The organism is Bacillus sp. 37MA, from assembly GCF_000372765.1.
Classification (GTDB): domain Bacteria; phylum Bacillota; class Bacilli; order Bacillales; family Domibacillaceae; genus Domibacillus; species Domibacillus aminovorans.
In genome coordinates this window covers 3597096-3654766 of the sequence record NZ_KB889752.1, presented here as the reverse complement: position 1 = coordinate 3654766, position 57671 = coordinate 3597096, and the positions used below count along the sequence as shown (strand labels likewise).

Below are 57671 nucleotides of genomic sequence, written 5' to 3'. Positions count from 1 at the left end.
GACCAGCTCGAAACAGACAAAGAAAGCATATATGATAAGTTTAAAGAAGAACAAACCGTAGATTCCATTCCGCTTGAAGATTTGAAATTCCAGCAGTTCGATGAAAAAAATAAACACCATACGAAAGATTCATCGTCGAGTGAAAAGAAATTTCCAGGATAAAGGCAGCCTTGTGCTGCCTTTGCTGCTTTGTTACATTCAACGCGATACGTACGCATTTCCCGTCACCCAGAAGCGCCACGGGTAGTCTTTCGCTTCCTCGCTATTCGGAATGCCGATGCGTGGACCTATCGAAATATCATTCGGCGTAAATCCCGATGCAATGTAAATCGGCGGTTCATCAAAGCGTCTACCGTAATCGGTCATGTTAATACCAAGTGCTTTCGTCAACTTCCCTGGCCCGCTCGTCAAATTTTTCATCGTCGTGTCGCCTCTCCGTTCAAACATAAGATCAATGCCCTCATATGGTTCCACCGCGCGAATGAGCACAGCTTCTGGCGTATCGACTGCCCCACTTACAACATTCACTAAGCAATGCGTATGCATCAAATACGTATATACGTTCCCGGCTTCTGCAAACATCACTTCCGTCCGCTTCGTCCGTCGATTATTAAAACTATGTGCTGCCTTGTCAAGCGGCCCACAGTACGCTTCTGTTTCAACAATAAAACCGGATGCGATCCCCTCGTCCATTTCTTTCACGAGCAGACAGCCGAGTAAGTTTCGTGCCAATGTAAGCGTTGGCTGTTCAAAAAAACCATTACCTATCGGCTTATAATTGTTCATTTCACTCGGTAATTCTTCATTCACCTGTCTCATTCAACGTCACCTCTCTCTTTCATTTTACCTTTTTCACACTCGATTAATCCGCTCCCAGTGTTTTTTCAACATTTTACTGTTACAATTGCCCCGATTTAGGGTAAAGTAGTAAAAAGCACAGATTTCAATGGAGGTTTTTGGTATGGAATGGATCGGCTGGATCAGTCTTGCAATTATGGTAGGGGCACTTATTTATTTCGGTATTTCGGCCCTTGGCACATTCAAATCAATGAAGCCGAAAATCGATCAGTTAAAAGCGGTACAAACACGCATTCAAACTGAAGCAGATAAAATTAAGTCTGAAACAGATGAATTGAAAGTTCATCAAGAGCAGCTTATAGCCGATGTAGATTATGCAAAGCAGGCGGTTACATTGACCATAAATGAAACGAAGCAAATTCCTGAAAATGCGAAGTTTTTCGCAAAGACAGCTGTTGATTCAACAAAAAGTAAAAAAACGGCGAACACTTGATATAATGGGAGCGATGGAGCATCTGACACTGATCAGATGCTCCTGTTTTTTTACAAAGAAATTATTTTCGTTATAATGGATACCGTTACGCTTTAAAAACGAAAGGATGTCTTGATGGATTATTTACTGATTGTTTCAATTGTCATTTACATGGCAGTCATGTTGCTCATTGGATGGTTAGCGTATAAGAAAACGTCCAATTTAACAGATTACATGCTTGGGGGACGCGGGCTCGGTCCAGCAGTAACGGCACTGTCTGCCGGCGCATCTGATATGAGCAGCTGGTTATTAATGGGACTGCCTGGCGCAATGTTTTTAACAGGGATTAGCTCATCCTGGATTGTATTCGGCTTAACCCTTGGTGCGTGGGCAAACTGGCTATTCGTTGCCCCACGACTGCGCACATATACCGAAATTGCGAATGATTCGATTACCATTCCCGGCTTTTTAGAAAACCGGTTTGATGATAGCTCTAAAATGCTCCGCCTTATTTCTGGGCTCGTTATTTTGATTTTCTTCACGTTTTACGTGTCATCCGGTATGGTGTCCGGTGGGGTATTATTTAATACAACGTTCGACATGGATTATCGCATTGGTTTATTTGTCGTCACAGGCATAGTCGTGGCGTATACATTATTTGGCGGCTTTTTAGCAGTCAGCTGGACGGATTTTGTTCAGGGAATCATTATGGTAACAGCATTAGTTCTTGTGCCGATTGTCGCATTGATTGAAATTGGCGGTCTTGGAACAGCTGTATCAGAAGTACGATCCATTGATCCCAAATTACTCGACATTTTTCAAGGTCAAAGTATTCTTGGTATTGTTTCCCTATTCGCATGGGGACTTGGCTACTTCGGCCAGCCGCACATTATCGTCCGGTTTATGGCGATCACGTCTCGAAAAGATATAAAAACAGCTCGCCGGATTGGCATGGGCTGGATGATTTTCTCTACGTTGGGTGCATTGTTTACTGGATTTCTCGGTATTGCCTATTACTCGATGAATGGATTAGTGCTTGAAAACAGCGAAACCATTTTTATCGCATTAGGTGAAATTTTGTTCCATCCGATCATTACAGGCTTTGTATTATCGGCGATTTTAGCAGCCGTCATGAGTACGATTTCATCACAACTTCTTGTTACGTCTAGTTCACTGACAGAAGACTTGTATAAAACGTTTTTCCGCCGTGATGCTTCTGATAAAGAGCTCGTCTTTTTAGGCCGTCTCTCTGTGTTGATCATTTCTATCATTGGACTTGCACTTGCCTGGGAACAAAATGATACGATTTTAAAACTAGTCAGTTATGCATGGGCAGGCTTCGGTGCCGCATTTGGTCCGGTCATTTTACTGAGCTTGTACTGGAAACGCATGACAAAATGGGGGGCGCTTGCCGGTATGGTGACTGGTGCTGCAACGATTATTATTTGGTCGAATGTGCTCCATTTATCTGACACGTTGTATGAAATTATTCCCGGTTTTGCTGTGTCACTTCTAGCCATTGTCATTGTCAGTCTAATGACAAAACCAGCGAAAGAAACGACAGAACGATTTGACAAACTTACTGCACAAATGAAAGATTAATGTCGAAGCCTTTCTTTCGCGCTGTCAGTGAAATATAATAAACATACATGACTTTAACAAAGAAAGGCTGGTCTCAATTTGGAACAATCATCCAACTTTATCAGAACGATTATTAAACAAGATATGGAATCAGGACGGCACGATAACGTAATTACTCGCTTTCCACCCGAACCAAACGGTTACCTTCATATCGGGCACGCAAAATCAATCGTTATTAACTTTGGTCTTGCCGACGATTTTAACGGAAAAACAAATTTACGGTTTGATGATACAAACCCGCTGAAAGAAGACCAAGAGTACGTTGATTCAATTAAAGAAGATGTATCGTGGCTTGGCTATGAGTGGGACGAACTCCGCTTTGCATCAAATTATTTCGGTGAAATGTATAAACGTGCTGTCTTACTTGTTCAAAAGGGACTTGCGTATGTCGACGATTTAACAGCGGACGAAATTCGCGAATACCGTGGCACATTGACAGAGCCAGGCAAAGAAAGCCCGCACCGCAGCCGCACAAAAGAAGAAAACCTTGATTTATTTGACCGGATGAAGAATGGTGAATTTGAGGACGGCAGCAAAGTGCTCCGTGCGAAAATCGATATGACGTCGCCAAATTTAAATTTGCGTGACCCAGTCCTATACCGCGTTTCTCATACGTCTCATCATAATACGGGAGATGCGTGGTGTATTTATCCGATGTACGATTTCGCTCATCCGCTCGAAGATGCCATTGAAAGTGTGACACATTCTCTTTGTACGACTGAATTTGAAGACCACCGTCCTCTTTATGAGTGGGTTGTGCGTGAATGCGAAATGGACACCCAGCCGCAACAAATTGAGTTTGGCCGTTTAAATATTACGAATACGGTTATGAGTAAGAGAAAGCTGAAGCAGCTTGTCGATGGTGAGTTTGTGGACGGCTGGGATGATCCGCGCTTACCAACAATTTCTGGCATGCGCCGCCGTGGTTTTACAGCAGAGGCAATCCGTGACTTTGTGAAAGAAACAGGAGTCTCAAAAGGGTCCGGTACGGTTGATTCAGCAATGCTTGATCATTTCGTTCGGGAAGATTTAAAGCTGAAAGCACCACGCACGATGGGCGTGCTTCGTCCATTGAAGCTTGTCATTACGAACTATCCGGAAGGACAAGTCGAATGGCTTGATGCAGAAGTGAATCCTGAAAATCCCGAGATGGGTACACGAAAGATTCCTTTTTCTCGTGAAATTTATATTGAGCAGGAAGACTTTATGGAAGAGCCACCGAAAAAATATTTCCGTCTCTTCCCTGGCAATGAAGTTCGCTTAAAGCATGCTTATTTTGTTAAATGTGAAGACGTCATTAAAGATGCAGATGGCCATGTAACAGAAATTCACTGCACATACGATCCGGATACGAAAAGCGGATCTGGCTTCACAGGCCGTAAAGTGAAAGGCACGATTCATTGGGTAGATGCCTCGCATGCACTGCCAGCTGAATTCCGTTTATACGAACCACTCATTCTCGATGAAGAAATGGCTGAATCAGAAGACAAAACGTTTTTGGATTATGTTAATGCAAATTCGCTTGAAGTGATCAACGGCTTTATTGAGCCGAATCTAGAAAACATTGAAGCGCAGGAAAAGCTGCAATTTTTCCGTCACGGCTACTTTAATGTAGACCCGAAACATTCGGAGCCGAGTAAACCAGTCTTTAACCGCATCGTTTCATTGAAAAGTTCATTTAAATTATAAGAAAAAGGTTCCTGCCGACGCAGGAACCTTTTTTCATTAAACGATGGCAGTTAATTGTTGACGCACTTCTTTTGCCGCTTCGACCATCACCTTTAAGGCAGCGATTGTTTCTTCTTCTTTACGTGTCTTCAGTCCACAATCCGGATTGACCTAAAATTGCTTCGGATCAAGTACGCGTAATGCACGACTGATGTTTTGAATTATTTCTTCTTTCATCGGCACCCGCGGGCTGTGAATATCATAGACACCAAGCCCGATTTCTTTATCATAATGGTAGCTTTCAAATGCGCTGATCAACTCGCCATGGCTTCTTGACGTTTCAATTGAAATAACATCAGTGTCTATATGATAATGTTTAATGTTTTCCCTAATCTTTTAATTTCAGAGTTGACATATGATTTGCTGTATTCATATCCGATTAGGGCAATGACGTTTCCAGTTTGATCAAATATAGGAGCGAAACTAGTTTTCCATTCTCCGTAAATGTCTTGATACAATGGTGTTACTCCCACTTTTCCCTTCATCGCTGCACACGCGACATCCATCATCTCAGGCGGTCCTTTATAGAGTTCTCCAGGTTTTATTACAAAATCCTCGTCGGCTACAAGATGGAGCATACTTTTACTGTCTATAAATTTAAAGATGTACATCCACTCTATGCTTCCCTCTTGTTCTCGGATCATTGTGAATTTTTTTTGTAATTTCTGATAGGCAGGATTTGAAGGAGAAATATTTTTTTCCAATTGGATAACTTCTTCAGGATGAATAATGGCGGCAGTAACAATTGCTATGGAACGTAATTGTTTATCCAATTGTTCTTCGAGAATTCTCCTCTTATTAGATGGTGAAAGATTTGCCTGCTGTATTTTTTCACGGATTTTTTTATATTTTCTACTCATTGTTGGCTGACTTACCTCGAGCACTTTAGCAGCAAGTTTGACTGATTTATATTGCTCCATCGCCATATTGATTAATTGCTCTTCAACAAGATCAATCGCCTCTTGTAAGGGCATAATGTGCTTGAATACGGGTGGCTCTTTTATCGTTTCTGTCTTCCTTGGTAAACTCTTTTGAACAGCAATGGCGTCTACTGCGGGATGTCTGCTAGTAACAACAATACGCTCAATAACATTCTCCAAATGCCTAACATTTCCGGTCCAATTATAAATAGAAAGGATTTCAATGGCATCAGGCAAGATTTGAACGTTTCTGTTATATAATTGATTATATTTTTGAACGAAATGATAAATTAAATAAGGGATATCCTCCACTCTCTCTCTTAATGGAGGAATTTCTATAGGAACCACATTTAAACGATAATAAAGATCCTCTCTAAATTCTCCGCTTTCGACCATTTTTTCAAGTGATTTATTAGTAGCAGCAATCACTTGAATGTTCAGTTTTATTGGCTTGGAGCCTCCTAACGGTGTGATTTCTCTTTCCTGGAGAGCCCGCAGTAACTTCACTTGTAGGTTGAGAGGCAGTTCGGCAACTTCATCTAGAAAGAGGATCCCGTGATTAGCGAGTTCAAACTTGCCGGAAGCTCCGGTCTTTCTTGCCCCACTAAATGCCCCTCCCTCATATCCGAACAATTCACTTTCTAATAAATTTTCAGGAATAGCCCCACAGTTAATCGCTATAAATGGCTGTGCTCTTCTATGCCCCATCTCATGAATGGCTTTGGCAATCATTTCTTTTCCTACTCCCGATTCTCCCAGTAAAAGGACGGTTGATGGAACATCGGAAACCATTTCAGCCATGTGGAGTACATCTAACATTTTTTGACTGTGAACGACAAGAGGGGTTGAGAGATTTTTTGATTTAATAGGACCAGTGTCTTTCCCTTCTGAATCTTCCATATCAAGGGAATTGTTTTCTGTAATGTTTTTGATTCCCCACATTATTAAATTCCCAGTATTACTAGAATTCAGTTGGTAACTTGTCACCAGTATTTTTTTTCCATGCCAGGAAGTTTGAATAATGGACGTCTTATGTTGATTCAATAAGGTTTGTATCGAAGGTTCACCGAAAAACGTGGTTGTTTCAAGTTCAAACAGATTTTTGCCGATGATCTTATCTTGATAAGCTTCCCATAACCCCTTAACTTCTCCCGCCCTTTCTATAATAATTCCGTTAGGGTCGGTAATCATAACTTCATCGTAAATGGACAGTAGCATTGATTTAAAAGCTTGAGCTTTCTGTTTAGCTAATATTAATGAGGAGAATGATCTAGAGTAATTTTTCTTCATTTTCTGCATCTCCTTATTTATAAATACGATTAAGGCTAGTATAGCGATTTTACTATTGAATTAAAATTACAAAAATGAATTTTTGTAATTAATCTAGCACTGTTTTATAGGGGGAGGTTTTGGCACAAAACTTGCATTATATATAAAGTAATAGTTTTATAAGGGGGAATATTCTGAATAGGGAAAGCCTTATTTAAGAAAACATGAATTCAATTTAATTAAAAGAAAGGGGAAATAAGATGAACCGAAATTGGCTATTTGTCTTTTTAGGAGGAGCGTTAGAGATTTTGTGGGTCTCTGGTTTAAAGCATTCGAGTAACGCTTTCGAATTGTTGATGACAGTTATTACTATCACTGTTAGTTTCTTTTTGCTAACGATTGCTTCAAGAAGTTTACCAGTAGGGACACTGTATGCAGTTTTTGCTGGAATAGGAACAGCTGGTACCGTTTTAGTTGAAATGGTCGTGTTTGGAGAACCTTTTAGTCCGGTTAAAATTTTGCTTATTGCTACGCTGCTAGGTGGCGTTGTCGGATTGAAAGTGTTAAGCAGTAGGGAAGACTCATCAGAATTTAAAAAACAGGAGGAGGTTGCCTAGTGTCTTGGTTAGCATTAGTAGCAGCAGGATGTTTTGAAGTAATAGGAGTATTAAATGTTAAAAAGTTAGGCGAAAAACAAAAGTATGCTCTTTATTACATGATTCTTTCCTTTGGGTTGAGCTTTCTGATGTTATCTTATGCAATGAAAGAAATCCCGATGGGAATGGCTTATGCGATTTGGACAGGTATTGGCACCGTTGGTTCTGCCGTACTAGGAATGTGTTTATTTGGTGAATCAAGAGATTGGACAAGAATACTATGCATTGCCGTTATTTTAATCTCTGCCGTTGGCTTAAAATTAACCGCTTAAAAGGAAACTACAGACAATCGCTTTCAAAATGAAGCTTTTGTCTGCAGGCTAAAAGGTTCCTGCGAATGCAGGAACCTTTTTCATTAAACGCTGGCTTTTATTTGTTCACGCACTTCTTTTGCCGCTTCGACCATCACCTTTAAGGCAGCGATTGTTTCTTCTTCTTTACGTGTCTTCAGTCCACAATCCGGATTGACCCAAAATTGCTTCGGATCAAGTACGCGTAACGCACGACTGATGTTTTGAATTATTTCTTCTTTCATCGGCACCCGCGGACTGTGAATGTCATAGACACCAAGCCCGATTTCTTTATCATAATGGTAGCTTTCAAATGCGCTGATCAACTCGCCATGGCTTCTTGACGTTTCAATTGAAATAACGTCCGCATCCATCGCAGAAATGCTGTCAATGATCTTTTCAAAATCAGAATAGCACATATGCGTGTGAATTTGCGTGTCTGGCTCCACCGTTGAGACAGATAACTTAAATGCCTTGACCGCGTAATTAAGATACTCTTGCTCATTTCGTTTTTTCAACGGAAGCCCTTCTCGGATCGCCGGTTCATCCACTTGAATCATATGGATGCCCTGTGTTTCAAGTGCTTTTACTTCTTTCCGAAGAGCAAGCGCAATTTGATTCATCACGGTCGCCTTTGGCACATCTTCACGAACGAATGACCAGTTAAAAATCGTCACCGGCCCTGTCAGCATTCCTTTTACAGGACGGCTTGTCAAAGACTGTGCATATACGGTTTCTTTTACTGTCAGCTCATTAATAAAATCAACATCCCCGTAAATAACCGGCGGCTTTACACAACGCGAGCCGTACGACTGCACCCAGGCAAACTGTGTAAAATAAAAACCTTTCAGCTTTTCACCAAAAAATTCAACCATGTCCGTCCGTTCAAATTCACCGTGAACGAGAACATCGAGATCCAGCTTTTCTTGAATGTCAATCCACTTTTTCATTTCCTGTTTGATAAACGACGCATAATCAGCTGCTGATAGTTCATTTTTACGCCATTGCTGACGTTTTTTCCTTACTTCTGTTGTTTGTGGGAAACTTCCAATCGTCGTTGTCGGTAATAAAGGCAGCTGGAACTTTTCACGCTGTAATACTTGTCGTTCAGCAAATGGACGTGACCTGTCTCCTGTATCAAGTTCCGCTTGCTTCACTTCTTTTTGAACGTGAACACTATCTCTTCCTGGAATAACAGGTGCTACATAATTCAGCAATTCTTTTTCACGAAGCGCTGATTGCAATAATTGAAGTTCATCCAGCTTTTCGTTCGCAAACGCGAGTCCCTCTTTTAGAAATTCAGGCATTTTCGCTTCCGATTCTGTCGTAACCGGCACGTGCAAAAGGCTGCATGATGGCTGTATGATTAGACGTTCTTCACTCGTATGGGCTGTAAGTGATTTTAGCAGCTCCCACTGTTCACGCACATCCGCTCTCCAAATATTTCGTCCGTTAATCACACCGGCAAAAAGAACTTTTTCTTCCGGAAACCCCTTTTCTTCAATGCTTGATGCATTTTCTCCCCGATCATGAACAAAATCAAGCCCGAACCCGTCAACTGGAAGTGACGTGACAAACGTGTAGTCATCGATTGAATCAAAATACGTCTGAATAAGAAGGCGACTCGTTCCTTTCGCTTTTGAAAGAGCATCGTATACATTTGTAACAATTTCTTTTTCTTCTTCTGTCAGCGTGAATTGTAGCGATGGATCGTCAATTTGAATCCAATCAGCACCTGCTTCACTTAACTCACGAATGACCGTTTCATAATGCGGCAGCAGCGCATAAACAGTGGATCCAAATTCTTCTGGCGTATAGCCCTTTCCTAGCTTCACAAATGTGAACGGGCTAATGACCACAGGCTTCCCTGTAATACCCGCTTCATTTTTTGCTTCTAAAAACAGGTCAAGCGGACGATTATGCACAAGCAATGGCGTGCATTTGTTTAATTCCGGAACGATATAGTGATAGTTTGTATTAAACCATTTGGTCATTTCCATAGCTACAGCTTGTTTTGACCCGCGTGCCATTTGAAAATATAGATCAAGCGATACACTGCCTCCATCGTATTCAAAACGTTCCGGTACAAGGCCAAACATCGAAGCCGTATCAAGGACATGATCATAAAAACTAAAGTCTCCGACCGGAATCATGTCGATTCCTTTTTCTTTCTGGATGCGTAAATAGCCAAGGCGAAGTTCTTTCATTTCCTGCAAAAAATCCGTTTGTTTCGTTTCACCGGACCAGTATTTTTCAATAGACCGTTTCCATTCTCTTTTTTCTCCAATGCGCGGGTATCCCGATACTGACGTTAAATAACTGTTCATTTTCTTCACTCCTGTAAGATGATTTCCCTCAAATTATGGTGATTTCCATAAAAAAGCTCTCTTTCTGTAACAGAAAGAGAGCAGAATATAAATCAACCGGGATTGAGATCATCATACATCGCGGCATTCATCATTTTCGACCACTCCTCTCTATAACGCGTAGAGCATAAAAAGTGCGTACATATGGCAGGTCTCCTGACTCTGGTTCAGCGTTTTTCATTCCTTCCCATTTCAAATGAAACAGTGGTTTTATGAAAAACTCCCCATTACAGTGGCGCGACCGTACCGGACTTTCACCGGACTTCCCTTTTAAGAAATGCTGAACTGCTGCATTTCACCATATGCTTGTATTAAATTAAAAAACTTCCTACTCGAAAACAGGAAGTTTATTTCATCATAAACCTCTCATTTCCCAAAGCGATCATGCTTTGCTGGAATTAGCACCTTTCATTTCTGATGGTTGCCGGGCTTCATAGGGCCAGTCCCTCCGCCGCTCTTTATAAGAGTATATATTCTTTTTAATGATTACGAAGATTCTATCATGCACTTTTTTTTGTGTCAACTTTATTCGACATCTTTCTCTGGTAGTCCCCAGACAGAAACGCCGCCTGCATTAACCGGGAATGTTGCCCAGCCACCTTCATCAATTTCAATAATGTCTTCACGCGTTTTCACGAAATCAACCCATTTTTCTCCGGCACGTTCTTCACCGACAAACATTCTTTTTTGACCGCCTTCCTCGCTGTTATTAATGACAACAGCGCAGCCTGAACGTTCGATTTCTTCAACGCCGCGCCGCACCCAGCCGATTGTATTTGGATGGTCAAAATAGTCTTCTTGATCCCCATATGCTTTATGTAATCGACTATATAATAATGGATCGATCGCTTCTTTTTTACCTTTGATCGGTTTCTCGCCGCCAATACCATAGTAATCCCCATAAAATACACATGGGTAGCCATCTTTACGAAGCAGTGTCAGTGCATAAGCGCTTTGTTTAAACCAGTCGGCTAAAAAGGATTCCAACGATTCATTCGGCTGCGTATCATGGTTATCAACGAATGTGACCGCGTTTTGAGGATAGGTTTCAACGATCGTTCCCTTGAATATTTCCCGCAAATCATACTTAGCACCTTGCTGTGAGGCACCGTATAGATTATATTTAAGCGGTACGTCAAACAAATGAATACGGCCGTCTGCTTCTTTAATCATATGTTCACAATCATCCAGTTCTGGTACCCAAAACTCGCCGACGAAAAAGAAATCCTTGCCTCGCTCATCCTGTACTTCTTTCGTAAATTGATCAATAAATTCATAATCAATATGTTTAATGGCATCCAAGCGGTAGCCGTCACAATTAAGCGTTTTAGCCATCCACTTACCCCATCGGATCATTTCTTCACGCACTTTCGGGTGGTTATAATCAATGTTCGCAAACATTAAGTAGTCATAATTGCCAAATTCATCATCGACATTTTCATTCCACTTTTTATGCTCGCCTTCAATGCGAAAAATACCGGTCCGGTCTTCTTTTGCATTATAATCCGTGCCGTTAAAATGTTCAAAAGTCCATTCAAAATCAGAATATTTGCCTTTTCGTCCGGGAAACGTAAATTTCGTCCAGCCTTCAATATCAAATGGCTTTTCTGAAATAATTTTTTTCCGGTCTTTCTGATCCACTTCAATGACTTTGAATGTTTCTTTGTCATCCGCACCTGCTTTATGGTTCATGACAACGTCGATGTACACAAGTATACCTTCATCGTGACATGCTTTAATTGCCTGTTCAAGCTCTTCTTTCCTTCCGTATTTCGTTGCAATTGTTCCTTTTTGATCAAATTCACCGAGATCATAAAAATCGTACACACCGTATCCGGTATCTTTGTCAGACTGCCCTTTTGTTACAGGCGGCACCCATACAGCACCAATGCCTGCTTCTTTTAATTCCTTTGCTCGTTCCTTAAGGCGCCTCCAATGCTTTTGATCCGCTGGCAGCTGCCATTCAAAAAACTGCATCATTGTACGATTACGTTCCATTTTCTTCTCTCCTGTCATCTGCATATGAAAACTGTCTAACTTTACTTATACCCGATTTTCAAAAAAAAACGACCGGCCTACAAAAAAAAATAGGCTGTCTCAAATGTGAGACAACCGTTCTTAGTTACTATGCTGTTTTAATTGCCATCGCAATTTCATCACAGCTTGGAAACTTCGGACAATGAATGCAATCCGTCCATACTTTTTGCGGCATTTCTGTTTTTTGAATGATTTCAAAACCGCATTTTTCAAAAAAGACAACTTGATACGTAAGCGAAATAAGTTTTGGTATACCGATTTTTTTCGTTTCTTCGACAACTCGTTTGACGAGCATTTTTCCAATGCCGCGTCCTTTTGCTTTTTCCGTTACACCGAGCGAACGAATTTCGGCGAGATCATGGCCAAGTATCGCAAGGCTAGCGATTCCGAGGATCTCACCCTCCTCTTCCGCGACAAATATCGCCTGTAAATTCAACACGAGCGACTCATACGTTCGTGGCAGCATCAGCCCTTCATTTGCATATTGATTCACGAGTTCAAATACTTGCTCCACGTCAGCCAGCACCGCTTTGCGTACTTCGATCATGATTTCTCACCCTTTCTTTCCTTATGTTATCTTTATATTTTACTCACTTTCTCACATATGTCAAGACTGTTATTCATTTTATTTGAATAAATATTCAAATACTCTTCCCGTATATCAATGTTACGTTGTATAATAAAACCACTATATTGTTACTAGGAGGATTTTATTTGAATACCTTTCCAAAAGGCTTTAAATCGTGCTCGGTCAATGCGGGCATTAAAGATAATACACTTGATTTTACAATTTTATTTTCAGATGTTCGGGCTTCAGCAGCTGCTATGTTCACAAAAAATCAGTTTTGCGGGGCACCGATTGTAATCGGCAAAGAAAGTGTCGCGGATGGATATTTGCAGGCGATTGCTGTCAACAGCAAAAATGCCAACGTGGCAACGGGTAAAAAAGGGCTTGAAGATGCGCGAAAAGTAACGGCAGCTGTTGCACAAGAACTGGCCATTCATTCAAATGACGTCCTCCCTTCTTCAACAGGGATCATCGGTGTACCGCTCCCGGTTGAGAAAATATTGACAGCCATTCCTGGGCTGAAAAATCAGTTGACTGAAGATGGGCTTGAACAGTCAGCTAAAGCGATTATGACGACGGATACATATCCGAAATTTCGCACGAGACAAGTTGGCGGTATAACCATTTCCGCGATGGCAAAAGGATCTGGCATGATTGAACCGAATATGGCGACGATGCTCAGCTATATTTTGACCGATGCCGCAATTGAACCCACTCATTTGCAAAAAATGCTGAAGCGTGCAGTCGATGTTTCGTTTAATAGCGTATCAGTCGATGGCGATACGAGCACGAGTGATACCGTTGTAATCATGGCGAATGGACTCGCTGGAGACGTAGACCTCGTGGAATTTGAGTCTGTTTTAACAGATCTATGCATCGATCTTGCGAAAGAAATTGCACGCGATGGTGAAGGCGCAACGAAATTAGTTGAAGTGCAAGTGACTGGGGCCGATGATGACGTTATAGCGAAAAAAATTGGCAAATCAATTATTAATTCACCGCTTGTGAAAACAGCGATTTTCGGTGAAGATCCGAACTGGGGCCGCATTATGTCGACGATCGGCAACTCGACAGACAAAGTGAATACAGAAGCTGTGTCTGTTTCATTTGCGGATGTTTACGTGTTTAAAGACGGAGCACCTACGGAAGATAAACGTGCTGAATTGGAAGAGTATTTAAAAAACAATGAAGTGTTAATCCGAATTTCACTCGGCGACGGCCCAGGAACTTCGACCGTATGGGGCTGTGATTTGTCGTATGATTATGTGAAAATTAATGGTGAATATACTACTTAAAAAAAACCGCATTATGCGGTTTTTTATTTGCTTTTTTTAACAAATGGTGCTATGTTAAAACTAACGAACGGTAGGAAGGTGTTTTTTTGAGTGCTGATAAGATTAAAATAGAAGCGGCAGCTCTATTTGCGGAACATGGATATGCGGGAACATCACTTGCACAAATCAGTGAACAAGTTGGAATTAAAAAACCGTCTATTTATGCTCATTTTAAGAGCAAAGAACATTTGTTTTCAACACTTATTGACGATGCTTTTGCAGCTGAATGGCGTATTTTACATGAATACTCTTCGCTTTTTGAATTTCTCAACAATTATGTAAAACGGTACGCTAATGATGCTTTATTTCGCTTTTTAATTACGAGTTCTTTTTTCCCGCCAGATCATTTAAAAGAGGATATTTTAAAACGGTTTTATGATTATTTAGATGCATTGGAAGAAAAATCAAGAGGAATTTTGCAAGAAGGAATCAAAACGGGCACCATTCGAAAGATTGACATTGCCGACACAGCAGCGATGTATACGATTATTCTTGATAGTATTTTAGTTGAACTCTGTTATGGAAGCCGTGAACGCACAGAAAAACGCCTTGACGTATCGTGGCGCTTTTTTTGGAACAGTATTAAGAAAGGATAAAATGAATATGACTAATAAATGGTTTCTTGTCTTACTTGCGGGCTTTACCGAAGTTGGCTGGGTTGCCGGACTGAAGTATGCTGATAGTTTTATTGAATGGGTATTGACAATCATCGCGTTAACGGCCAGTTTTTGGCTGCTCATTTATTGCTCAAAACAACTGCCTACAACGACCGTATACGCCGTATTTGTCGGGATTGGCAGTGCCGGCGCGGTCATTTTTGAAATGACGATGTTTGGTGAACCAGTCAGCTGGATCAAAATTGCATTAATTACTGTACTCGTCCTCGGCATTATCGGATTAAAAGTCGTGACGGCTGAAAACGATGAAAAGGCAGAAAAGGATGTGTCTGTCTCATGATGTGGTCTCTATTAATTCTTGCTGGGCTGTTTGAAGTAGCCGGTGTAACCGGCATGTCAATGATAAACGTACGAAAAAGTGTGTTGTCATGGGTCGTTCTTATCGGCGGTTTCAGTTTAAGCCTTCTTTTTTTATCGATTGCGATGACCGCGATTCCAATGGGGACAGCTTATGCAGTATGGACCGGAATTGGGACAGTTGGCAGTACAATGATCGGCATGCTTATTTACAACGAACCTCGTGATGCAAAACGTTTAGCTTTTATTACAATAATCATTATGTCTGTCGTTGGATTAAAAGTTTTCGCCTAAATAAATGTATGTATTTTGTTTACGCTAAAAAAGAATTTCCTACGAAAAAACTGTCTGTAAGCGGACAGTTTTTTCTTAATTAAGTAAACTTATAATTAAGCCAGCCACAGAACAATACATAATCCTGTTTGACTTGTTCTTTGTAGGCTTTTGATAAAAAGACGAGTTGTGCGGCAAATGCATCGTAATCGTCTCCAATCGCGTTTAAAATTTCTTCTTCACTATGATAAGAAAGCAGCGCATCTTCAACATCGGCATCTGCGCGCGCATGTATTTTGGCCGCAATGCCGCCGTACACATCAAGTACTTGATCAAATTCCTTCTCGTTTTCAATATCTTCCGACTTCACCCGTTTTTTATACGGCGACCGTTCACGCACATAAAAATGCCGGTTATCAATCGTCACATATCCTAGCAGCGGATCATCATGATGATGCATCGCTTTTTGTGTCGTCACAACACGTTCTCCTTGGTGGCTGTATTTCGCCCAGAATTCTTCATTATATGGCACAAAATAAGCCGGGACAGGCGCGCGCACTTCTTTCATTTCCAAAATAATATCATCCATTTGCTGATCACAGTCCTGTTTCCCTTCTATTAAAATATAATAGCGGTCAAGTCCAATCGAGGCGGTACCAGAACCATGTTTGCGGACAATATGCTTGATTGCATAAAATGCGCTTTTTTTTCGGTCTTCCGCGTCTAGGCTATCAATATACTCCGGCCAGACAGCTTCGATTTTTTCTCGTTCTTTCTGTGTCACCTGTACAAATTCTGAAGACAATTCAAACACACGTGTAGCGTCTTCCGGTACAGTCCATCGCTTCAGAAGACGTGCTGAATCACGCTTCTCCAACTTTTTTAATACTTTGCGGATCGGTCCTTTTGTATTCTTCGTTGTGTAAAAAAAGGTGACAGGGTCTTCTTTTCCTTTTACAAACATGTTCAACTGTTTGTAATACGATTCGAGAAACACATGCATTCTTTCTTCCGCATTGTCAAAACCATACTGCTCGCAGTACAAGGCAATACTCACAGTCATGCGCAGCAAATCGTATACATATGAGCCCAAATAGCCTTCGTCAAAGTCGTTCGCATCATATACAAGATCGCCTTCGCTATTTTGAAACGCACCGAAATTTTCAACGTGCATATCTCCTTGAATCCAGGTCGGTTTATCATCTGGTGTATGAAAAGAAAATGGGATTTTCGTCACATCATAATAAAATAAGTATGCACTTCCCCGGAAAAAACGAAATGGATTTTCCGTCATCTGTCTATATTTATGCTTTCGTTTTTCATGATTTAATCCGATAATACGCGCGTCAAATTCATTGAGTACCGTTTCGAGTAAATTTGACCGGAGCGCTCGCCGCGTTTTCTGTACATCGTCCATCCAGTTTCCAATCATCGGAAATCCCCCTTCCATATCTCATCCATTCCATTCTACCATAACCCAAAAAACGCGGCTTAAAAAACTGCGCTTACGAAAATGACTAGATCGGAAACTGAATTTTAAATAGATGAATGACAATTACAATAGTCATACCGATCGAAAATCCCGCCCTTAAAGGCAGGATCATCATACATTGTTATTTTTGCTGACGCTGGAATCGTTCTTTCACACGTTTCATCCGTGCATGATATTTCAAAATATCGAGACGTTCTTTTTCCGCTTCCGGTGCAATCGGGCGTAAGTTTTCAATGTCCCAATAATCAATGATGACATCCAGTACTTGGTCAAAATATTCGAGCGGTCCATAGTTCGCTTCTTTTGCAATAATCGCCATCCGGTCTTCAAAGTCCGGCATGACGGCCCCAGGCATCTGAAAGTTTTTAATAACATGTCCGAGATGGTAACAGTAGTTCGGTTCAAGCTGCAAATGGAACTTGATAACGTCACGGTAAAACGCATAATGCAGTGTTTCATCTTTTGCTAGACGACGTAAAAGACGGCCTAGATCCAGATCATGTTTGTTTGCTTCTTTCGAGACATTGTTGTAAAACACCATCGTCGCAAGTTCCTGCATAGATGTATACACCATCGTTTCAAACGGCGTATGGAAATCCGGGCTCCAGCCATTTTCCACGGTCATCTTATGAAGCTCATGCAAACGGCTCGGATCTACGCTGCGTGTAATGAGCAAATACGTTTCGAGTAAATTAGAATGCTGATCTTCTTCTGCTGTCCACGTATGAACAAAATCTTTTATAATTGACAGCGATCCCCTAAATGTTTGCGCCAAATGCGATGTAAACCACGGTAAGTTTACTTCTGTCAGAAGGGCGGTTTCAATGGCTGTAACGATGCTTGGCGGCAATGTGACTTGGCTTGCATCCCAAGGCACACGGCGAAAATCCTGTGCCTTATCCCAAGGTAAAAATTCATGGTAACCCCAATCGATTTTTGCCGAACGCTTTTTATGTTCCTCATACAGTTCAATCAGCCTCGGTTCAAGACGAAAATCGAGATCATTTGTTAACATACATCTCCCCCCTTTACAATCGTTCTTAATTGTCTATTGTACCCAAAAAAATAAACAAACTACCTGAAAAGTCGTTTTTTCAGGTAGTTTGTTTTTTATTTGCCAGCAAGCATTAATTGCTCAAGTTTGAGTGGCTCAATATATTCTCCAGCTTTGTATGCACGCATGTTTCCACCGGAAATTTCATCGATTAAAAGGATAGTGCCTGTTCCTTGCTCACGGCCAAATTCGAATTTAATATCATACAAATCAAGCCCTTTTTTCGCCATTTCCTCTTTCACAACGGCGCCAATTTTTTGTGTCTGCTCTTTTAACACAGCATATTCTTCTTTCGTCAAAATACCGAGCATATCAAGTGCATCGCTTGTAATCGGCGGATCTTCACGCTCGTCATCTTTAATCGTTACTTCTACGAACGCATCCAGTTCCTGTCCATCTGTTGCGTATGCACCGTAGCGGCGGAGAAAGCTGCCCACTGCACGGTAGCGGCAAATGACTTCAAGTCCCTTGCCAAACACGTTCGCCGGCTTGACTGTCATCGTCGCTTCTTCAATGTTCGCATCGATATAATGTGTAGGAATGCCCTTTTCTTGTAACTTTTCAAAAAAGAATTTTGTCAAACGAAGACCTGCTTGTCCGGCACCTTCAATTGTCAAACCAACCGTATTCGCACCTGGGTCAAAGACACCATTTTCGCCTGTCACATCATCTTTAAATTTTAATAAAAAATTGCCATCTTCCAATTTAAATACATCTTTCGTTTTACCTGTATAAATGCGTTCCATTTTGCCATCCCTCTCATCGAAAAAATTTCGAACAATTTTCATTATACAAGAGAAATCTTTCGGAAAAAAGACTTTATTCTGGCATGTTGACGAATAGTTCTTCTACATTTGGATCTTTTTTAATCAATCCACTTTCTTTCATCCAGTTCGCTGTATCGACCCACGGCTTTTCTTCCTGATAACCGAATCCTTTATCTGATGTCATCATCGGCAACAATATCTTCATACTTTCCCGTTCAACTTTTTCTTCCAGCGGGAAATTCTCTTTTTCCTGATTGTCCATTAAAATTTTCAATGCTTCGTCGGGATTTGCTTTCATGTCATCAAATCCTTTTTCGGCTGCACGCCAGAATGCTTCAATTAACTCAGGTTCTTCTTCCCACGTTTTATCACTTGTCACGGCAATTAATTCATAAAATGACGGCACACCGTATTCTGTTAAATCAAAGTTCGCTGTCGGATACCCTTCAAATTCAAGCAGCGGCACTTCATGGTTAATGTACGCACCGACAACGGCGTCCGCTTTTTTGCTGATAAGTGTTGAGTTGAGTTCAAAACCGATGTCAATCAATTCCACTTTCGACGGATCGCCGCCGTCTTCTTTCACCATCGTCTGCACGATTGACTCATTCAGCGGAATGCCAGTATAGCCAACTGTTTTTCCTTCCAAATCTTTTGGTGATTTGATATTGCTTTCCTCAAGCGACACAACACGATTGAGCGGCTCGCGTACAATGGCACCAACTGACTTCACACCGACTCCTTGTTCTGTCCGTGCCACAATCACATCCGGCTGATATGTAATGCCGAGCGTCACTTGTCCAGATGCCGCTAAATTAATTGGATCAGTCGGGTTGGCTGGAAATTGAATATCTAGATCAATGCCTTCTTCTTTAAAATACCCTTTTTCATCGGCGACGTACAAAAAGCTGTGCACCGCATTCGGATACCAGTCAAGCATAATGCTGACATCTTTCAGCTTTTCCTCACCTCCGCCTGATGTTTTTGTTTCTTCCTCTGTGTTACCGCCACAGGCTGTAAGCATCATCGCTGCCATCATCACGGCTGCTGGTTTCATCCACTTTTTCATTCTGTTTTCCTCCATTTTAACGATTTATGTTCAAGTACTTTCACAATGACAAACAGCACAATGCCGACAGCTGATAATAAGACAATCGGCGCAAATACGGCTGCTCCGTCAAACTGCGTCATCATTCTTCGGCTGAAATAGCCTAACCCTGCTTGTGCGCCAAGCCATTCACCGATTGCTGCCCCGATCACACTAAGCGTGACGGCCACTTTTAATCCCGAATAAAAATACGGTTTTGCGGATGGAACTTGCAGTTTAAAGAATATCTCTTTTTTCCCCGCACCCATCGCCAAAAGCAATTCTCTTAACTCTTTACTGCTCGATTTCAACCCGTCAAACGTGCTGACGGTAATCGGAAAAAATGTAATTAGAACGGTGACGACAACTTTGCTCCAGATTGAATAGCCAAACCACATAATAAAAATGGGCGCGATTGCAATCGTCGGTATCATTTGCGACGAAATAATAATCGGGTAAAATGCGCGTTCCGCGATTTTACTCATATTCATCCAGACGGCGAGCCCTACGCCAAGCACAATCGAAATCGCAAGACCGATTAAAATGATTGCAAGTGTCGACGGCAAATGGTCAAATAACAACACTTCTTTCAGTTCCCATAGCTTCAAGGCGACCCCTGATGGCGACGGCAAAATGAACAGTAAATTAATTGAACGAGCGACCGCTTCCCAAATGAGTAATAGGAAGACGATAAGACCAGCTGCCGGGAGATATTGTTTCATAGGGTCACTCCTCCTCGCAGCTGTTCAATTAATTCATCTTTCCATTTCAAAACAGCCGGATCATTTAAATCCCGTAGTGACCGTGGACGGCCGAGCGGTACGACGACTTCTTGTAACTTGTGCACCGGTGCTTCTTGAAACACGAAAATGCGGTCTGATAAAAAGAGTGCTTCATTCACATCATGCGTGATGAACAAAATCGTTTTTTCACGTTTTCCCCACTGTTCTAAAAGCCACTCCTGCATCGACAGCCGCGTAATCGCATCGAGTGCGCTAAACGGTTCGTCAAGTAACAGGACATTTGATCCTGTTAAGATTGAGCGTAAAAACGAGACGCGCTGTTTCATTCCACCGGACAATTCACCAGGGAATTTGTTTTCAACGCCGGTTAAACCAAACTCATCCAGGAGCGGCAAAATGTGTTTTTGGGCGTCTTTTTTGCTAATGCCGCTAAGTTCTAACGGCAGGGCAGCGTTGTCCATTACTGTCCGCCATGGCATTAATAAATCTTGCTGTGGCATATAGCCGACTTTGCCATGACGGTTTTGATGGTTTTCACCGTTGATCAAGACCGTACCTTCGCTTTGAATTTCAAGCCCGGTGATGAGACGGAACATCGTACTTTTCCCAGAGCCACTTGCACCGATGATCGTAATGAATTCGCGGTCGTAAATGGTCATGTCGAGATGATCAAGAATCGGTTTTTGGCTGCCGTATGAGAACGACACGTCCCGGAATTCGAGCACCGGTTTACACATCGCCAGGCCACATTACTCCGTTGTATGCCATGTCCCAGAACATGTATTCAAAACGGGTTGTGTTTAAAAAGATTTCTTCCAGTTTCGCGAGTTCCGCTTCTGACTTGCCAACTGTGTGCTCATCTAAAAGATCGATGCACCATTGTGCCATCTGGCCAAATTCCTCTGATGCATACATATTGATCCATTCGCCGTACAGCTCATGATCAGCAGCTCCGGGGACCCTATGCAGTTCTTTGCCGATTTCCCAGTAACTCCATGCACAAGGGAGAACAGCTGCAATCACCTCTGCAAGTGTACCGTTCTGGGCCGCGTGCAGCATATAATGTGTGTATGCGAGTGTAATGGGCGACGGTTTGGCAGTCTCTAACTCTTCTTCTGATATGCCGAATCGGGCCGCGTATTGCCGATGAAGTGACATTTCTTCGTTTAATGTTCCGTCCAGGAGCGCCGCGAATTTGCCCATTGTCTGAAGATCATCCGCTTTGACCGCACCGAGTGCGAACACTTTCGCATATTGAATTAAATACAAATAGTCCTGCACCATGTAAAAACGGAACTTTTCCGGGTCAAGCGTACCGTCTGCTATTCCTTTCACGAAAGGATGATCGTGATTTTGACGCCATATCGGTAGTAATTTTCCATGTAATTGTTCACTGAATTTCATTGACTTTTTCCTCCTTTTCCTTATTCGTCCAATCATAAATAAATTGAATCATTACTTTCGTATAGTCGACGAGTTCGTTAATGGCAAGCTGCTCGTTCACCGCATGGGCATGACGCAAATGGCCAGGTCCATAAATCGCTGTCGGTATACCCGATGAACCGAGCCAGCCGCCGTCTGTGACAGATGGTGACACATCAACAACTGGTTTTTCGTCGAATACAGACACATGTGATTGAATAAGTGATTGAACAGCCGAATGATTAGGATCAACTTCAAACGACGGGAATATTTCACCACGTTCTTCAATCATGGATGTACCTCCCCATTCAAAAATCGGCGGGTTTTCCTGCATCCAAAGATCGCCTTTCGCTATGTTACGAATATAGTCTTCCACTTCTTTTGCAACTTGTTCATGCGTTTCATCCGGATAAAAATGAACAGTAATCCAGAGACGGCACTCATCAGCGATAAATGCCGCATGCCTTCCCCCTTCAATAACCGCCGGATTGATTGTCGTCGTGCCAGGCGGAAAGCCCGGATAGCTTTTCATGACTGCCCAATGACGCTCCAATTCTTGCAAACCATTGATAACTTTTGTCATTTTTTCAATCGCACTAGCACCCATCAACTTGCCGCCGGCGTGAATCATTTGCCGGCGCGTCGCATCGTGAAACGTCTGCTCACTTTTTAGCGTAATCCAGCCGGTAATGACGCCACCCTGCCCTTGAATATGTAGGTCACTCGTATCAACGACGAGCGCAAAATCAGCCATATAGCCGCGTTTGCAGCATTCAAGCGTGCCCGCTTCACCGACTTCTTCGCCAATAACCGACTGAAACGTTAGATCACCAGGGAGTTGAATACCCGCTTCATGCAGCAGCTGAATAGCAAATAGGGCACCAGCAAGGCCCCCTTTCATATCAGCAGCACCCCGTCCGATAACCGTACCATTTTTCACAATAGGTGTGAACGGATCGGTTTCCCATTTCTCATCGGGGCTTACTTCCGCTACATCTATATGGCCGTTAATAATCAGACTTTGATAGTTTCCGCTGTCCGTGCCTTTTAGCGTTCCAACAACATTAGGATCGTTCGGATACACATCCCATTTATCAATCTTGAACGCTCTTTTTTCAAGAAAGTCGGCCATGAATTGCTGTGCCTCACTTGTGTTTCTCGCAGGCGGTGCCGGTGTTTTAAACGATATCAATGTTTTTAGTAGATCGATAAGTTCATCTTTCCGTTCATCGATTTCATTATGTAGTTTTTGAATTTTTTCCATGTTGTACTCCTTTCCGTAACGCAAAAAATCCGTCTCTTCGCAGGGAAGAAACGGATGTGATGACGTTATAATGGAGTGATACAACGGTTCAAGACACCTCTTCCCTACGCCGGCATTATCCGGTTCAAGTTATAAGGGTTAAAGCAGTTCGCCTCTCTCAGCTCCATTATGAGCACCCCCAGCGGTGATTCCTATTTAATTTAACCTTATTAGTAGTTTTATCACATTAAAGTAGTTTATTCAATGGCAAATACAATTTTCCCTAACTGCTCTGCTTTGTCTATGCGTGTAAATGCCTGCTCAAATTGATCAAGCGGATACACTTGGTCAACAATCGGATGTAACTTGTACTGTTCGATCAATTGTATCATTTCCTCAAGCTCTTCCCCACTGCCCATCGTCGAACCAAGCATATTGAACTGACCGTAAAAGAATGCACGCAGGTTAAACGTTACTTCGTCGCCTGCTGAAGCACCGAACGTAACAATTGTACCACCTTTACGAAGTTGATTGAGCGATTTACTGAATGTCGCTGCACCGACGCATTCGATAACGAGATCCATTTTTTGATTGTTTAGTGCTTCTGCCCAGTCACTTTCTGAATCGATCGCTTTGTCCGCACCAAGTTCGATTGCTTTTTGCCGTTTTGCTTCTGAACGGGACGTGACAAAAACGCGAGCGCCTGCTGCTTTTGCAAATTGTAAAAGGAATGTTGCCACACCACTGCCGATACCTGGAATGAGGACATTCATGCCTTCTTTTACCTGGCCGCGAGTAAATAGTGCACGGTATGCTGTCAGTGCTGCAAGTGATAATACTCCCGCTTCTTCCCATGACAGATGCGCCGGTTTTAAAACAGCATTTTCAGCTGGAATAACGATCGATTCCGCAAATGTGCCATGAAACGGCAAGCCGACAATTTCAAATCCTTCCGGCGGCGCATCGCTGTTTTCCTTCCACCCAAGGCCCGGGTTAATGATGACTTCATCGCCCACTTGGACAGACGTCACCCCTTCACCAACCGCGTCAATGATACCCGCCCCGTCTGATCCAATAATGAGCGGCGGCTCGTTTTCTTTATGCCGATGCAAAACGAACAGGTCGCGATGGTTTAATCCGGCTGCTTTTAATTTCACCCTCACTTCCCCTGAAGATGGCAACCCTTCTTCCATCTCACGGTATGTAAGCCCTGCTATTCCTGCTTGTCCTTCGTGAACGACTGCTTTCATAATATCCCCTCCAAGTAGGTCTCTGTGCTATAATTTTAACATATAAGTAATAATTTGAAAGGATTGAAGCAACATGAATTCGTTTTTCAAACAATTTGCAGGACATGATCTTTCATTTATCTTAAAACGGTTTGCGGAACTTTTTCCTTTTGAAAACCTAGATGTTTTAAATAGATATGAACAGGAAATCACACCAGAATTCCTGAAAGAGAAACTAATCGATAATCAGCGTGGGGGTCTATGTTATGAACTGAATGCTCTGTTATTTTTAACGTTGAAAGAGCTTGGTTTTGACGTACAACTCACGACTGGCACAGTGAAAAATGAAGGGGTTTGGGCAATTGATCATACGCATGCGACCGTGTTGCTGAAACAAGATGGACACCTTCATCTTGTTGAGAGTGGCTTCGGTAACCGGCTGCCGCTCTCCCCACTTTTATTGGACGGTGAATCTGTATCATCTCCAGCCGGGACATTCAGATTCCAGATGGTTACAACAGAAAAAGGCACATTAGCAATGGAACAGCTCGTAAACGATGAATGGATCGTACGCTATGGGTTTTCTCCTGAGCCTGTGAACTGGAGCGAATTAACGAAAATGAAGGAGACGATTCACCACGATGAGCGATCGACTTTTACACAAGCTCCGGTGATCGCTGGCATTACAGGCGGCGGAACGTTTTCAATCGCAAGGGACCGGCTTCGTTTGAAATGGCCAGATGGATCAGAAAAAATAGTTGAATTTGAACATGACAATGATTTTTTAAAAGAAGTCACCCGTTACTGCTCACCATCTATTGTGAAAGAAGCTGAATTATATTTAAATGCTGAATTTCGTGACGAAAAAAGAAACGAAAGTAAAGAAGGCGATCACAAATGAATATGTGGCATGAGCGCTTTAAAGTAAATGAATATGTATATGGAAAAGAACCAAATGAATTTATCCGAACTGCCGCTCCATTCATTAAAAAAGGTGGTCAAGTTCTTTCAATTGCTGAAGGTGAAGGTCGAAACGCCGTTTTCCTAGCCGGTGAGAAATTCATAGTTAACACATGGGATTATGCACAGTCCGGCATCGATAAAACGGAGAAACTTGCAATAGAAAAAGGTGTCGTTGTAAACATGGAACTGCGTGATCTCGCCGACGTTGAATGGCCAGAAAACAAATGGGATGCCATCATTCACGTGTTCGGACACTTTCCTGAGCCGATTTTTAACCGAACAATGAAAGGCATTAAAAAAGCAATTAAACCGGGTGGCCTGTACATTGCTGAATTATTTACAACGGACCAGCTTCGTTTCAAATCCGGCGGACCCCGGGCCATCGACATGTTATGCACACCTACTCAAATAATGAAAGAATTTGACGGCTGGTATAGTAAACACTTTTTTACTGGCGAAGCAGAACGAAACGAAGGCCGGCTGCATCAGGGCACAAGCCATGTCATTCAGTGTGTATTGCAAAAGCCACAATAATGGTATTTAACTTTGTTTCCATAGGAGATGTTGTTGACATGAATTTGCCGCATGAACCGGATCATACCGTTACATTTAATATAAAAAAAATACACATTCAGGCACTTATCATTACAGTTGCATCGATTGTCCTTGGTGCTGTTTTGATGGCTTTCTTTCATATAAAAAGCGGATTTGAAATTTCATTCTGGAATTTCTTTTTATTGGCCATTTTATATACCGCACTGATTATTTTACATGAAGTGTTTCATTTGATCGGCTTTATGATCTGGGGGAAATGCAAAAGAAGCGACCTCGTATATGGTATTAACCGCGAACTCGGTATTGCGTACGCCGGTACGAAAAAAGTGATTGTGAACAAGGCAATGAAAAAAGCATTGCTGCTGCCGTTCTGGATGACGGGCATGCTGCCATTTGTCATCGGTATATGGCTAAACAACTCTGTCCTGATGATTGTCGCCGCCTTTTTAATTGGCGGCGCGGCCGGTGACTTTTCAATGTACAATCAGCTGCGAAAAATCAAAAAAGATGCGTTTATTCTGGATGATGTAAATGAACCGAAGCTATATGTGTATAACAAAAACCCATCTGTATTCAACTGACAGATGAGCTCTTGTTATACATTCTTTTTCTCACATTTCCCTATATATGTTGCTTATTTCTATAGTCTCTCCTATTTTGTTACAAGGCTTCTGACGCTTGTTCACTTTTTGGAAAGATCAGCTCAGGTAACCGAAGAGTAATAGGCGTTCCTTTTCCCTCCATGATTAATCCGAATTAAAGCCTCGATCCGTTACATAATTGTCAATTGACCAGACACCTATGCCTTTGTTTTTAGCAATTTTCTGTTTTGCTTCAAATTCATCCAGGTAGCGTGTATTCGGTGGATACACGTATGCAACCCTTGCCATTCCTTCTTCAAGAAGCGTTTCTTGCACGCTTTTCCCATCTACATACACATAAACGAGTATTCGACTATACTTGTCCAAACGCTGGCCGACATCAAATTCAAGCGTAATTTCCCCTTGCTTAAGCAATTGTGCCGTCCGCTCTTTCGCCTCGTCGCCTAACGGCTGTTTCCCGAGCTTTGGATGCCTCGTCTCAGGCGTATCAACTAACAAAAAGCGGGCACTAAATTCTTCCGCTTTCCCATCATTGTCCGCATCAAATGCAAACACTGCCGTATCGCCATCCACCGGTCTGACAAGTTTGGCTGGGATAGGATCAATCGTGCCTTTTGACTTTAATATATTTGTTGATTCATTAACTGACTCTTCTTCGTCCACTTTATTTGATCCCTCTTGGCTCTGTTCCTTTTCAATCGCTGTCAGCACATCATCGGTCACTTCAAGTAAATCAGTGACATCTTGTTCCGTACAAGCTGATAAAAAAAGAAGACTGCTCATCATGACCGCTATCATATATGTAAATCGCTTCACGTTTCTTTTCCTCTTTTCTTTCGTTTCTCCTTACCTTTTAGCATTAAAACCATCAAAAAAACCGCCTATAAAAAGACGGTTACTCTTTCACAGACTCTTCAATGTATTTTGCAATGATTGGAATCGTCAACTCAAGATTGCTTGTTATGAGAGTGTTTTTCACATATTTCAGCTTGCTGCCATCACTCGCATACGGCTGAATGCCAAGTACATTGTTAATATATATAACGCCTTCGTTCGTAATCATCGGTTTGATAATGTTCCCGTCTGTCTCATCGTAACGACGAATTTTTTCAAGACCATTGACGAGCCCTTTATCAAACAAATCATTCATCGCAATTTCATATACTGCCGGTGCCATGTTCTCGCTCATTCGCTCATGTAATTCATACATCACATCCGGCTTGTTTTCCAAATAGTACTGCACATAATACGCAAGAAGTACTTGCTCTTTTATCGCTAATTCCCCCATAAAAATGCCCCCTTTTCCTGTCTTTTCTATTATACATTATTTTGGCATAAAGACGTTAATTTCCTTCTATCTCTTATATGCCAATCCGATGACATTCAACGCAAATCTACATAATGTATAGTAACTAAAATAAATCGGATAGGATACGGGAATAATGATCAATTCGCTGATATTTTACAGTATGTTGGGCAATGGTTCGTTCTGATTGAAGACATTATTCCCCTTTTTGGTCAAGGGACCGCACTTATTATGACGTGAGTTAGAAATACTGATCTGTTTGTCCCCGCAGATGGAATCACAATTAAACCGTTAGAGAAATTCTAACGGTTTAATTTTTAACTCCATAATGGAGTAATAACTGATTCATAAGGGCTTCTTCAAATAATATAACGAAATATGCCGAATCATTGAGATCATCCTTCTTATGTGTGAACATTTTCCATTCCAGGGAAGTCCTTTCTGATAACGTCGAAAATCGTGAATGTGCCATGGTATCAGCAATTCACAATCAAACATTTCCCATATTTTACATTTAGGTGCTTTTGATCCCGAAACATCAATGATGCAATTAACAGCACGGCGGGCAGCCTCGTTTGCGCCTTCCATAGTGGCTAAATCCGTGTTCGTTCGAACATAATCAGATGCCAGAAAAAAGTTCTTAATTCTTGTATATGCATAAGGTCTTAACTCCCAAGTATATACTTTATTAACCAATAAAGGAGAAATATTGATTTTTTTGGTATCATCAAAAATCATATCCGGGTCTAAAAACCAAGAATGAAAATCGTCGTCTTGAAGAACAGTTTTCTCTGCATTAAAACTTTTTTTAAGCTGTGTCCAAACTTCGTTTTTAATCTCTTCTAGTGTGCATTCTGAAGCTTTTTTTTCATATACGATTCCCGGGATATGCCACTCAGATATACAAACTGAAAGAATTCCTTTGACAGTACCATCTCCATATTCCTTGAGATCAATCGAAGGCCAAAATTGCTTTTGGGATACAATCGTCAAAGCCCAAGGAGTATCTTGACATATTATGTGACCATGAATGATCGGAATATCTCGTTTTAAAAAAAATTGAATACCATTCATCCAGCCTAAGCTTTTACTTAATTTTTTGATTCCTTCCAAAGTTGGATCAGCTTCAATCATTTCACGTGAGATTAATTTTCCCATAGCTTCTACAGGCAATGCGGAAAGAAAATAATCCCCCTTAACAGTTAAAATTCGGCTATGGTGTTTTATTGTCATACTGACAATCGTTTCTTGATCACTTTGAATATTAATACACTCAGCATTAGTAAAATAACGTACTCCCTTTTTTCTTAAATAGTTCAGCCACGGATCAATCCAAACTTCATTTGTCGGTCCGTTCAAAAGCCTGTCATTCTCGGATCCCGGTAAAATACAATCTAAAATAATTTGGGAAAGAACGTTGCCAATCGTTTTCATGCTGGCTTCTCTTGCATTTGCTGCAACTAGAGACCTTGTTATTCCTGTAAACATTTTTTGAAAGTCCTCTGATTGACGGTCACCATCCAGATAGTCCCACCAGCTTATTCTTTCATATTCATCCATTCGTCTTTCTTTGCAGCTGGTCATTACTTGCCATACTCTTTCAACTAAAAATTCAAGTTCATGTTCAGATAGGCCCCAATTTGTCTCAAATAGAGCTTTTATATTTATTTTAAGATCGACCATTGACTTTGGAAATCCTAAAACGAAGGGCACAAGAGGTTCATTAAAACGAGCAATTCCCATTTTTGTAGCTTCAACTAAATTAGCATAAACGGTGTTATTTCCTTCAAACGGAATTCTTTTCATCGTATCGATAATATGGTTATAAAATTTAGGAAAAAAACGGAAACCATGTTCGCCAGGTAGTTCTTTTCTCCCGTTTATTCCAGAGCCCGGAACAGGTACTGACCGAGCTTTTCCACCGGAAATCGATTTAGCTTCGTATACCGTGACATCGTAGCCTCGTTCGATTAATTCATGTGCAGCACTCATCCCAGCAACTCCACCACCCAAGATAATCACTTTTTTTCTCATCTGATCACCTATCTTATGAATAATGAATACCCCGTTATATCTGATCACTCCTTCTTCTTGTTTTTCTCTATGTCAGACACATTCTCGATCACAAAATTGAGGCTGGTTTTCCATGTGTTAAATCTAAAATATGTGTAGTTAATCCGCTCAAAATATGCCTCTCATATCGCCTATCTTTTTTGACTGTGTTTATATCATGCATTCCCATTAGCTAAACGTTGGACAGCTCTAATAATTCCTCCATATCCTGTACAACGACAAAGATTACCTGAAAGTGCCTCTTTAATATCTTCTTCTGTCGGATTAGGTACCGCATCAACAAGTGCCTTTACTGCCATAATCATTCCTGATGTACAATAACCACATTGAAATCCACCCTCGTGTAAAAAGGCTTCTTGAATATTTCTATTGCCATCTGTTCCTACCCCCTCGATGGTTAGGACGGATTTCCCATTTACTTGATACGCCATTACTAAGCAAGCATTGACGAGCTGTCCATCTAATAAAACAGAACATGCCCCACAACGACCAATTCCACACGAAACTTTTGTGCCTGTTAAGTTCACTTTCTCTCGTAAAATATCAACAAGACGAGCAGAAGCTTGAACCGGCAATTCATGCTTTTGTCCATTAACAAGGAAAGAAAGTGTGAACTCCTCTTTCATCTTTGAAACTACATGATCTGCTTTATTCAAGTCCATTCAAGCATCCTCCTTACTTCAACCGCCTCTAAAATTTCTTCAGATGAAACCGGCAAATGTTGGACCCAATGGCCAGTTGCATCGTGAATGGCGTTCACAATGGCTGGAGTGATCGCAATCGTTCCAATTTCTCCAACTCCTCTTGGGCCATGGGAGTCATCTTTATATAAAGCTTCGATCGCTTGAACATTCGTATGAAAGGGAATATCAGCTATACTCGGGATCAGGTAGGTATCAAAATTTTCCGTTACATATCTGCCGCCTTCCATCTTGGCTTCTTCCATTAATGTGTAACCTAAAGACATGACACCTCCACCTTCTATTTGACCACGATACCCATTTGGACTGATAACGGGGCCTGCAGCGATTACATGATCTAGGTCCGTAACCTTTACTTTTCCAGTGAGAAGATCCACTTCAACCTCTACTTTTACACCCCCAAAGGTATATAAATAATGACCACCAATCACCGCATCAGGCGTAGTAGGAAAATGAAAATTCGTATATACAACAAGAGGACTTCCATCCTTCATTTCCTGTGCCAGTTGTTTATAGGTCATACACGGGTGCTTACCGTTCACCCTCCAAAGTCCGTTTTCTCCAAGAATCAATTCATTTTCAGGAATACTTAGAAGTTGTGATACTCTTTTACAAATCTTTTGTGTAAAAGGTTCCTTCATTCTTTGCACAGATTGCCATACCATACTCGTACCTCGAGAAGCTGTAGATGAGCCTGAAACAGGAACGAGTGCCGTATCGCCTATCACGATTTTTAGATCATTTTGAGAACAACCAATTTCCTTAATGACTATATTTTCAATAACAGCTAATAATCCTTGTCCGCATTCCTCAAAACCAAAGGCAATTTCAATTTTTCCTTCATGATTTAAAGCTAGCCGTCCACCAGTGCTATCTAAACGCCCAAAGCCAAGCCCACCTCCGTGCATAGCAAGTGCCATTCCCGTTCCCTTACGCTTCCATTTTGAACAAGGCTCTTGTTTTTGTTTTTCTTTTTGCTTCATACATAAAGTATTTATACTTTCGAGCACTTCTAATGCCCCATTTGAAGGTGCAATTCGTTGTCCTAAAGGTCCTTTGTCTGTGGCCTTCCGTATATTTTTCCTTCTTAGTTCAATTGGATCTATCCCAAGTGCTTCAGCTAGACGATTGATTTGTCCTTCAAGCGCAAAGGTTATTTGATTTCCACCAAATCCCCTAAACTCTCCCGAAACACCATTATTCGTAAAAACAGATAGCCCTTCTATATCGATATTGGGAATGATATATGGTCCTGAAGCATGCTCTACTGCAAAATCTAAAACGGCTGGACCTAGTGTTGCATATGCACCTGTATCTGCGATAATCTGTACTTCATGTGCAACAATCTTCCCCGTCTTACTGGCACCAGTTTTCATGGTAATTCTCATGGGATGTCTTTTTAATCCGGCCCAAACCGATTCTTTTCTAGTATGATGAACCTTTACCGGACGTCCTGTTACTAAAGCGAGTATGGCCCCATACGGTTGAATATTTAATTCATCCTTCCCACCAAAGGATCCACCCATCGGACTGGAAATAATTCGTATCTCATGTTCTGGTTTTGCCAGAATACGAGCGAGCTGAAAGCGATCTTTAAAGCCATGCTGTGTTCCGGCATACACAGTAATACTCCCATCCTCCTTTGGGACAATTACCCCTCCCTCAGTTTCTAGATAGGCATGCATTTGTCTTGGTAACTCGTACGTTTCTTCCACGACAGTAAAACAATCATCAAAGGCTTTACTTACATCTCCATTTTTGAATGTTGCACGGTGAAGAATATTCCCACTTAGATGTAGCTTCGGTGCATCTTTTGCTAATGCTTTTTTGGGGTCATCAATGACTGGAAGCTCTTCATATACGACTTCAATTAACGCTAGCGCCTCATAGGCAATGGCTTCCGATTCTGCTGCAACAGCTGCAATGGCATCTCCTACATATCGCACTTTATCTTCACAAAATACTGGTTGGTCTGGAAAAATAATTCCAAATCGATTCATCCCTGGTACATCTTTATGTGTAATAACTACTGCTACACCAGGCAATTGCTCTGCTCGCTCTGTTTTAATTGAAACAATGTTTGCGTGTGGATATGAGCTTCTTAATATTTTTCCATGTAACATGTTTGGGAACGCCAAATCCGTTAAATACTTTAAGTCACCTGTCACTTTTGCCATTCCATCTGGCCGGACACGCCCTTCCCGTTCCGAAACATTAAACTTCATAGCACAGGCTCCCTTCATTTAAGCGATGGAAATACTAGTTCTTGAAGCTCTGAAATAATGATATGTGCTGCTACTTTTTTTCGATAATCAGCAGACAAAAAAGCATCTGTGGTTGGTAAGAATTCTTTTAATATTGATGAATATACTTCCTTCCAAGTTACTGTTGATAACTTCTCCCCTTTGAATAAACGTTCCGTAGCTTCAAGCCGGTGCGGCAGATTATCTCCACCTCCAACTGCAAGCCTAACATGGTCCAATTCCCCTAACTCATTCAAGGACATAGAGCCAGCAACCGTAACAATCGCAGCTGTAAATGCCTCTCTACGTCCGATTTTTTTATAAAAATAATGCATATTTCTCTCCTGTTCATTGATGGGAAGATGAACCTGTGTTAGCAAATCATCCTGTTGATCTTCTTTATCTTTTAACCAACTCCATACACTTTTCTTTAGACTAGAAACCTTATTACAAAGACTGACTTCTGCATCCATCACGAGAAGAGCAGGAATAACATCTCCACTACGACCAGCTATATTCCCACCAATCGTTGCCTGGTTACGTACGGCCGGTGCGGCTATATGTTTTACGGCTTCAGACAATAGCTTCCTTTCCATCGTCACTAAAGAATGGTTTTGACAAGTAGCTAAAGTAGAGAGTGCTCCTATCGATAGCACTTTGCAATCATGATCACGTTCTACTTCAATCCCTTGCATCTTTTGAATAAGTTGCAAGCTAATAAGATGTTTCGGTACTTTATTTCCATTTTCACACTGTAGTTGCAGAAGGGTCCCTCCAGATATAAAGCAAGCGTCAGCTCCAAACTCCTTTTTCTTTGCCAATGCTTCTTGGATCGTTGTAGGTGTCCAGATCACACTCGATGCTAATGATGAGTTCTCCTTTTCAGTGGTCACTTATAAGGGATCCCCTCCTTTACTTGCTCATACTCTTCTCGTGTATCAATGTCGATGAAAGCCCTTTCATCTTCATATTCAATGGTGTCACCATTACCTATAAAAGATTTTCGAATTAGCTTTCTAGCTCCCATGTCCCCTTCTAACTTCTCTAAGGCCGGGAACATGTTGCGAGAGAATAAAATCGGTGGCCTTACAATTCCTTCAAAGCTAGCCGCGACAAAATCTCTTTCTCTTCCTTCATTTAAAATAGTTCGATACCGTGCTATAAGATTATTCATGATTCTGACTGTAACAAATGGTTGGTCTGCCAAAAAGACTAACGCCGCCTCCGCTTTCATCGCATTCACTTCTTGCAATCCACGGCGAAGTGAGTAAGCCTGCCCCTCTTTTGCTTCAGCACACGTAACATGCGTCCATCGTTTGACAAACAAAGAAGTAAAAAAGATATAATCCAACCAATCTAACGGATCTTCCTCTTTTGTAACGACTACTATATGGTCAAGATTCGTTGTTAAAGCTGTATTCAAAGCCAGGCTACCAAGCGTCGTATTTTTTAACGGAAGCAATAGCTTATTCTCGCCCATTCGACTACTTTTACCTGCTGCTAGGTAGATCCCAACAATTTTTGAGTCTTGCATCTTCATCGCATAGCATCCATCTTGGAATTCTTTTGCAGCCTCTTTACTCTAATTAAGTCAGCCACAATGCTGATGGCAATTTCTTCAGGTCCTTCTGCACCAATATGCAATCCAACAGGAGTTCGAATGTTACCTAGATCTTCCCCATTACTTAATAACCGTAGGGTCCGGGCCCGAGAGCCAAGGACCCCTAAATAGCCTAACTTTTCATTAGCTAATAATTGAAGCAGCTCTTGATCTCGCTTAAAGTTATGCGTCAAAACGATGACATGGTCATCCGGACGGAAGTGAATTTGTTTAATCGCAGCGACAGGAAAGTCGACAATACATTCCGTTGCACTTGGAAAATTGTCTTTGTTACATAATGCAGGGCGCCAATCTGAAACAAGTACAGAAAATCCAGCTTTAGAGGCAAATTGGACGAGCGGGATCGCATCTTGACCTGCTCCAAAAATAATTAAGCGTGATTTTGGTTGATAATGATGAAGATAAACGGGAGCAGAAAGTTCTTCCATGTATATAATTCCGCTCTTTACAATGGGGGGACGTGAATCTAAAAGGCATTTAATCCTAGCAGGAATACTTCCTTGCCACTCACCAAATAGCTGATGGTCTTCTGTTAAAAAAATATAATCCGTGACGCTATAATCATGTGTTAATTTTTTCATAATAACTACAGACTTTCCGGCTTCAAGGTATGTTTCAAGGGTATGAAGGTGTGAGCGTAGACGATGACCAACCGGTTCAAGCAAGACTCGAAGAACACCGTTACATCCCGCCCCCTGTCCCCACGAGAGGTCATCTTCTGCTCTCATGTCAAAAACAATCGTTTGCGACAGTCCATCATTGAACAAATCCTTTACTCTTTCTGCGAGATCATCTTCAATGCAGCCGGCACTTAGTAAGCCCACTCGAGTGCCATCCTCTTTAAATAGCATCGAAGTCCCTTCCTTGCGATAAGCCGATCCTTGAACATCAATAATAGTGGCTAAAATATCTTTCTGGGATGATAAATGAATCACATCTAATATTTGATGGATACTTTCCATTCAATACTCACCGTCCCTAAAGATCCATTTACTATTATGAATATAGAATTTTTTGCTAGTCGTATTATGAAATGTATTTAATGAGGAAAAGGAAAAATCCATTTTTTATTTACATTCAACAATTTGTTCCTAATAAAGTTTTAATTTGATACAATTAATTATATTTACGTGATAATGGAAGTAAAAATAACAAACGCAATGTATAATTATTAATTTTTTTGAGTGACTCGATAGTATCACTTAAAGCAAAATTAGTCTTAAGGCATAGACCATTTTGTTATTTGTTTAAGCGTAACTACTCAACCTGCCATATTTTATGCAAGACAAAGAGAGGTCACTGCTAGTAAGCAGTACCTCTGTGAACTTGGAAGAAAAGGATTCAATTTTCCCTTCCCGAATAAGTTAATCCATCGAGTGGAAAATTAGTTTTCCTTGTTATTGTGTTTCGGGAGTTTTTATTAGTTATCTACAACTTCAAAACCAATTTCACTACCGCCTCAATATGCGTCGTTTGCGGAAACATATCGACCGGCTGCACTTCTCTTGTTTTATATCCACCGTCTTCGAGTACCCGCAAGTCCCGTGCAAGTGTTCCCGGGTTACAGGATACATAAACAACTTTTTTTGGTTTCATCTCCAAAATCGTCTGCAGTAACGCATCGTCGCAGCCTTTGCGCGGCGGATCGACGACAATGACGTCCGGCCGGATACCTTGTTTATGCCAGGCCGGGATCACTTCTTCTGCTTTCCCTGCTTTAAACTGCGCATTTGTAATGCCATTTAACGCTGCATTTTTCTTCGCATCTTCAATCGCTTGCGGCACAATTTCGACGCCATATACTTCTTTTGCTTTTTTGGCGAGAAAAAGGGAAATCGTACCGATGCCGCAATAAGCGTCAATGACAATTTCATCACCTGTCAATTCTGCAAATTCAAGCGCTTTTCCGTAGAGTACTTCCGTCTGCACCGGATTTACCTGATAAAATGAACGGGCAGAAATGGCAAATTTCACATCGCCGATTAGATCATAAATCACATCTTCGCCCCACAATGTGCGCGTTTGATTTCCAAAAATGACATTCGTTTTATCAGGATTAACGTTTTGTACAATAGATGTAATACCTGGAATCGCGTCACGGATGCCTTTAATGATCGCATCTTTATTTGGCAGTTCAGCTGTACGCGTGACGAGCACCACCATCATTTCCCCTGTTGTGTAGCCGATCCGCGCCATCACATGCCGAAGCACACCTTTATGCTGCTGTTCATCATACGGCATGACACCGTTCGCTGCACACACATCTTTCACTTTTTGAATGAGTTCATCACTTTGTTCATGCTGAATAAGACATTCAGTCATATCAATAATCTCGTGGCTGCGTTTTTTGTAAAAACCGGCGACAATGCGGCCGCCGTTCATGCCGACTGGAACCTGTGCTTTGTTCCGGTAGCGCCATGGCCCTTCCATGCCAAGCACTGGATGAACTGGCACGTCCGGCAGTTTTGCAATCCGGTCCATCACATTTCTCACCTGGTTATATTTCATCTTAAGCTGCCCTTCATACGTCATATGCTGAAGCTGGCAGCCGCCGCACTCATCATATACAGAACATGGAGGCTTCACGCGTTCAGGCACTGTTTTATCAAGGCGGAGCAATTTCGCAAATCCGTATCCTTTATTCAGTTTCGTCACTTCAATTTCACCGGTTTCGTCCGGCAACGCACCTTCAACGAACAGCGGGTAGCCATCTATTTTCGCCACTGCTTTTCCTTCATGCGTTAAATCGGTAAACGTGACGTACAACACGTCTTTTATTTTTACCGGGGCTTGAATCTTTGCCACAATTACTCCCCCTCATTTATTAAGCTTGTCTGCCGGTTCACATTAAGACCAGGCAGAGAATCGTTTACTTGAAAAACGATATCCTTCATCTTACATTGATGCGCCGCTTCTTTCAACAGCAGCTCCAGTTTTTCATACTTATCGCTCTGCATGGATATGATACTTATTTAAAACCATTTTAAAATCAGCTCTGCACCTATATTCGCCGCACTTACTGCAAATTGCGCCAGCCCGAATCCTGCTGAAAAGCCAGTAATAACACGGAGCAAATTATTGCTTGTGCGAAACTGCCGTTTTTGTGTGAATCCATCCAGCAGCATCGGAATGTTCAATGCGATCGCCATTAAAAATGACGGGATAAAAGACAGAATTGGTGGGAAGAAGGCCATCGGAACAGCTAAAAATAAGCCGATTAATAAAAACATACATCTATAACAGATTGGAAACTGCCTGCCGCACACAATAAGTGACCGTTCTGGGCGGCGGTGGCACGGCATGAACTGCAGCGTAAAAAACTCCTTCATGACGGACAGTCCGGACCGCAGTCACAGTCCCCATCGTTGTCGCAGTCGAATGTTTTCTTGCTTATAGTCGGCGTTGGGCAGTCGCAATATGAGTAATCATCATCTTTTCCTTTTTTGCGTCGTTTCTTGTACCAGTAAATCGTATAAATAAATAAAATGAGGCCAAAACTGAACCAACTGATCAAAATGAGTCGCTCGTTTCCAACTGGGTTTGACGTCAATCCAATAACACTCCCTATGATGCAAGTGAGAGCGACAAAAAAACTGATAAAAATCAATCTCGCAGCACCGCCTTTCAACGTAATCTTATCATAAATCAATACGATAAAAGAAAGATGCTTTTCAATATCTTTACTCATAATAAGTGATGTTTAAAAAAAGCCGGTAAAGGAATAGTAATATGAGACGCGAAACAAATAGGAGATGAACATGATGAATCAAAACGAACTGAAAAAGCAGGTTTTAACACTTTTACAGGAAAGTCGGATCGGAACGATGGCGACCATTCATGATAACAAGCCACGCTCGCGTTATATGACCTTTTTCAATGATGATTTGACTCTTTATACGGTGACAAGCAAAGATATGCACAAAACGGAAGATATCAAACAAAATCCGTATACACATATTTTGCTTGGTTATGAAGGTGAAGGAATAGGCGACACATATGTGGAAGTGGAAGGAAAAGTTGTCGAGTCTGACGATGAAAACTTGAAGGAAAAAGTATGGAATGAACATCTCGAGCCTTGGTTTGATGGCCCAGAAGATCCAAATTTGCTTATTTTGCAAATTAAGCCGGATCAAATTCAATTAATGAACAAAAAAGGCCAGTCCCCGCAAATACTGGATCTTTAATCATACGAAAAAGGCATCGCTATTTGATGGCGATGCCTTTTTTATAAGCACTTATTTGCTTTTCTGACCGCTTCGCTTATCCGTGATGTTCCACTACATCTTCATATGTACCCATTGCCTCAATTCGGCCGGCACGTAATCGAATGACTTGATCAGCGCGACGAACGGTATTCAATCGATGCGCAATTACAAAACTTGTGCGTCCTTCCATTAACCTTCCAAGCGCTTCTTGAATATGCAGCTCGGTAATTGTGTCGATGCTGCTCGTCGCTTCGTCCAAAATCAAAATAACTGGATCGGCTAACATCGCCCGAGCAATCGCGATCAGCTGCCTCTGTCCCTGACTAATACCCGAACCTTCTTGACTCAATTTTGCTGCGTAGCCATCTGGCATTTTCATAATAAATGAATGGGCATTGGCGAGCCGTGCAGCTTCGACAACTTCTTCATCTGTCGCATTAAGGCGGCCATAGCGGATATTTTCCATGACCGTTTCTTCAAACAACACCGTGTCCTGCAAAACAAATCCCATCTGTCCACGCAAACTCGCACCAGAAATGTTCCGGCTATCGACACCGTCAAATACAATCGCACCGCTATCCGGTTCATAAAATCTTGCCAGCAAGTTCATAATCGTTGTTTTACCTGATCCGGTCGGCCCAATAAGCGCGATTGTTTCTCCCTTTGAAGCACTGAATGTGACACCAGAAAGTGTCTCTTTTCCTTTTTCATACGAGAATGACACATCTTTGAATATAACTTCGCCTAAAATGTTATGGCGAGTACCTGTCTTCCCATCGACTGTTTCTTCTGTGTCGATAATATCAAACACGCGCTCCGCTCCCGCAACAGCCGATAACATCGTATTATATTGATTCGCAAGATCATTGAGCGGCCGCGTAAACTGGCGGGCATATTCAGTGAAAATCACAATCGTTCCGACCGATGCCTGGCCATTCAGCGCCAAAATCCCCCCAGCGAGCGCAATGAATGCGAAACTTGTATTGTTTAAGACGTTCATCAATTTTGGAATAAATCCGGAATACGCCTGCGCTAAGTAGCCAGCTTCTCTCAACTGCTCATTTCTCCCCATAAAGTCCGCGATCATTTCATCTTCACGTGAAAACATTTTTACAATATGACGACTTGAAATCGCTTCTTCAATAAAGCCATTCAAATCACCGAGATGCCGCTGCTGTTCTTTAAATTTCGGGCCCGTCCGTTTTGTTATCCACTTCATCCCGCCAAACATGAGCGGAATAATCAGCAATGTGACGACAGTCAAAATCGGGCTTAAATACAGCATCACGACAATGGAACCAGCAAGCGTCAAAATGCCCGATGCAATTTGAATGATCGAACTGTTAAGCGTGCTGCTTATATTTTCGATATCATTCGTCACGCGGCTCATTAATTCACCGTGACGGCGTTTGTCAAAAAAGGCGATCGGTAACTTGTGAAAATGCTGAAATAAATCATCACGCAGTTCATACACCGTTTTTTGCGCAATATCGGCCATCCAGTAGTTTTGCAAAAATAGGACCCCCGAATAGCTCACATAGACGAGCGCAAGTCCCCCAAGAAGCCATAAGAGACCATCTTCATCTCCTGACGCTATATAATTATCAATGGCAACGCCGATTAAAAATGGACCTGCTAGTGCTAAAACAGAACTGAGCGCCACCGTAACAATCGTTAAGATGAGCTTTCCTTTTCTCTTTAATAAATAACCAGTGATACGTCTCAATGTGCCGGACATATTTTGAATTTTTGGCTTCGGTTGTGGATTAGCCCCGTGTCTGTTCATGTATGTTTTCCTTTCTGCCTTGCGACTCCATGAGGCGTTTATACAATCCATTTTGACTAGATAGCTCTTTGTGCGTGCCCGACATAGCCACTTGTCCATCTTCAATCATAAAAATACGGTCCGCCTGCTCTGCCGTTGATATTTTTTGTGTAACAATTATAATCGTACATTTTTCTTCCGTAATCGCATCAATTAACGCTACTTCCGTTTTCACATCAAGAGCACTTGTACTATCATCTAACAGTAAAATATCCGGCTTTCGAATGAGTGCACGGGCAATCGATAAACGCTGCTTTTGCCCGCCAGATAACGTAACACCTTTTTGACCGATCATCGTATGATAGCCATCTGGCAATGCCGCTACTGTTTCATGGATTTGCGCTTTACGTGCTGCCTCAACGATTTCTTTTTCCGTTGCGTTTTTTTTCCCCCAACGAATGTTATCAAAAATTGAACCGGTAAACAGATGCGACTCCTGTGGAACAAAACCAATTTCCCGGCGAAGCGAATCCATTTTCATTTGGCTAATATCACATCCGCCGATCGAGATGATCCCTGAATCCGGTTCATATAAACGTGGAATAAGGGATAGTAACGCCGATTTCCCCGATCCTGTTCCACCTAAAATCGCCGCCATTTCTCCCCGCTTCACCGTCATCGATAAGTCTTTTAAAACGGGTGCAGTTCCACCTGGATAGGTAAAGAACACATTCTTCAGTGTAAGATCGCCATCTTTCGGATACGTTTCCGTCACCCAATTCAGCTTTTCCTGTTCGACGTTCAGCACTTCATCAATCCGACCTGCTGAGGCTTTCCCGCGTGCAAATGCAATCGTAATAAATGTGAAGATCGACAGTGAAATGATAATTCGGGCCGCATAGTTAATGATGGCAACAATTTCACCAGTTGTCACTGTCCCATTTTGCATTTCGACAAAGCCCAACCATAAAATGAGGAGGAGAGCACCGTTCATGACGAGCAGCAAAAGCGGCACGATGCTTTCAAACGTACGGATCACGCGAATCGTTTCATCCATGAGTGCCTTACTCGATTTCTGAAAGCGCGACTTTTCATGATCGCTCCGGACGAATGCTTTAATTAAACGAATACCAGTTAAGTTTTCACGCATGACACTGTTCACTTTATCTAATCTTTTTTGAACGCGTTCGAACATGCTGGCACCGCGTCTCATCATAAACATCATGAAAACGAGCATCACTGGTACTGCAATCACCAACACAAGTGACAATCCAAAATGAACGTATAGCGCCATGGTTGTGCCAAAAACAATCATGAGCGGTGCACGTAGCATAATACGTAAGCTCATAAAGACAGCATTTTGCAGCTGTGTTACATCATTGGTCATTCGAGTAATGAGCGTGGACGTGTCAAAATGACCGTATTGAGCAAATGAAAAAGATTGCACTTTTTCAAAAAGTTTTTTCCGGATATCAAATCCGTAGTTTTGACCGATGCGGGCAGCAATAAATGAATTCGTTATACCTGCTGCAAACGAGAAGAGGGACAGCCCGATCATGATCACACCCCACCGGATTACCATATCAAGATTGCCGGCAATGATCCCGTCATCAATCATTTTCGCTATTAAAATCGGCATCACTAGCTCGACTGCCAGCTCTAAAAGCATGAGCCCCCACGCTGCCGCCATCGACAGTCGATACGGTTTTAATAATGATAAAACACGACTCATACGTACGCCTTCTTCCAACTTTATTTTTCATAAGTGTAGCAAACCAGCACCCTTTTTTAAATTTTTAGCGCCTTTCAAGATAAACAAAAAATCTCAAAAACCAGTATGCACTGGTTTTTGAGATTTTTTACTGTTCATTTAATTCGGGAACCGATGTTTTTTCCTTCTTTGTTTTCGCCGCTGTCATATAAACGAGTATGCCGATAAGTACATACACAGCGAGTGATGCATACATCGCTTTAAACCCCATACCAGCTACAGCGGCGCCAATCACGACTGCCCCCACGCCAATGCCGAAATCATAAAAAGAGAGAAAAGTGGCGGTCGCCGTTGCTTTTCGTTCAGGCCGTGCCCTAGCAATCGCAATCGTTTGAAAGCTCGGAAACAAGGTTCCCCAGCCGATGCCAATCATACCGGCTGCTACGAAATAAAGAACAGCTCCATTCGCCAGACTAAGCACGATGAGACCGGCCGCAAATAAGACAATCGATGGGATAACGATGATATTCTCACCATACTGGTCAAACCAGCGTCCTGTGAATGGACGAGAAAGCACAAGCAGCACCGCGTACACGATAAAGAAATAACTAGCAATTCCGCCGATATTCAGCTCCCCTGCATATACTGGTACGAACGATAATATGGACGCATATCCCACTGAGAAAAAAGCGCCTGTCAAAGCAATCGGCAGTGCCGACTTTTCAAATAAATGTTCCGGATGCAATTTTAAACGAAACATGGAACCGAAACGGGCAGAACCTGAATGATCTGCCGCCAAACTTAACCCGATGATTAGTGCTATAACAGAAATAACGATGCAGGCGATATAGGCGGCGGTCATGCCCCAACCGTTAAATAGCGTCAAACCAGCAAACGGCCCGATCGCCATCGCCAGATTGTTCGATAAGACAAAATAGCCCATTCCTTCTCCGCGCCTTGAATGGGGTATAATATTCGCGACGATCGCACCTGCCGCTGTTGTCGCCATCCCGAAACTAATTCCCTGAAAAAAACGCAGGGCAAGCAGCACATTAAAGTTTGTCGCAACTAAATACAAAATCATCGTAACAAGATAAAGAAACAGCGACGTGACGAACACTTTTTTTCGTCCGAACATTCCAATCCATTGACCGGCAAAAGGACGGATCAAAATCGCCGCTATTAAAAAAACTGTTGTGACAAGGCCGGCCTGTGCTTCTGTTCCGCCTTGCCCTTGCAAAATGTAGACAGGGAGCGTCACGAGTAAAAAGTAAAACGTCATAAACAAGAAAAAATTCCCTGTCGATACACTTATAAAATCTTTTGTCCATAATTTTGCTTTATTCATGTAGCGTCCCCTTCTGTGAATTCTCTTTCACATTCATTAAATAAGATGACAATAATTGCTGCATATACTCTCGCTGTTCATCGGATACTCCCATAAGCAGACGATCATTCATTTGAAGAACGGCCGCTTCCCACTCCGGATATGCAGCTTTTGACTGTTCCGTCATCTCAATAATTTTGGCGCGGCGGTCTTCTCCCGTCACCTGCTTCACATATCCTTGTTTCATTAAACGCTGGATCGTTCTTGTCATTGGCGGAGCCTCTACGGCAAGATAATCACACAGCTCTTTTTGAGTCATTTTTCCTTTTTCCTTTAATACAAACAGTACGGACCACTGCGCCGTATAAAGACCGAACGGCTGTAGTGTATGATTCGCCTGCTTCGCCAATTCACGCGATAACTGGTGAATCGTATGAAATAATTGATGTGTATTCATAATTCCCCCCTAAATTAATTACCCAGGTAATTAAATTTATCATACCATACATTTCAGGAAACAAAAGTTTTTTAATAAATAAAAAAACTGTTTCAAAAATCAGAGAGACTGATTTTCGAAACAGTTAATGATTAATAAATCCGATCCTGTGGCCGCAATTTTTCTACAGGTGCGAATACATCGAGATGGCGATATAAATTTTCAAACTCCGCTGGAATTTCTCCACCAAGTTCACCGTCCAAATTCACAAGCATCTTATCACTTGAATGAACGGTAATATGCTTTGCTTTCGTGTAAATGACGTGAGGATCATTTAAATGTTCCCCCCGCAGCGCAAGGCTGACTATACGAATAAACTCGGCCAGATTCGTTTTTTTCAAAATGAGCAATGTGAACAGCCCATCATTGACAGACGAATCTGGTGCCAACTTTTCAAAGCCGCCGACTGAGTTTGTTAAACCGATTAAAAAAAGAAGAGATTCCCCTTCAAACACTTGTCCGTCATATTCGATCGTCACATCGGTCGGTTTAATAGATGGGAGCATTTCAATCCCTTTTAAATAATACGCCAGCTGCCCAAGCATTGTTTTTAACTTGCTTGGTACTTCATATGTCAGTTCCGTCAAGCGGCCGCCGCCGGCAATATTAATAAAAAACCGATCATTCATCCGGCCGATATCAACAGGAATGGTTTCAGCCGCTGTAATAACATCCACTGCGCCTTGAATATCACGCGGAATATGCAATGCACGTGCGAAATCATTTGTCGTTCCCATCGGAAGAACACCGAATTTTGGACGATAGTCGTGTCCAGCAAGCCCGTTCACAACTTCATTTAGTGTACCGTCACCGCCGGCCGCAATGACCGTATCAAAACCTCGTTCAGCCGCGAGACGCGCCGCTTTTGTCGCATCGCCTTCACCCGTTGTCGCATGAGCAGATGTTTCATAACCTGCACGCTCTAACTTTTCAAGTGTTTCCGGCAAATGCTTGCGGAACACCTCACGGCCAGAAGTTGGATTGTAAATAATTCGTGCTTTTTTTGTCATCTTTATCCCAGTCTTTCTTCTATTAATATAATCGTTCCGCAATCGTCGTCTTCAAACTACTATACACTTCCTGCCAAAGCGTCTCATCTATCCGGTACGCTTCTGTCAGCTTGCTTATCATTTCACTGCTTTTTTCGTCAAAGTCGGCGTGTTCGCGCGGCGGCAAAGACGATCGATAATTCGTTACCATCTCCTGCACAGCTGGCGCACGTGGACCCCATACAGCCTGCTCTTCACCTTCTTCATTGATGAAAATGATGATAGGAATAGAACGAGACGTACCGTTCGTTAAATATTGATCGATCAATTCCAAATTCTCATCACGATGAAGCAGCCGAACATCCATATCAGCAGCTTTTGCGAGTGTCAGCAAAATCGGCACATTCATCATCGCATCGCCACACCAATCTTCGGTAATGACAATGGCACGCCAATTTGCTTCTCTCAGTTTATTCATAAGTGAGGCTTCATCACCGGACAGATGAAATTTTTTCAATACGTAAAGCAAATTTTCCTGATTCTTCGACATTTGTTCTATATATTGTTCGGGTGTTAACCCTTTCTCAAACCAGTTATTTAAATCCATTTTTCCCCTCCGTTGCTGATTTTCTAGCCATTCTCTGACTCCATTATGCACAAAAACCACTCATTTGACAAAATCGGTTGATTTAAAGAGACAGCAATTTTATAATAGAAGAATAGATATTAATATTTATGAATAATTATAAATAAAAATTCAAAGGAGTTTTCATATGAAAGCATCAGTTATCGGCGCTTCCGGCTATGGTGGCATTGAACTTATACGTCTTTTATCCAATCATCCTGATTTTGAATTACATGCAATTTATTCATCGAGCAAAGAAAATGTTTCCGTAACAGAAGATTATCCACACTTAGCAGAAGTTTGCCCGCTTCCACTGACAAAGATTGATCCAGACACCATTAAAGAAACGTCGGATGTTGTCTTTTTAGCGGTTCCATCAGGCGTTGCTTCCGGACTTGCACCTCAACTTGCCGGCGGTCATGCAAAAGTCGTTGATTTATCCGGTGATCTTCGCCTGAAAGAAACAGATGATTATAAAAAGTGGTACAAAAAAGAGCCTGCTGACAAAGCATTTATTGCAGATGCAGTATACGGATTGACAGAATGGAACCGTGAAAATGTGAAAACAGCGAAAGTACTCTCAAACCCAGGATGCTTTCCAACAGCGGCACTGTTAGGACTTGCACCCGTAGTGAAAAATAATTTGATCGATATGAAAAATATTATTATTGATGCAAAGTCAGGTGTATCCGGTGCTGGACGTGGACTATCACCACTCGTTCACTTCGCAGAAATGAACGACAACTTCCGCATTTATAAAGTGAACGAGCACCAGCACATTCCGGAGATCGAACAGCAATTAACGTGGTGGAATAAAGACACAGCACCAATTACATTCTCGACTCATCTACTTCCAGTATCTCGTGGGATTATGGCGACAACGTATGCCCCGCTCACAAGTGTTATGACAACCGAAGAAGTGTACGCACTATACGTTGAAACATACAAAAATGATCCATTCGTGCGCGTTCGTCCTTCAAAGCAATTCCCTGGCATTAAAGAAGTTGCTGGCTCGAACTTCTGTGACATTTCTGTTGACGTCGACACGCGTACCAATCGTTTAGTGATCGTCTCGGTCATCGACAACCTCGTTAAAGGTGCGGCTGGTCAGGCCATTCAAAATGCGAATTTGATGTTTAATTTTGACGAAACATCGGGACTCAAAGGCTTCCCAATGTATCCGTAATGAAAGGATGATTTGTATGAAAACAGTCGTTGTAAAATGCGGCGGCAGTGTGTTAAAAGAGCTATCGGACAGCTTTTTTTCAAGCATGACCTCACTGCTGGCAGACGGATACAAAATCGTATTTGTTCACGGCGGTGGTCCAGAAATTAACGCCATGTTAGAAAATATGAATGTGAAAAGCGAGTTTAAAAACGGTCTTCGTGTAACTTCACAAGACGTACTCGAAGCGGCGGAACTCGTCTTGTCTGGCAGTATGAACCGGAAGCTCGTCCGCTTACTAGAAGCACATGGCATTGCGGCAATTGGTTTACAGTCAAGTGACCAAGGTATTCTTAATGCTGATTTCATCAACAAGGAAGATCTCGGTTTTGTCGGTGACGTAACATCCGTCAATCAAACTGTTTTAGAAATAATTTTAAAGGCGGGACTTCTTCCTGTTTTAACACCAATTGCGAAAGGGCCGAACGGTACAGTGTTGAATGTTAACGCTGATCACGCAGCCGGTGCTGCAGCCCGCGCACTTTCCGCAGATCACTTGCTCATGGTAACAGATGTAGACGGTGTATTGAACGATGGCCAGCTTGTACCAGTTCTAACAGGTGCAGAAACGAAGAAGCTAATTGAATCAGGTGTGATAAGCGGCGGCATGATTCCGAAAGTTCAAACCGCCCTAAAAGCACTTGAAAGCTGTGAACATGTACACATCGTGTCAGGTAAAAAAACATTTTACGAAGATGGCCAGTGGCATGGCACACAGTTTAATAAAGAGGAGGAGACAATTTGAGTCATTTATTCCCTACATATGCGCGCTGGGATGTAACACCTGTAAAAGCGAAAGGCGCTTATCTTACTGCAAAAGATGGAAAAGAATACCTTGATTTCACGTCTGGCATTAGTGTGTGTAATCTTGGACATACACCCGACAATGTAAAAAAAGCAGTGGAAAAACAGCTTGAAAAATTTTGGCATACGTCGAATTTATTTCAAAGTGAATTACAGGAAGATGTCGCAAAGCAATTAACTGATGCATCCGGACTAGATCTTGTCTTTTTCAGCAATAGCGGCGCGGAAGCAAATGAAGCCGCAATCAAACTCGCTCGCAAATCAACAGGCCGCACAAAAATTATTACGTTTATCGATTCATTCCATGGACGGACATTTGCGACGATGGCGGCAACCGGACAAGATAAAATTAAAACAGGCTTTGGCCCGATGCTTGAATCTTTTGAATATGTGAAAATGAACGACATTGAGGCGTTGAAGACAGCGCTTGATTCAAATACAGCAGCAGTTATGTTTGAAGTCATCCAAGGTGAAGGCGGCATCAATTCAGGTGACGCAGACTTTTTGCTTGAAATTGAAAAGCTGGCTCATGCAAATGGTTCTCTTGTGATCATTGATGAAATTCAAACCGGCATCGGCCGGACTGGCAAAGCGTTTGCGTTCCAGCATATTGGTCTTGATCCGGATATTATTTCTGTTGCCAAAGGGATTGCGAACGGCTTTCCGCTTGGTGCCATCGTTGGAAAAGCCGCGCTCGCTGAAGCATTTTCAGCCGGTTCACATGGCTCGACATTCGGAGGTAACCCTGTTGCCCTCGCCGCTGCAAAAGAAACATTAAACACGATTTTCAATGATTCTTTTTTAGCTGATGTAACCGCAAAAGGTGATAAGTTGAATGTATTATTAACAAAAGCTCTTTCCGGCGTTAATTTCGTTAAACAATTAAAAGGAAAAGGCCTTATGGTCGGCATCGAGTTGACTGAAGAAGCAGGCCCGTTTGTGACAAAAGCACGCGAACAAGGACTGCTCATTTTAACAGCGGGAACACACGTATTGCGCCTTCTTCCGCCGCTTAACGTCACAGATAGAGAAATGGAAAAAGCAGTTGACGCGATTGCAACTGTATTACAAGAAAAAGCTGTCCATCAAGACTCCTAATTCAAGGAGTCTTCCGGACAGCTTTTTTATTTATCCTACTGCTTTAGAACGGATTTGATCGAGGACGAAATCAGCGACAGCGCTGACGATTGTATGCTGATCGTGATCCATCGTTGCAACGTGATATGAATTCGGCAACGTCACAATTTGTTTCTTACGTGATGAAATGGACTGATAAATAAACGATGTATTTTCAGGTGGCACGACATTGTCCTTAGCTGATTTGATGCATAATGCTGGTACATGTATTCGATGTAAAAGTGCCGGTACAAGACCCATGAGCTTTTGCAGTTCGCGAATGGATTGAACCGGTGCTTCCTCATACGTAATTTCATGTACATTTTCTTTTTTAATATCCGGTGCGCCTTCTTCAATAAAACGCGGTGCGGGATCATGCCGTAAATACTCAAGTGACGGGAGTGTAAGTGCGGCATTGATCGTAATGATGCCTTCAATATCATGATGCTCGGCCGCAAATTGCAGTGTCAGCGTGCCGCCCATCGACTGCCCCATTAAGAAAATACGTTTATTGCGTTTTTTAAGAAAACGATACGCGCGAGAGTAGCTTTCATACCAATCTTCATGTGTGCAGCGTTCCATATCTTCTTGATGTGTCCCATGTCCTTTTAAACGCGGCGCAATAACAGAGAATCCGCGTTCATTCAGCGCTTCTGCTACGTCACGGACACTTTGTGGTGTGCCAATAAATCCGTGTGAAAGCACAATTCCAATGTCATTTCCTTCAAGATAAAATGACTCTGCTCCTGGCATGACTGCATACTCTTCTCTCATCATCATTTCCTCCTTTTTTTAAATCCGATTGTTTTTATTGGTTATATATAATTTAATACATCTTTTCCGATAAGTCAAGTTGGTATTAAAATAAAAAACGGCTGGTACATGTTAATAAGTTTACTTGTAACGTGTAAAAGAGTGAAACATCCATAAAACCGCAAGTTAAATCCCATCATTTTGATCCATTTATAGTCATTTCTGACCACTTATAACACTTTCTGATCACTTACACTAACTTCTGACCACTTCCCCGTTTTACATTTAAAAATTAACCGACAGCCTTTTTTCATTTGTCATGCAAATGTGATCATTCGTTATCATACAAATCAAAACAAAAACCGCCGGCACATAGCCGGCGGTCGTCTATACATTATCGCTTGGCAATTTCTTCTGCAAGCAATTTGTTGATTGCCTGCGGATTTGCCTGTCCTTTTGACGCTTTCATAATTTGGCCGACAAGGAAGCCTATTGCTTTTTTCTTGCCGTCTTTAAAGTCCGCGATCGACTGCGGGTTCGCATCAAGCGCATCGTTGACGAACTTCAAAAGAGCTGATTCATCTGAAATTTGAACCAATCCTTTTTCTTTCACAATCGCTTCAGCATCACCGCCGTTTTCAATCAGTTCTTTGAAAACGGTCTTGGCAATTTTGGATGAAATCGTTCCTTTTTCAAGCAGTGAAATCATACCCGCCAGATTATCAGGCATTAATTTTGTTTCAGCGAGCTCTTTGCCTTCCGCATTCAAATACGCAGGCACTTCCCCCATTAACCAGTTGGATGCCAGTTTTGCACCGGCACCTGCTGCCACTGTCGCTTCAAAGAAATCCGCAATTTCTTTTGACATGGTAAGTACATTCGCATCGTGCGCAGGGAGTCCAAGTTCATCCATATACCGCTTTTTGCGTGCATCTGGAAGCTCTGGAATAGTCGAGCGAACGCGTTCTTTCCACTCATCGTCAATGTATACCGGAAGAAGATCTGGTTCTGGGAAGTAACGGTAATCGTCTGATCCTTCTTTCACACGCATGAGCAGTGTTTTGCCTGTCGATTCATCAAATCGGCGTGTTTCTTGATCGACTTTTCCGCCTGATGAGACAACTTCAGCTTGACGTTTCTCTTCATATTCGAGCCCTTTACGGACAAAGTTGAATGAGTTTAAATTTTTCAATTCCGTTCTCGTACCAAATTCTTTCTGCCCATACGGACGAATGGAAATGTTCGCATCACAGCGAAGCGATCCTTCTTCCATTTTACAATCTGATACTTCTGTATATTGAATGATCGCTTTTAATTTTTCCAAAAACGCATATGCTTCTTCCGGTGAACGAATATCCGGCTCAGATACGATCTCAACAAGCGGCGTGCCTTGACGGTTATAATCGCATAAAGAGTGCTTGCCTGCATGCGTCAGTTTCCCGGCATCTTCTTCTAAATGAAGACGCGTAATGCCGATTCGTTTCGTTTCGCCGTTCACTTCAATTTCAACCCAGCCATGTTCACCGATTGGTTTGTCATTTTGCGAGACTTGATACGCTTTCGGATTATCGGGATAAAAATAGTTTTTTCGGTCCCAGATGGCTTCTTCAGCAATTTCACAATTGATCGCCATTGCAGCTTTCATCGCATATTCAACAGCTGTTTCATTCATAACTGGCAAAACGCCCGGGTAGCCGAGGTCAATGACAGTTGTATTTGTATTCGGTTCCGCGCCAAAATGGGCCGGTGCCGATGAAAAGATCTTTGAATTCGTTTTTAATTCAACGTGGACTTCAAGTCCGATGACTGTTTCAAATTCCACCTTGTACCCTCCTTTACAACTCTGGTTTTTCTTTATGAAAATCAGTTGCCTGCTCGTACGCATGTGCGACGCGGTAAACCGTTTTTTCATCAAAATGACGGCCGATAATTTGCAGACCGAGCGGCATCCCATCAGAAAATCCGCATGGAACCGAAATACCCGGTACGCCTGCTAAGTTCACCGGAATCGTCAAAATATCATTCGCATACATCGTGAGTGGATCATCAATGATTTCACCGATTTTAAAGGCCGGTGTCGGCGTTGTCGGTCCAATGATGACATCATAGTTTTCAAAGACATCTTCAAAGTCTTTTTTAATAAGCGTACGCACTTGCTGCGCTTTTTTATAATACGCATCGTAATAGCCAGAACTTAATGCAAATGTCCCGAGCATAATCCGGCGCTTTACTTCATCGCCAAAGCCTTCTGCCCGTGTTTTTTTGTATAATTCAATTAAGTTTTCCGCATTTTCGGCACGGTAGCCGTAACGGATTCCGTCAAAACGGGCAAGGTTGGACGATGCTTCAGATGATGCGAGTAAATAGTATGTCGCGACACCGTATTTTGAATGTGGAAGCGACACTTCTTCCCAACTAGCACCTTGTCCTTCTAGCACTTTCAAAGCAGCTAACACAGACTGCTTCACTTCTTCTGAAACTCCTTCACCGAGATACTCTTTCGGCACTGCAATGCGCAGCCCTTTCACATCTCCAGTTAAGTTTTTCGCAAAAGATTCACCTGCTACATTTGCTGAAGTCGTATCGTACGGATCGACGCCGACAATCGCTTCAAGCAAGTGCGCATTATCTTCTACGCTGCGTGTAATCGGACCAATCTGATCAAGCGATGACGCAAATGCGATTAAGCCGAAGCGAGACACACGGCCATACGTCGGCTTCATGCCAACAACACCGCAAAATGAAGCCGGCTGACGAATCGATCCGCCTGTATCGGAACCGAGTGAAAACGGTACTTCACCTGCTGCAACAGATGCAGCAGAACCACCGGATGAACCACCGGGCACACGGTCTAGATTCCATGGATTACGTGTTTTTTGGAAGCTTGAGTTTTCCGTCGAAGACCCCATCGCAAATTCATCCATGTTTAATTTACCGACTGTGATTGTGCCTGCTTCGCGCAGTTTATTCACAACCGTCGCATCATAAATCGGGTCAAAATTGTGAAGAATCTGGCTCGCTGCTGTTGTGCGGAGCCCTTTTGTAACGATGTTATCTTTCACACCGATCGGCACGCCGTTTAAAATACCGGTTTTTCCCGATTCCTGCAATTCTTTCGCTTGATTCCGGGCATTTTCTTCATCAAGCGTTAAAAATGCTTTCACATCTCCGTCTACCGCTGCGATTCGTTTAAACGATTCGTCAACGAGGTCTGGTATAGTGATTTCTTTTTTATGTAACATCGACTGAATCTCGTTCAGTTTATGATCAAATAATGACACACTCTCTCCTCCTTATTCGATAATAGACGGTACACGGATTTGTCCGTCCTGCTGATCCGGTGCATTTTTCAATACGTCTTCGCGATCAAGTCCTGGTGCTGATTTGTCTTCTCGAAGCACATTTTTCATATCTAAAACGTGTGACGTTGGTTTAACGTTTGATGTATCAAGTTCATTTAACTGCTCGGCGAATGTAATAATCGCATCGAGTTGTTCTGTAAATTTATGCACTTCTTCATCCGTTACTGCCAGTCGCGCCAGATGCGCTACGTGTCGTACTTGCTCTTCAGAAATTCGCGTCAATGTAATCCACCTCCGTAAAAAAGTATCGGCATTCTTTTGTTTGCACAAACTTTATTTTACCATGATTTCATCCTTCATTCATAATTGTTCAGAGAAAAAGAAAAACCGCCTTGAAATTCAAGGCGGTTCCGTCTCCGAAGCCAATTCATTTATCTTCCTCTTGTCGTTAGCTACGCTCTGCGCACACCTGCAGAGGAAGATGTCTTCGCTAATGTTTTTAAATTAGCTTCTACTTTTCGTTTTTTACCCATAATCTTATTTAATATTTGGCTGACTAGTGATGAAAATAAAGGGTTATCTCTTTGGCGTGGATATGGTAAATGAACTGGCAAATCCATCACAATTTCTCCCTCTTCAATTAAGATCACTCTATTTGCTAACGCAACAGCTTCTTCAACATCATGAGTAACTAATATCGCAGTGAATTGTTTTTCTTTCCACAAATCCTCAATTAATTCATGCATCTCCATCCGCGTTAATGCATCGAGGGCGCCTAATGGTTCATCTAATAAGAGCAGCTCGGGATCATGGATGAGCGCTCTAGCAAGGGCTACTCTTTGTTTCTGACCACCAGATAAGACAGCTGGCCAAACGTTAGCACGTTCGGCTAGACCCACTTGCTTTAATATAGTCGGTATTTGTTTCTTCTCTTCTGATTTCAAACCTAAGCCGACATTATCAGCAACTTTTTTCCAAGGAAGCAGTCTTCCGTCCTGGAACATCATTTTTGCCATCTGATTTCTGCCTTTTAATTCTGTTCCATCAACTAACAGACTGCCAGAACTTATCTCCTCTAATCCAGCAATGATTCTTAATAATGTACTCTTCCCGCAGCCACTCTTTCCGACAACAGCAATGAAGTCCCCTTTGTTCACTTGTAAGTCTATTTTCTTTAACACTTCTTTACCATCAAAAGATTTACCAATGTTATCAAGGTGCAATATATGTTCATTTGTATGATCCTTTGCCATACTCTTCACCTCCATTTTATTTTTGATAACTTGGATGCCATTTTAAAAATCGTTTTTCTACTAATTTTGCTGTTAAATCAGACATTTTTCCTAACAAAGCATACAAAATGATACTTAATACAACAACATCTAATTGCATAAATTCCCTTGCATTCATAGCCATATAGCCAATGCCAGAATTCGATGCAATAGTTTCAGCCACTATTAACGTCACCCATGTAATCCCTAATGCATAGCGCACACCAACGAGTATTGATGGTAATGCTGCGGGGAAAATAATATTTGAAAATAAAGAGAAGCCTTTTAGCCCATATACACTCGCCATCTCAATTAAAGATTTATCAACTGAACGGATCCCATGAAACGTATTCAAATAAATCGGGAAGAAGGTACCTAAAGCAACTAAAAATAATTTTGCTTCTTCTTCTATTCCGAACCATAAAATAACGATTGGAATTAAAGCTAAATGGGGTATATTACGGATCATTTGTATGGAGGAATCAAGTAAACTCTCTGCCGTTTTGGACAAACCGTTTGCCAATCCTAGTAGAAAACCTATACCTCCACCTACAACAAACCCCCAAAATGCTCTTTGTGTACTGATCCAAACGTCCGCTGCTAATTGGCCGCTTTTCGTTAACTCAACAGCAGCGGTAAAAATATCGATTGGGTTTGGTAACACTCTATTAGATATCCATCCAATGGAAGAAAATAACTGCCATGATCCAAGCAAAACAATTGGGACAATCCACGGTAAAAGTCGTTTAAATTTCATTTTTGTTACCTCGTTGCTTTTAAATTTTTAGGTAAAAGTCCATTTGCAACAATTTCTCCAAACGGGCTGACAATATTGGGATTCTCAGATCGATCCACTGTTACACCTTGATTTAATTCTAGATACGGGAATAACAATTCTGATACACGATAGGCCTCTTCCAAATGTGGATAACCGGATAAAATAAATGTTTCGATACCGATATCTTCATATTCCTTCATTCGTTTAGCTACTGTTTCTGGGTCTCCTACAAGAGCCGTACCAGCACCCCCTCGAACAAGACCTACACCTGCCCATAAATTTGGACTAATTTCTAAATTTTCTTTACTTCCATTATGAAGTTCGGACATTCTTTTTTGACCAACTGAATCATATCTCGATAAAGCTTTATGAGAGGCAGCAATTAAATCGTCGTCTACATACTTAATTAAATCATTAGCAGCATCCCAAGCTTCTTGTTCTGTTTCTCGGACAATGACATGAAGACGAATGCCAAATTTAACCGTTCTACCTCTTTCAGCTGCTAACGCTCTCACTTTCTCAATTTTTTCTTTAACTTGTGCAGGTGGCTCCCCCCATGTTAAATAAACATCTACGTGATCAGCGGCAATTTCATGACCGATATCTGAAGATCCGCCAAAGTACAATGGCGGGTATGGTTTTTGAATAGGCGGATATAATTGTTTGGCATCTTGCACGTCTAAATATTTCCCTTTTAGAGTTGATTCCCCTGTCTCTAACAACTCTCTCCAGATTGTTAAAAACTCATCTGTTAGCTCATATCTCTCCTTGTGAGAATAATGTAATCCGTCCCCTGCTAACTCAACAGGATCACCGCCTGTTACGACATTAATTAATAATCGTCCATTGGATAATCGATCGAAAGTGGCAGCCATTCTCGCAGCTTGTGATGGCGAAGTAATACCTGGTCTTACAGCCACAAGAAATTTCATTCGTGAAGTTACCGGTATTAAAGAGGAAGCCACTACCCAAGCATCTTCGCAAGATCTTCCTGTCGGCAATAAAGCTCCCGTAAATCCTAAACTATCCACTGCTTGTGCCACTTGTTTTAAATAAGGTAAATTAACAGCTCTTCCTCCTGTTGTAACGCCTAAATAACGTGAATCCCCATGTGTCGGTATAAACCAAAATACGTTCATTTTCCTCGCTCCTTTAATTGTTTAATTTCTGATATACATACAGATTAATTCGTTTCTAATGTTGCATCACTTGTCTTAATTTCTTTAGGTATTAACTGAAGTTTATAAAATTGATCAGCAATGGCTTGTTGATCATTTATTACTTCATCCGTTATCTTTTCAATTCCGTATGTTCTTCGCTCAAGTACAATATCTAACGTTTCCTTATCCATCCCAATTTGGGGAGCTAAAAATTCTGCTGCTTCATTTTTATTTTCAGATACCCACGTTTCTGCCTTATCAATTTCATTATAAATAATGTCTAAAACTTCCGGATTCTCTTCTGCAAATTCCTTTGAGGCTAAAAAGAATTCTCTATTATTAACTAAATTTGTTCCATCCACTAAGATACGAGCTCCTGTCTTTCTTTCAGCTTCTGCTAAAAACGGATCCCAAATCACCCAAGCGTCAACAACTCCTTTTTCAAAAGCTGCTCTTGCATCTGATGGAGGTAAGAAGGACGTCTCAACATCTTCATATTTAAGTCCATTTGCTTCTAGCGCTTTTACTAACAAATAATGTACATTCGATCCTTTATTTAAAGCGATTTTTTTACCTTTTAAATCAGCAACACTTTGAATAGGAGAATCTTTTGGTACAATAATGGCTTCTCCCTTTGGATTTTTTGGCTCATTCGCAAAATAAATTAATGGAGCATCGGCTGCTTGAGCGAATATCGGTGGAGCTTCCCCTGTATGACCAAAGTCTAAACTGCCTACATTTAATGCTTCAAGTAATTGTGGACCACCTGGAAACTCAGTCCATGTAACAGTGAAACCTTTTGGTTCTAATTCCTTTTCAAGCGTTTCTTGTGCTTTTAAGAAATTCAACGTACCAAATTTTTGATAACCAATTTGAATCGTTTTTTGCCCGTCTTCTTTTGCCTGATCTGCTTCTTCATTTGAAGTTTCAGTGTTGCAAGCACTCAATATAAGTAAAAGAATGAATGATACGAGTAATAGCCACGTTTTATTTTTTACACTACTTAACATTTTTTCTCCTCCAAACATTTTTTAAACAAAAAGGCCCCAGCCCTCTATGGTTTAGAGGTTGGGGCCTTCAGTTGACTGATCGGCATCTTTTTATTTGATTTTGTTTCTTAATGACTTGTGTAGTTCGTGCATCTGCTGCAAAAAAACTGTTGTTAATATCTATGTACTTAAGATATTCTAATTAATCCGATGTGTCAAGTAGTATTTAATTTTTTATTTTTTAATTAAATCAAACTTTCACGTATACCGTTCTCTATTTAATTATTAATTGGTCAATGAAAATACGTGTAACAGCAGACCGCGCATGAAGCGTTTGTGCAGAAACTGTTGTACTTAGCTTAACAATTCGTTACATATAAAAAACATCCCAATTGCCGGTGTGATCAGCTTTTGAGATGTTTTTCTTTTTTACATTAAGAGCAGCAAGCTTAATGCCATGACGAACATTCCCGAGACGACGCCATAAATAGCAAGATGCGTCTGATCGTATTTTTGTGCAGCCGGCAGCAATTCATCAAGAGAAATGAACACCATAATCCCCGCTACACCAGCGAATATCATCCCAAACATCGTATCCGTTAAATAAGGCATTAAGATGAGCCAAGCAAAGAGGGCACCGATCGGTTCAGAAAGTCCCGATAAAAAGGACCACTTAAATGCTTTTTTCCGGTCGCCTGTTGCAAAGTAAAGAGGAACGGCAACCGCAA

The 57671-nt window shown here is 41.8% G+C and carries 58 protein-coding genes, 1 pseudogene and 3 riboswitches (2 of these 62 cut by a window edge); of the genes and pseudogenes, 17 read left to right on the top strand and 42 right to left on the bottom strand.

Annotated elements, in window-relative coordinates:
- Positions 1-162 carry the 3' portion of a YczO family protein gene (locus A3M5_RS0120115; RefSeq protein ID WP_332455483.1) on the top strand. It extends 48 nt beyond the left edge of the window, so only the last 162 of its 210 coding nucleotides appear in the window; its start codon lies off the left edge, out of view; its stop codon occupies positions 160-162.
- 36 nt (positions 163-198) lie between these two features.
- On the opposite strand, the gene A3M5_RS0120110 is transcribed toward A3M5_RS0120115, so the two are convergent.
- Positions 199-786, bottom strand: coding sequence for a DNA-3-methyladenine glycosylase (locus A3M5_RS0120110; RefSeq protein WP_026221847.1), 588 nt, complete (start codon positions 784-786; stop codon positions 199-201).
- A 175-nt stretch (positions 787-961) separates the two neighbouring features.
- Here A3M5_RS0120110 and A3M5_RS0120105 point away from each other — a divergent pair, with 175 nt between their 5' ends.
- The 3 genes from A3M5_RS0120105 to A3M5_RS0120095 all read left to right on the top strand — a co-directional run bounded on the left by A3M5_RS0120105 (position 962) and on the right by A3M5_RS0120095 (position 4600).
- Positions 962-1291, top strand: coding sequence for a hypothetical protein (locus tag A3M5_RS0120105; RefSeq protein WP_018395568.1), 330 nt, complete (start codon positions 962-964; stop codon positions 1289-1291).
- 114 nt (positions 1292-1405) lie between these two features.
- Positions 1406-2872, top strand: a complete 1467-nt coding sequence (putP, locus tag A3M5_RS0120100) for a sodium/proline symporter PutP (RefSeq protein WP_018395567.1) — start codon at positions 1406-1408, stop codon at positions 2870-2872.
- A gap of 78 nt (positions 2873-2950) precedes the next feature.
- Positions 2951-4600 carry a glutamine--tRNA ligase/YqeY domain fusion protein gene (locus tag A3M5_RS0120095; RefSeq protein ID WP_018395566.1) on the top strand — a complete coding sequence of 550 codons (1650 nt, stop codon included), beginning with the start codon at positions 2951-2953 and terminating at the stop codon, positions 4598-4600.
- Positions 4601-4636: 36 nt separating this feature from the next.
- Here the strand turns inward: A3M5_RS0120095 and A3M5_RS24955 are convergent.
- Together A3M5_RS24955 and A3M5_RS23360 are read right to left on the bottom strand one after the other, a co-directional pair.
- Positions 4637-4945, bottom strand: a pseudogene (locus A3M5_RS24955) (5-methyltetrahydropteroyltriglutamate--homocysteine S-methyltransferase); the annotation flags it as partial.
- Complete coding sequence (locus tag A3M5_RS23360; RefSeq protein WP_018395564.1) at positions 4942-6849, bottom strand: sigma-54 interaction domain-containing protein; 1908 nt, start codon at positions 6847-6849, stop codon at positions 4942-4944. The pseudogene A3M5_RS24955 and the gene A3M5_RS23360, both read right to left, overlap by 4 nt.
- Positions 6850-7088: 239 nt before the next feature.
- Between A3M5_RS23360 and A3M5_RS0120080 the strand changes: the two genes are divergently transcribed.
- Complete coding sequence (locus tag A3M5_RS0120080) at positions 7089-7445, top strand: DMT family transporter (RefSeq protein WP_018395563.1); 357 nt, start codon at positions 7089-7091, stop codon at positions 7443-7445.
- Positions 7445-7756, top strand: coding sequence for a DMT family transporter (locus tag A3M5_RS0120075; RefSeq protein ID WP_018395562.1), 312 nt, complete (start codon positions 7445-7447; stop codon positions 7754-7756). Before A3M5_RS0120080 ends, A3M5_RS0120075 begins: the two co-directional genes overlap by 1 nt.
- Before the next feature lie 83 nt (positions 7757-7839).
- Here the strand turns inward: A3M5_RS0120075 and metE are convergent, their stop codons facing one another.
- From metE to A3M5_RS0120060, 3 genes are all read right to left on the bottom strand, one after another.
- Positions 7840-10101, bottom strand: coding sequence for a 5-methyltetrahydropteroyltriglutamate--homocysteine S-methyltransferase (metE, locus tag A3M5_RS0120070; RefSeq protein WP_018395561.1), 2262 nt, complete (start codon positions 10099-10101; stop codon positions 7840-7842).
- A 168-nt stretch (positions 10102-10269) separates the two neighbouring features.
- A riboswitch (cobalamin riboswitch) is annotated at positions 10270-10458 on the bottom strand.
- A 45-nt stretch (positions 10459-10503) separates the two neighbouring features.
- A riboswitch (SAM riboswitch) is annotated at positions 10504-10607 on the bottom strand.
- A gap of 58 nt (positions 10608-10665) precedes the next feature.
- A complete protein-coding gene (locus tag A3M5_RS0120065; RefSeq protein WP_018395560.1) occupies positions 10666-12138 on the bottom strand; it encodes an alpha-amylase in 1473 nt (490 codons plus the stop codon).
- 127 nt (positions 12139-12265) lie between these two features.
- Positions 12266-12724 (bottom strand): N-acetyltransferase, encoded by a 459-nt coding sequence (locus A3M5_RS0120060; RefSeq protein WP_018395559.1) that lies wholly within the window; start codon positions 12722-12724, stop codon positions 12266-12268.
- A 167-nt stretch (positions 12725-12891) separates the two neighbouring features.
- Between A3M5_RS0120060 and argJ the strand changes: the two genes are divergently transcribed.
- From argJ to A3M5_RS0120040, 4 genes are all read left to right on the top strand, one after another.
- Positions 12892-14040, top strand: a complete 1149-nt coding sequence (gene argJ / locus A3M5_RS0120055; RefSeq protein ID WP_018395558.1) for a bifunctional glutamate N-acetyltransferase/amino-acid acetyltransferase ArgJ — start codon at positions 12892-12894, stop codon at positions 14038-14040.
- 86 nt (positions 14041-14126) lie between these two features.
- A complete protein-coding gene (locus A3M5_RS0120050) occupies positions 14127-14675 on the top strand; it encodes a TetR/AcrR family transcriptional regulator (protein WP_018395557.1) in 549 nt (182 codons plus the stop codon).
- Between the two features lie 7 nt (positions 14676-14682).
- A complete protein-coding gene (locus A3M5_RS0120045) occupies positions 14683-15036 on the top strand; it encodes a DMT family transporter (protein ID WP_018395556.1) in 354 nt (117 codons plus the stop codon).
- Positions 15033-15347 (top strand): DMT family transporter, encoded by a 315-nt coding sequence (locus tag A3M5_RS0120040; protein ID WP_018395555.1) that lies wholly within the window; start codon positions 15033-15035, stop codon positions 15345-15347. The genes A3M5_RS0120045 and A3M5_RS0120040 overlap by 4 nt, the downstream gene beginning before the upstream one ends.
- Before the next feature lie 79 nt (positions 15348-15426).
- Here the strand turns inward: A3M5_RS0120040 and A3M5_RS0120035 are convergent, their stop codons facing one another.
- The 9 genes from A3M5_RS0120035 to A3M5_RS0119995 all read right to left on the bottom strand — a co-directional run bounded on the left by A3M5_RS0120035 (position 15427) and on the right by A3M5_RS0119995 (position 24384).
- Positions 15427-16758 carry a DUF2252 domain-containing protein gene (locus A3M5_RS0120035; protein ID WP_018395554.1) on the bottom strand — a complete coding sequence of 444 codons (1332 nt, stop codon included), beginning with the start codon at positions 16756-16758 and terminating at the stop codon, positions 15427-15429.
- Between the two features lie 181 nt (positions 16759-16939).
- Positions 16940-17833, bottom strand: coding sequence for an acyl-ACP desaturase (locus A3M5_RS0120030; protein WP_018395553.1), 894 nt, complete (start codon positions 17831-17833; stop codon positions 16940-16942).
- Between the two features lie 95 nt (positions 17834-17928).
- Complete coding sequence (locus A3M5_RS0120025; protein WP_018395552.1) at positions 17929-18618, bottom strand: phosphoribosylaminoimidazolesuccinocarboxamide synthase; 690 nt, start codon at positions 18616-18618, stop codon at positions 17929-17931.
- Between the two features lie 73 nt (positions 18619-18691).
- Positions 18692-19708, bottom strand: a complete 1017-nt coding sequence (locus tag A3M5_RS0120020) for an ABC transporter substrate-binding protein (protein ID WP_018395551.1) — start codon at positions 19706-19708, stop codon at positions 18692-18694.
- Positions 19705-20448, bottom strand: coding sequence for an ABC transporter permease (locus A3M5_RS0120015; RefSeq protein WP_018395550.1), 744 nt, complete (start codon positions 20446-20448; stop codon positions 19705-19707). Before A3M5_RS0120015 ends, A3M5_RS0120020 begins: the two co-directional genes overlap by 4 nt.
- Positions 20445-21206 carry an ABC transporter ATP-binding protein gene (locus tag A3M5_RS0120010; protein WP_018395549.1) on the bottom strand — a complete coding sequence of 254 codons (762 nt, stop codon included), beginning with the start codon at positions 21204-21206 and terminating at the stop codon, positions 20445-20447. Before A3M5_RS0120010 ends, A3M5_RS0120015 begins: the two co-directional genes overlap by 4 nt.
- Positions 21199-21873 carry a thiaminase II gene (gene tenA, locus A3M5_RS0120005; RefSeq protein WP_018395548.1) on the bottom strand — a complete coding sequence of 225 codons (675 nt, stop codon included), beginning with the start codon at positions 21871-21873 and terminating at the stop codon, positions 21199-21201. The genes A3M5_RS0120010 and tenA overlap by 8 nt, the downstream gene beginning before the upstream one ends.
- Complete coding sequence (locus tag A3M5_RS0120000) at positions 21860-23155, bottom strand: acetylornithine deacetylase (protein WP_018395547.1); 1296 nt, start codon at positions 23153-23155, stop codon at positions 21860-21862. The genes tenA and A3M5_RS0120000 overlap by 14 nt, the downstream gene beginning before the upstream one ends.
- A gap of 84 nt (positions 23156-23239) precedes the next feature.
- Positions 23240-23345: riboswitch (TPP riboswitch) on the bottom strand.
- Between the two features lie 46 nt (positions 23346-23391).
- Positions 23392-24384, bottom strand: a complete 993-nt coding sequence (locus A3M5_RS0119995) for a zinc-binding dehydrogenase (RefSeq protein WP_018395546.1) — start codon at positions 24382-24384, stop codon at positions 23392-23394.
- A gap of 73 nt (positions 24385-24457) precedes the next feature.
- Between A3M5_RS0119995 and A3M5_RS23355 the strand changes: the two genes are divergently transcribed.
- From A3M5_RS23355 to A3M5_RS0119980, 3 genes are read left to right on the top strand one after another with little or no spacing between them, the layout of a single operon-like run.
- Complete coding sequence (locus A3M5_RS23355) at positions 24458-25264, top strand: arylamine N-acetyltransferase family protein (protein ID WP_018395545.1); 807 nt, start codon at positions 24458-24460, stop codon at positions 25262-25264.
- Positions 25261-25860, top strand: a complete 600-nt coding sequence (locus A3M5_RS0119985; protein WP_018395544.1) for a class I SAM-dependent methyltransferase — start codon at positions 25261-25263, stop codon at positions 25858-25860. Before A3M5_RS23355 ends, A3M5_RS0119985 begins: the two co-directional genes overlap by 4 nt.
- Positions 25861-25898: 38 nt before the next feature.
- On the top strand, positions 25899-26462 hold the full coding sequence (locus A3M5_RS0119980) for a DUF3267 domain-containing protein (RefSeq protein ID WP_018395543.1): 564 nt from the start codon (positions 25899-25901) through the stop codon (positions 26460-26462).
- A 165-nt stretch (positions 26463-26627) separates the two neighbouring features.
- On the opposite strand, the gene A3M5_RS23350 is transcribed toward A3M5_RS0119980, so the two are convergent.
- From A3M5_RS23350 to A3M5_RS24120, 12 genes are all read right to left on the bottom strand, one after another.
- On the bottom strand, positions 26628-27299 hold the full coding sequence (locus A3M5_RS23350) for a thermonuclease family protein (protein ID WP_018395542.1): 672 nt from the start codon (positions 27297-27299) through the stop codon (positions 26628-26630).
- 79 nt (positions 27300-27378) lie between these two features.
- Entirely contained in the window at positions 27379-27771 is a 393-nt protein-coding gene (locus A3M5_RS0119970) for a hypothetical protein (RefSeq protein ID WP_018395541.1), read from the bottom strand.
- Between the two features lie 363 nt (positions 27772-28134).
- Positions 28135-29823 (bottom strand): hydroxysqualene dehydroxylase, encoded by a 1689-nt coding sequence (locus A3M5_RS23345; protein ID WP_018395540.1) that lies wholly within the window; start codon positions 29821-29823, stop codon positions 28135-28137.
- Between the two features lie 194 nt (positions 29824-30017).
- Complete coding sequence (locus tag A3M5_RS0119960) at positions 30018-30524, bottom strand: (2Fe-2S)-binding protein (RefSeq protein ID WP_018395539.1); 507 nt, start codon at positions 30522-30524, stop codon at positions 30018-30020.
- On the bottom strand, positions 30515-32788 hold the full coding sequence (gene pucD / locus A3M5_RS0119955; protein WP_018395538.1) for a xanthine dehydrogenase subunit D: 2274 nt from the start codon (positions 32786-32788) through the stop codon (positions 30515-30517). Before pucD ends, A3M5_RS0119960 begins: the two co-directional genes overlap by 10 nt.
- 14 nt (positions 32789-32802) lie before the next feature.
- Positions 32803-33699 (bottom strand): FAD binding domain-containing protein, encoded by an 897-nt coding sequence (locus tag A3M5_RS0119950; protein ID WP_018395537.1) that lies wholly within the window; start codon positions 33697-33699, stop codon positions 32803-32805.
- Positions 33696-34346: a nucleotidyltransferase family protein gene (locus tag A3M5_RS0119945; protein ID WP_018395536.1), complete on the bottom strand. Its 651-nt coding sequence runs from the start codon at positions 34344-34346 to the stop codon at positions 33696-33698. Before A3M5_RS0119945 ends, A3M5_RS0119950 begins: the two co-directional genes overlap by 4 nt.
- Positions 34343-35389 carry an XdhC family protein gene (locus A3M5_RS0119940; RefSeq protein ID WP_018395535.1) on the bottom strand — a complete coding sequence of 349 codons (1047 nt, stop codon included), beginning with the start codon at positions 35387-35389 and terminating at the stop codon, positions 34343-34345. Before A3M5_RS0119940 ends, A3M5_RS0119945 begins: the two co-directional genes overlap by 4 nt.
- A 466-nt stretch (positions 35390-35855) precedes the next feature.
- On the bottom strand, positions 35856-37232 hold the full coding sequence (gene rlmD, locus A3M5_RS0119935) for a 23S rRNA (uracil(1939)-C(5))-methyltransferase RlmD (protein ID WP_018395534.1): 1377 nt from the start codon (positions 37230-37232) through the stop codon (positions 35856-35858).
- 2 nt (positions 37233-37234) lie between these two features.
- Positions 37235-37384 (bottom strand): hypothetical protein, encoded by a 150-nt coding sequence (locus tag A3M5_RS25590; protein WP_018395533.1) that lies wholly within the window; start codon positions 37382-37384, stop codon positions 37235-37237.
- Positions 37385-37399: 15 nt separating this feature from the next.
- The gene (locus tag A3M5_RS24125; protein WP_026221841.1) at positions 37400-37756 is read right to left on the bottom strand and encodes a DUF2085 domain-containing protein; all 357 of its coding nucleotides are present in this window, start codon (positions 37754-37756) and stop codon (positions 37400-37402) included.
- On the bottom strand, positions 37753-38115 hold the full coding sequence (locus A3M5_RS24120) for a hypothetical protein (protein WP_026221840.1): 363 nt from the start codon (positions 38113-38115) through the stop codon (positions 37753-37755). Before A3M5_RS24120 ends, A3M5_RS24125 begins: the two co-directional genes overlap by 4 nt.
- 73 nt (positions 38116-38188) lie before the next feature.
- Here A3M5_RS24120 and A3M5_RS0119915 point away from each other — a divergent pair, with 73 nt between their 5' ends.
- Positions 38189-38611, top strand: a complete 423-nt coding sequence (locus A3M5_RS0119915) for a pyridoxamine 5'-phosphate oxidase family protein (protein ID WP_018395531.1) — start codon at positions 38189-38191, stop codon at positions 38609-38611.
- A gap of 76 nt (positions 38612-38687) precedes the next feature.
- Here the strand turns inward: A3M5_RS0119915 and A3M5_RS0119910 are convergent, their stop codons facing one another.
- From A3M5_RS0119910 to A3M5_RS0119885, 6 genes are all read right to left on the bottom strand, one after another.
- The gene (locus A3M5_RS0119910) at positions 38688-40418 is read right to left on the bottom strand and encodes an ABC transporter ATP-binding protein (protein WP_018395530.1); all 1731 of its coding nucleotides are present in this window, start codon (positions 40416-40418) and stop codon (positions 38688-38690) included.
- Positions 40399-42129 carry an ABC transporter ATP-binding protein gene (locus tag A3M5_RS0119905; RefSeq protein WP_018395529.1) on the bottom strand — a complete coding sequence of 577 codons (1731 nt, stop codon included), beginning with the start codon at positions 42127-42129 and terminating at the stop codon, positions 40399-40401. Before A3M5_RS0119905 ends, A3M5_RS0119910 begins: the two co-directional genes overlap by 20 nt.
- 127 nt (positions 42130-42256) lie before the next feature.
- The gene (locus A3M5_RS0119900) at positions 42257-43456 is read right to left on the bottom strand and encodes an MFS transporter (protein WP_018395528.1); all 1200 of its coding nucleotides are present in this window, start codon (positions 43454-43456) and stop codon (positions 42257-42259) included.
- A complete protein-coding gene (locus A3M5_RS0119895) occupies positions 43449-43892 on the bottom strand; it encodes a MarR family winged helix-turn-helix transcriptional regulator (RefSeq protein ID WP_018395527.1) in 444 nt (147 codons plus the stop codon). The genes A3M5_RS0119900 and A3M5_RS0119895 overlap by 8 nt, the downstream gene beginning before the upstream one ends.
- Positions 43893-44023: 131 nt before the next feature.
- Complete coding sequence (locus tag A3M5_RS0119890) at positions 44024-44941, bottom strand: diacylglycerol kinase (RefSeq protein ID WP_018395526.1); 918 nt, start codon at positions 44939-44941, stop codon at positions 44024-44026.
- Positions 44942-44963: 22 nt separating this feature from the next.
- Positions 44964-45527, bottom strand: a complete 564-nt coding sequence (locus tag A3M5_RS0119885; RefSeq protein ID WP_018395525.1) for a thioredoxin family protein — start codon at positions 45525-45527, stop codon at positions 44964-44966.
- Between the two features lie 166 nt (positions 45528-45693).
- Here A3M5_RS0119885 and argC point away from each other — a divergent pair, with 166 nt between their 5' ends.
- The 3 genes from argC to argD are packed head-to-tail and all read left to right on the top strand — an operon-like array spanning position 45694 to position 48672.
- Positions 45694-46731: an N-acetyl-gamma-glutamyl-phosphate reductase gene (gene argC / locus A3M5_RS0119880; protein ID WP_018395524.1), complete on the top strand. Its 1038-nt coding sequence runs from the start codon at positions 45694-45696 to the stop codon at positions 46729-46731.
- Between the two features lie 16 nt (positions 46732-46747).
- Positions 46748-47515 (top strand): acetylglutamate kinase, encoded by a 768-nt coding sequence (argB, locus tag A3M5_RS0119875; protein ID WP_018395523.1) that lies wholly within the window; start codon positions 46748-46750, stop codon positions 47513-47515.
- A complete protein-coding gene (gene argD, locus A3M5_RS0119870; protein ID WP_018395522.1) occupies positions 47512-48672 on the top strand; it encodes an acetylornithine transaminase in 1161 nt (386 codons plus the stop codon). Before argB ends, argD begins: the two co-directional genes overlap by 4 nt.
- Before the next feature lie 30 nt (positions 48673-48702).
- Here argD and A3M5_RS0119865 read toward each other — a convergent pair whose 3' ends face one another.
- The 9 genes from A3M5_RS0119865 to zupT all read right to left on the bottom strand — a co-directional run.
- Entirely contained in the window at positions 48703-49470 is a 768-nt protein-coding gene (locus tag A3M5_RS0119865) for an alpha/beta hydrolase (protein ID WP_231373249.1), read from the bottom strand.
- A 367-nt stretch (positions 49471-49837) separates the two neighbouring features.
- The gene (gene gatB / locus A3M5_RS0119860) at positions 49838-51265 is read right to left on the bottom strand and encodes an Asp-tRNA(Asn)/Glu-tRNA(Gln) amidotransferase subunit GatB (protein WP_018395520.1); all 1428 of its coding nucleotides are present in this window, start codon (positions 51263-51265) and stop codon (positions 49838-49840) included.
- Positions 51266-51278: 13 nt separating this feature from the next.
- Complete coding sequence (gatA, locus tag A3M5_RS0119855) at positions 51279-52724, bottom strand: Asp-tRNA(Asn)/Glu-tRNA(Gln) amidotransferase subunit GatA (protein ID WP_018395519.1); 1446 nt, start codon at positions 52722-52724, stop codon at positions 51279-51281.
- A gap of 12 nt (positions 52725-52736) precedes the next feature.
- Positions 52737-53027 (bottom strand): Asp-tRNA(Asn)/Glu-tRNA(Gln) amidotransferase subunit GatC, encoded by a 291-nt coding sequence (gene gatC / locus A3M5_RS0119850; RefSeq protein ID WP_018395518.1) that lies wholly within the window; start codon positions 53025-53027, stop codon positions 52737-52739.
- A gap of 170 nt (positions 53028-53197) precedes the next feature.
- On the bottom strand, positions 53198-53998 hold the full coding sequence (locus A3M5_RS0119845) for an ATP-binding cassette domain-containing protein (RefSeq protein WP_018395517.1): 801 nt from the start codon (positions 53996-53998) through the stop codon (positions 53198-53200).
- Between the two features lie 16 nt (positions 53999-54014).
- On the bottom strand, positions 54015-54773 hold the full coding sequence (gene ssuC, locus A3M5_RS0119840) for an aliphatic sulfonate ABC transporter permease SsuC (RefSeq protein ID WP_018395516.1): 759 nt from the start codon (positions 54771-54773) through the stop codon (positions 54015-54017).
- A 5-nt stretch (positions 54774-54778) separates the two neighbouring features.
- Positions 54779-55933 (bottom strand): FMNH2-dependent alkanesulfonate monooxygenase, encoded by a 1155-nt coding sequence (gene ssuD / locus A3M5_RS0119835; protein ID WP_018395515.1) that lies wholly within the window; start codon positions 55931-55933, stop codon positions 54779-54781.
- Between the two features lie 44 nt (positions 55934-55977).
- Complete coding sequence (locus tag A3M5_RS0119830) at positions 55978-56964, bottom strand: sulfonate ABC transporter substrate-binding protein (protein WP_018395514.1); 987 nt, start codon at positions 56962-56964, stop codon at positions 55978-55980.
- A 408-nt stretch (positions 56965-57372) separates the two neighbouring features.
- Positions 57373-57671, bottom strand: the final stretch of a protein-coding gene (zupT, locus tag A3M5_RS0119825) for a zinc transporter ZupT (RefSeq protein ID WP_018395513.1). 511 nt of this gene lie beyond the right edge of the window; 299 of the gene's 810 nt are visible here — the last part of the coding sequence; its start codon lies beyond the right edge, outside the window; its stop codon occupies positions 57373-57375.

Coding starts and splice junctions, on each gene's coding strand:
- A3M5_RS0120110 (WP_026221847.1), bottom strand. CDS start 786: ATGAACAATTATAAGCCGATAGGTAATGGTTTTTTTGAACAGCCAACG.
- A3M5_RS0120105 (WP_018395568.1), top strand. CDS start 962: ATGGAATGGATCGGCTGGATCAGTCTTGCAATTATGGTAGGGGCACTT.
- putP (WP_018395567.1), top strand. CDS start 1,406: ATGGATTATTTACTGATTGTTTCAATTGTCATTTACATGGCAGTCATG.
- A3M5_RS23360 (WP_018395564.1), bottom strand. CDS start 6,849: ATGAAGAAAAATTACTCTAGATCATTCTCCTCATTAATATTAGCTAAA.
- A3M5_RS0120080 (WP_018395563.1), top strand. CDS start 7,089: ATGAACCGAAATTGGCTATTTGTCTTTTTAGGAGGAGCGTTAGAGATT.
- metE (WP_018395561.1), bottom strand. CDS start 10,101: ATGAACAGTTATTTAACGTCAGTATCGGGATACCCGCGCATTGGAGAA.
- A3M5_RS0120065 (WP_018395560.1), bottom strand. CDS start 12,138: ATGGAACGTAATCGTACAATGATGCAGTTTTTTGAATGGCAGCTGCCA.
- A3M5_RS0120060 (WP_018395559.1), bottom strand. CDS start 12,724: ATGATCGAAGTACGCAAAGCGGTGCTGGCTGACGTGGAGCAAGTATTT.
- A3M5_RS0120045 (WP_018395556.1), top strand. CDS start 14,683: ATGACTAATAAATGGTTTCTTGTCTTACTTGCGGGCTTTACCGAAGTT.
- A3M5_RS0120040 (WP_018395555.1), top strand. CDS start 15,033: ATGATGTGGTCTCTATTAATTCTTGCTGGGCTGTTTGAAGTAGCCGGT.
- A3M5_RS0120035 (WP_018395554.1), bottom strand. CDS start 16,758: ATGATTGGAAACTGGATGGACGATGTACAGAAAACGCGGCGAGCGCTC.
- A3M5_RS0120030 (WP_018395553.1), bottom strand. CDS start 17,833: ATGTTAACAAATGATCTCGATTTTCGTCTTGAACCGAGGCTGATTGAA.
- A3M5_RS0120025 (WP_018395552.1), bottom strand. CDS start 18,618: ATGGAACGCATTTATACAGGTAAAACGAAAGATGTATTTAAATTGGAA.
- A3M5_RS0120020 (WP_018395551.1), bottom strand. CDS start 19,708: ATGAAAAAGTGGATGAAACCAGCAGCCGTGATGATGGCAGCGATGATG.
- A3M5_RS0120015 (WP_018395550.1), bottom strand. CDS start 20,448: ATGAAACAATATCTCCCGGCAGCTGGTCTTATCGTCTTCCTATTACTC.
- A3M5_RS0120010 (WP_018395549.1), bottom strand. CDS start 21,206: ATGTGTAAACCGGTGCTCGAATTCCGGGACGTGTCGTTCTCATACGGC.
- tenA (WP_018395548.1), bottom strand. CDS start 21,873: ATGAAATTCAGTGAACAATTACATGGAAAATTACTACCGATATGGCGT.
- A3M5_RS0120000 (WP_018395547.1), bottom strand. CDS start 23,155: ATGGAAAAAATTCAAAAACTACATAATGAAATCGATGAACGGAAAGAT.
- A3M5_RS0119995 (WP_018395546.1), bottom strand. CDS start 24,384: ATGAAAGCAGTCGTTCACGAAGGACAAGCAGGAATAGCAGGGCTTACA.
- A3M5_RS23355 (WP_018395545.1), top strand. CDS start 24,458: ATGAATTCGTTTTTCAAACAATTTGCAGGACATGATCTTTCATTTATC.
- A3M5_RS0119985 (WP_018395544.1), top strand. CDS start 25,261: ATGAATATGTGGCATGAGCGCTTTAAAGTAAATGAATATGTATATGGA.
- A3M5_RS0119980 (WP_018395543.1), top strand. CDS start 25,899: ATGAATTTGCCGCATGAACCGGATCATACCGTTACATTTAATATAAAA.
- A3M5_RS0119970 (WP_018395541.1), bottom strand. CDS start 27,771: ATGGGGGAATTAGCGATAAAAGAGCAAGTACTTCTTGCGTATTATGTG.
- A3M5_RS23345 (WP_018395540.1), bottom strand. CDS start 29,823: ATGAGAAAAAAAGTGATTATCTTGGGTGGTGGAGTTGCTGGGATGAGT.
- A3M5_RS0119960 (WP_018395539.1), bottom strand. CDS start 30,524: ATGGACTTGAATAAAGCAGATCATGTAGTTTCAAAGATGAAAGAGGAG.
- pucD (WP_018395538.1), bottom strand. CDS start 32,788: ATGAAGTTTAATGTTTCGGAACGGGAAGGGCGTGTCCGGCCAGATGGA.
- A3M5_RS0119945 (WP_018395536.1), bottom strand. CDS start 34,346: ATGAAGATGCAAGACTCAAAAATTGTTGGGATCTACCTAGCAGCAGGT.
- A3M5_RS0119940 (WP_018395535.1), bottom strand. CDS start 35,389: ATGGAAAGTATCCATCAAATATTAGATGTGATTCATTTATCATCCCAG.
- A3M5_RS25590 (WP_018395533.1), bottom strand. CDS start 37,384: ATGCAGAGCGATAAGTATGAAAAACTGGAGCTGCTGTTGAAAGAAGCG.
- A3M5_RS24125 (WP_026221841.1), bottom strand. CDS start 37,756: ATGAAGGAGTTTTTTACGCTGCAGTTCATGCCGTGCCACCGCCGCCCA.
- A3M5_RS24120 (WP_026221840.1), bottom strand. CDS start 38,115: ATGAGTAAAGATATTGAAAAGCATCTTTCTTTTATCGTATTGATTTAT.
- A3M5_RS0119915 (WP_018395531.1), top strand. CDS start 38,189: ATGAATCAAAACGAACTGAAAAAGCAGGTTTTAACACTTTTACAGGAA.
- A3M5_RS0119910 (WP_018395530.1), bottom strand. CDS start 40,418: ATGAACAGACACGGGGCTAATCCACAACCGAAGCCAAAAATTCAAAAT.
- A3M5_RS0119905 (WP_018395529.1), bottom strand. CDS start 42,129: ATGAGTCGTGTTTTATCATTATTAAAACCGTATCGACTGTCGATGGCG.
- A3M5_RS0119900 (WP_018395528.1), bottom strand. CDS start 43,456: ATGAATAAAGCAAAATTATGGACAAAAGATTTTATAAGTGTATCGACA.
- A3M5_RS0119895 (WP_018395527.1), bottom strand. CDS start 43,892: ATGAATACACATCAATTATTTCATACGATTCACCAGTTATCGCGTGAA.
- A3M5_RS0119890 (WP_018395526.1), bottom strand. CDS start 44,941: ATGACAAAAAAAGCACGAATTATTTACAATCCAACTTCTGGCCGTGAG.
- A3M5_RS0119885 (WP_018395525.1), bottom strand. CDS start 45,527: ATGGATTTAAATAACTGGTTTGAGAAAGGGTTAACACCCGAACAATAT.
- argC (WP_018395524.1), top strand. CDS start 45,694: ATGAAAGCATCAGTTATCGGCGCTTCCGGCTATGGTGGCATTGAACTT.
- argB (WP_018395523.1), top strand. CDS start 46,748: ATGAAAACAGTCGTTGTAAAATGCGGCGGCAGTGTGTTAAAAGAGCTA.
- A3M5_RS0119865 (WP_231373249.1), bottom strand. CDS start 49,470: ATGATGATGAGAGAAGAGTATGCAGTCATGCCAGGAGCAGAGTCATTT.
- A3M5_RS0119845 (WP_018395517.1), bottom strand. CDS start 53,998: ATGGCAAAGGATCATACAAATGAACATATATTGCACCTTGATAACATT.
- ssuC (WP_018395516.1), bottom strand. CDS start 54,773: ATGAAATTTAAACGACTTTTACCGTGGATTGTCCCAATTGTTTTGCTT.
- ssuD (WP_018395515.1), bottom strand. CDS start 55,933: ATGAACGTATTTTGGTTTATACCGACACATGGGGATTCACGTTATTTA.
- A3M5_RS0119830 (WP_018395514.1), bottom strand. CDS start 56,964: ATGTTAAGTAGTGTAAAAAATAAAACGTGGCTATTACTCGTATCATTC.